The sequence below is a fragment of the Nostoc sp. genome (assembly GCF_036917155.1).
Classification (GTDB): Bacteria; Cyanobacteriota; Cyanobacteriia; order Cyanobacteriales; family Nostocaceae; genus Nostoc.
Window position 1 is genome coordinate 1 of the sequence record NZ_JBALDZ010000205.1, and the last position, 44,963, is coordinate 44,963.

At 40.2% G+C, this 44,963-nt stretch carries 28 protein-coding genes and 6 pseudogenes; 10 read left to right on the top strand and 24 right to left on the bottom strand.

The window, feature by feature from the left end; translation table 11 throughout:
* Nucleotides 1-109: 109 nt before the first annotated feature.
* The 12 genes and pseudogenes from V7K67_RS26190 to V7K67_RS26245 all read right to left on the bottom strand — a co-directional run bounded on the left by V7K67_RS26190 (nt 110) and on the right by V7K67_RS26245 (nt 11,793).
* Nucleotides 110-355: a hypothetical protein gene (locus V7K67_RS26190; RefSeq protein WP_334732734.1), complete on the bottom strand. Its 246-nt coding sequence runs from the start codon at nt 353-355 to the stop codon at nt 110-112.
* A 146-nt stretch (nt 356-501) separates the two neighbouring features.
* Nucleotides 502-1,542 (bottom strand): hypothetical protein, encoded by a 1,041-nt coding sequence (locus tag V7K67_RS26195; RefSeq protein WP_335169019.1) that lies wholly within the window; start codon nt 1,540-1,542, stop codon nt 502-504.
* 28 nt (nt 1,543-1,570) lie between these two features.
* On the bottom strand, nt 1,571-4,837 hold the full coding sequence (locus V7K67_RS26200) for a type 2 lanthipeptide synthetase LanM family protein (RefSeq protein ID WP_334732732.1): 3,267 nt from the start codon (nt 4,835-4,837) through the stop codon (nt 1,571-1,573).
* A 7-nt stretch (nt 4,838-4,844) separates the two neighbouring features.
* Complete coding sequence (locus tag V7K67_RS26205; protein WP_334732731.1) at nt 4,845-6,035, bottom strand: cupin domain-containing protein; 1,191 nt, start codon at nt 6,033-6,035, stop codon at nt 4,845-4,847.
* Nucleotide 6,036: 1 nt separating this feature from the next.
* A complete protein-coding gene (locus tag V7K67_RS26210; RefSeq protein WP_335169022.1) occupies nt 6,037-7,044 on the bottom strand; it encodes a hypothetical protein in 1,008 nt (335 codons plus the stop codon).
* 445 nt (nt 7,045-7,489) lie between these two features.
* Nucleotides 7,490-7,774: a Nif11-like leader peptide family natural product precursor gene (locus V7K67_RS26215; RefSeq protein WP_334732729.1), complete on the bottom strand. Its 285-nt coding sequence runs from the start codon at nt 7,772-7,774 to the stop codon at nt 7,490-7,492.
* A gap of 68 nt (nt 7,775-7,842) precedes the next feature.
* The gene (locus V7K67_RS26220; protein ID WP_334732728.1) at nt 7,843-8,127 is read right to left on the bottom strand and encodes a Nif11-like leader peptide family natural product precursor; all 285 of its coding nucleotides are present in this window, start codon (nt 8,125-8,127) and stop codon (nt 7,843-7,845) included.
* A 69-nt stretch (nt 8,128-8,196) separates the two neighbouring features.
* Nucleotides 8,197-8,481, bottom strand: a complete 285-nt coding sequence (locus V7K67_RS26225) for a Nif11-like leader peptide family natural product precursor (protein WP_334732727.1) — start codon at nt 8,479-8,481, stop codon at nt 8,197-8,199.
* 836 nt (nt 8,482-9,317) lie between these two features.
* A pseudogene (locus V7K67_RS26230) lies at nt 9,318-9,416 on the bottom strand (IS5/IS1182 family transposase); the annotation flags it as partial.
* Nucleotides 9,417-9,418: 2 nt separating this feature from the next.
* Nucleotides 9,419-9,592, bottom strand: a pseudogene (locus V7K67_RS26235) (transposase); the annotation flags it as partial.
* 239 nt (nt 9,593-9,831) lie between these two features.
* Nucleotides 9,832-10,935: a GAF domain-containing protein gene (locus V7K67_RS26240; RefSeq protein WP_334732725.1), complete on the bottom strand. Its 1,104-nt coding sequence runs from the start codon at nt 10,933-10,935 to the stop codon at nt 9,832-9,834.
* A gap of 81 nt (nt 10,936-11,016) precedes the next feature.
* On the bottom strand, nt 11,017-11,793 hold the full coding sequence (locus tag V7K67_RS26245) for a MinD/ParA family ATP-binding protein (RefSeq protein ID WP_334732724.1): 777 nt from the start codon (nt 11,791-11,793) through the stop codon (nt 11,017-11,019).
* A 230-nt stretch (nt 11,794-12,023) separates the two neighbouring features.
* Between V7K67_RS26245 and V7K67_RS26250 the strand changes: the two genes are divergently transcribed.
* The 5 genes from V7K67_RS26250 (at nt 12,024) to V7K67_RS26270 (ending at nt 21,157) form a co-directional block, all read left to right on the top strand.
* Nucleotides 12,024-13,187, top strand: a complete 1,164-nt coding sequence (locus tag V7K67_RS26250; protein ID WP_334732723.1) for a DUF7005 family protein — start codon at nt 12,024-12,026, stop codon at nt 13,185-13,187.
* A 67-nt stretch (nt 13,188-13,254) separates the two neighbouring features.
* A complete protein-coding gene (locus V7K67_RS26255; protein WP_334732722.1) occupies nt 13,255-14,361 on the top strand; it encodes a cyclic nucleotide-binding domain-containing protein in 1,107 nt (368 codons plus the stop codon).
* 26 nt (nt 14,362-14,387) lie between these two features.
* Nucleotides 14,388-15,998, top strand: a complete 1,611-nt coding sequence (locus V7K67_RS26260; RefSeq protein ID WP_334732721.1) for an NHLP bacteriocin system secretion protein — start codon at nt 14,388-14,390, stop codon at nt 15,996-15,998.
* 3 nt (nt 15,999-16,001) lie between these two features.
* Nucleotides 16,002-18,215 (top strand): NHLP family bacteriocin export ABC transporter peptidase/permease/ATPase subunit, encoded by a 2,214-nt coding sequence (locus V7K67_RS26265; protein WP_334732720.1) that lies wholly within the window; start codon nt 16,002-16,004, stop codon nt 18,213-18,215.
* A gap of 2 nt (nt 18,216-18,217) precedes the next feature.
* Nucleotides 18,218-21,157: an NHLP bacteriocin export ABC transporter permease/ATPase subunit gene (locus V7K67_RS26270; protein WP_335169026.1), complete on the top strand. Its 2,940-nt coding sequence runs from the start codon at nt 18,218-18,220 to the stop codon at nt 21,155-21,157.
* Between the two features lie 296 nt (nt 21,158-21,453).
* On the opposite strand, the gene V7K67_RS26275 is transcribed toward V7K67_RS26270, so the two are convergent.
* A complete protein-coding gene (locus V7K67_RS26275; protein ID WP_334731235.1) occupies nt 21,454-23,373 on the bottom strand; it encodes a S9 family peptidase in 1,920 nt (639 codons plus the stop codon).
* A gap of 386 nt (nt 23,374-23,759) precedes the next feature.
* Between V7K67_RS26275 and V7K67_RS26280 the strand changes: the two are divergent.
* Together V7K67_RS26280 and V7K67_RS26285 are read left to right on the top strand one after the other, a co-directional pair.
* Nucleotides 23,760-24,029 (top strand): annotated as a pseudogene (locus V7K67_RS26280) (cytochrome); the annotation flags it as partial.
* A 163-nt stretch (nt 24,030-24,192) separates the two neighbouring features.
* A pseudogene (locus V7K67_RS26285) lies at nt 24,193-24,537 on the top strand (DUF1392 family protein); the annotation flags it as partial.
* A 59-nt stretch (nt 24,538-24,596) separates the two neighbouring features.
* On the opposite strand, the pseudogene V7K67_RS26290 reads toward V7K67_RS26285, so the two are convergent.
* The 3 genes and pseudogenes from V7K67_RS26290 to V7K67_RS26300 all read right to left on the bottom strand — a co-directional run.
* Nucleotides 24,597-24,872, bottom strand: a pseudogene (locus V7K67_RS26290) (transposase domain-containing protein); the annotation flags it as partial.
* On the bottom strand, nt 24,845-24,991 hold the full coding sequence (locus tag V7K67_RS26295; protein WP_334731234.1) for a hypothetical protein: 147 nt from the start codon (nt 24,989-24,991) through the stop codon (nt 24,845-24,847). The pseudogene V7K67_RS26290 and the gene V7K67_RS26295, both read right to left, overlap by 28 nt.
* 270 nt (nt 24,992-25,261) lie before the next feature.
* Nucleotides 25,262-25,420 carry a hypothetical protein gene (locus tag V7K67_RS26300; RefSeq protein ID WP_334731233.1) on the bottom strand — a complete coding sequence of 53 codons (159 nt, stop codon included), beginning with the start codon at nt 25,418-25,420 and terminating at the stop codon, nt 25,262-25,264.
* A 360-nt stretch (nt 25,421-25,780) separates the two neighbouring features.
* Here V7K67_RS26300 and V7K67_RS26305 point away from each other — a divergent pair, with 360 nt between their 5' ends.
* Nucleotides 25,781-27,388 (top strand): hypothetical protein, encoded by a 1,608-nt coding sequence (locus V7K67_RS26305; RefSeq protein ID WP_335169028.1) that lies wholly within the window; start codon nt 25,781-25,783, stop codon nt 27,386-27,388.
* Between the two features lie 116 nt (nt 27,389-27,504).
* Here the strand turns inward: V7K67_RS26305 and V7K67_RS26310 are convergent, their stop codons facing one another.
* A complete protein-coding gene (locus V7K67_RS26310; protein WP_335169031.1) occupies nt 27,505-27,882 on the bottom strand; it encodes an ASCH domain-containing protein in 378 nt (125 codons plus the stop codon).
* Between the two features lie 156 nt (nt 27,883-28,038).
* Between V7K67_RS26310 and V7K67_RS26315 the strand changes: the two genes are divergently transcribed.
* Nucleotides 28,039-28,422 (top strand): recombinase family protein, encoded by a 384-nt coding sequence (locus V7K67_RS26315; protein WP_335169032.1) that lies wholly within the window; start codon nt 28,039-28,041, stop codon nt 28,420-28,422.
* Nucleotides 28,423-28,608: 186 nt separating this feature from the next.
* On the opposite strand, the gene V7K67_RS26320 is transcribed toward V7K67_RS26315, so the two are convergent.
* From V7K67_RS26320 to V7K67_RS26350, 7 genes and pseudogenes are all read right to left on the bottom strand, one after another.
* Nucleotides 28,609-30,282 carry an alpha/beta fold hydrolase gene (locus V7K67_RS26320; RefSeq protein ID WP_335169034.1) on the bottom strand — a complete coding sequence of 558 codons (1,674 nt, stop codon included), beginning with the start codon at nt 30,280-30,282 and terminating at the stop codon, nt 28,609-28,611.
* On the bottom strand, nt 30,269-31,543 hold the full coding sequence (gene ectB, locus V7K67_RS26325; protein ID WP_335169036.1) for a diaminobutyrate--2-oxoglutarate transaminase: 1,275 nt from the start codon (nt 31,541-31,543) through the stop codon (nt 30,269-30,271). The genes V7K67_RS26320 and ectB overlap by 14 nt, the downstream gene beginning before the upstream one ends.
* Before the next feature lie 61 nt (nt 31,544-31,604).
* A complete protein-coding gene (locus tag V7K67_RS26330) occupies nt 31,605-32,306 on the bottom strand; it encodes a GAF domain-containing protein (RefSeq protein WP_335169042.1) in 702 nt (233 codons plus the stop codon).
* Nucleotides 32,280-32,951: pseudogene (locus tag V7K67_RS26335) on the bottom strand (ATP-binding cassette domain-containing protein); the annotation flags it as partial. The pseudogene V7K67_RS26335 and the gene V7K67_RS26330, both read right to left, overlap by 27 nt.
* 27 nt (nt 32,952-32,978) lie before the next feature.
* Nucleotides 32,979-34,151 (bottom strand): ABC transporter permease DevC, encoded by a 1,173-nt coding sequence (gene devC / locus V7K67_RS26340; protein WP_334731228.1) that lies wholly within the window; start codon nt 34,149-34,151, stop codon nt 32,979-32,981.
* Between the two features lie 124 nt (nt 34,152-34,275).
* Nucleotides 34,276-35,571, bottom strand: a complete 1,296-nt coding sequence (locus V7K67_RS26345; protein WP_335169038.1) for an ABC exporter membrane fusion protein — start codon at nt 35,569-35,571, stop codon at nt 34,276-34,278.
* A gap of 17 nt (nt 35,572-35,588) precedes the next feature.
* Nucleotides 35,589-37,352 (bottom strand): carbamoyltransferase family protein, encoded by a 1,764-nt coding sequence (locus V7K67_RS26350; protein WP_334731226.1) that lies wholly within the window; start codon nt 37,350-37,352, stop codon nt 35,589-35,591.
* A gap of 608 nt (nt 37,353-37,960) precedes the next feature.
* Here V7K67_RS26350 and V7K67_RS26355 point away from each other — a divergent pair.
* Nucleotides 37,961-44,963, top strand: a 7,003-nt coding sequence (locus V7K67_RS26355; RefSeq protein WP_335169040.1) for a beta-ketoacyl synthase N-terminal-like domain-containing protein, incomplete at its 3' end; no start/stop codon positions are given.

Here is a 44,963-nt window from a genome sequence, read left to right on the forward strand (position 1 = left end):
CACGATGTTTCAATGTGTCCTTGTACAAATCCCCTGATTTTAATTATGGGGATTTCCCTGTTGCCTGTTGCCCGTTCCCTGTTCCCTTTTAATTATTACTTATTACTTATTACTTCGCCCGTGAGGGGAGCAGGGGAGAGTTCAATCTGCCAAGTTCAATCCCTTCTCTCCTTGTGAGAAATGCGGGGATCGCTGCAACTCTAGGATCGAAAAGATTTCCTGCTGCCTGTCGCATACCTCCCTTACCAATTGGGCCGTAACCTTCCTTTTTAGCCTCAATACTGCCATAATCAAGAAAAGTCGTGTCTCCAACGCACAGCACTACATCATATTCTGCAACAGTTTCCGCCGTCATTTGACAGTCAGGACATGTAAATTGATTTTTTATTGTTTGTGAGAAATCCGGGTCATCCACCAACTACTTTTGACCACACCCAAACACCAGTAGAATCATTACCTACCCCCAATTATTGAGGGGATACAAAATTACTATGCATTAGCCTAATGCATAGTAATTTTTGAAAGAACGCCAAGCAGAGAAGAAAATTTTGCTGGCAAATATTCCCATCTGGTTGCATCTTGGACAATTTCCTGCTTCACCAGTTCTAAGTCTGAGAAATCAACCTCTTCGCACATAGTAACTAAATCAATGACAGTTGCATACCAAAGTAGTGGAGTATCACTACCACCTGCTTCTAAAAACTGGGATGCTAATTCTAAAAACTTAGGAACATTGTTATCTATAAACGCTTCCTTCACTAAAAACCAAGCATGAATTCCTGATTGATAGTGACAATTACCATGATTTCCAGAAAGCAGATAACGCGCTGCAAGCTTAAAAAGGTGATGGGCAACTTGACGGTTTGTCCCTACCAAAGTCAGGACAATTTCACTGGTAATTGTTTGCAAATGTGCCTTAGCTAGTTCTGGAGGTAAAAGTGCAACAAGTTCAAGACTCCATTCCCCTGAAAACGGCAAAACTGGCAATATTCCTGTGATATAACTGAGAGTACAGCCAGCTAAATCCATAGCGTATTCAAAATTCATTGCTCGAAAATGAATCCGACTCAGATTAATGATCATTTCTAAACGATGTGCATGGATAACCAGCTGGTTATACCCATAATTTTCTTCTAAAAGAATATCGACATCTAATGCTTTAAGAATATGCTTTTGAGCATCTTCAAAATTATCTTGACGATAATCAAGATATGCTTGTGCTGCTTCTTGAAATGATTGACAGATTAAACTCGCCTCAGTTGAAAGCGTTTTTGTGCCAAGGTATCCCTGTGACTCAGCAAAAAACCGATCGGCCACTATAAATTTCTGTTCACGAGCAACAGCCAAACCTTGATTTAAGGCAAGAGTAAATTGACTCATCACCAACTGCTCTTCTAAAGATAAACGGGATTTGATAATCTCGTGTGCTTTTTGTGTGATCGAATCCCCAGCATTTTTGAAGTTAATCTGTTTAAGTTGTTTTAAACCTTGTCGATAATTTTTAAATGCAACTTGGATTAGTTCGTTATAAGCAGTAGTCATTGGATTTAAGATTTGTAATTTTAATAATTTATTCCCAAAGGAGTACTGAAGGCAATTTTTCTGGAGATGCTAACCTGAGTAATTCGTAGCCAATGCCAGCTATTCCTTGAAAAAAAGAAAGACTGAATTTATGGCTAGATAAATTGTGTAACATTCTATATGCACCTATTTCTTCAGCTTTGGTAACAGCTAAAGCAGCCTGTTTTAAAGCCATTGCTTGTAATTGTGGACTAGATAGTTTTTGAGATGCTACTAATAAAGTCTCGATTCGACCAAAATTTCCATAACAGAGAGAATCTAACTTCTGTAAACAGTAATTTTGGGTAGTTTGCAAAGCAATTTCTATATCTTGTTCAATTTGTTCTGTTTTTAAAATTGATAACCCCCCTAATCTTGCTAAACCAATTCCCGAAGCTCCATGACACCAACTGATATTAAACTTCAGGTGACCGTTTTGTTGGTTACAGAAACGAAAATCTGGCCAATTAGCATCTGGCTCTGAAAAAACACTACTTTCATAGGCAATTCCTTCTTTAGCTGCCTCTAAATACTCTCGATCTTTAGTTATCTCGTATAGTCTGAGTAGAGCATAGGCAATGCCAGCCGCACCACAAGATAATCCAGTTAATGGTCTATCGCCTAGAGTTTTCCAAGTTTGATAAGCTTTGTTCAAACTGATGCGATTTTTGAGTAAATGTTGACCGCAGATAATTGCTTTTTCTAAGACCTTTGAAGACTTTGTTACTTGATAAAGTGTAATTAGTCCTAAAATTGTACCTGCCGAACCTCCCATTAAATGAAATTCGCGATCGCTCTGAATCAATTCTGGTTTAATTAAATTAGCAGTTCGTTCCGCATCCTCTAACAGTGTTGTATCCTTGATAAATTGGCTGATTTTAACCAAGCAATAGACAATTGAACCAAGTCCTTTAGCTCCACCAATACCTATATTTCTAGCAAATCTTTGAGTAGCTTCGTTATTTGGTTTTTGAATAATTGCTCTTAAAGACTCTAAACTTTTTAAAGTTAAGCTATGAAACTGATTAGCATTTTTCAGAGAATCTAAAGCTGCTAAAAACAAAGCAATGCCGCAATTACCATCATAAAGACCATAATTTAAAGGCTGGAGTTGAAATCTGGCCGCATCTGAGATATATGCTAAGTCAAGCCAGTAGCAACTGTTGTTAGCTGTACTCAAAGCCATTTGCTCAATTGTTTTAGCAATATTTTCTGTCTTGAGAATTAGTTCTTGGTAAGTTAAAGAGTTAACTTGTGATAAATCCGTCACTGTAACGGCTGAGAGATGGGAATTATCTAATTTTCCTTGTTTGCTAATCCGGGCAACTCTAGCAGCAAAAGCTCCCTCAATTATAATAACTTGTTCAGCTAAATCTATTTGATCGAGTCTTTCTAATCGAGCAATAACTTGATTGTAACTAGATTGTTTAAAATATTTTGGGATTGGTTGTTTTACTCCATAACTAAGCGCATCGCTATCTGTAGTACCACCAAAATAGGGAATATCTAATTGTTCCATAGCTGCGATTTCTGCCTGTAATACAGTCCAAAAAATAGGCTTTTGGCGAGCGCGTAAAAAAGCTCTACTCAGAACATCTAGTTCAATACTGCGCTCGACTCCAGAGCGCATAAATCTAGGTACAAGCAGCTTTTGGAAGATGATAGTATAAATACGAGTTTGCCGAAAAGTAAAGCGTACCCATTTCCCTTTTAATGCTGTTAGAGGGCTGTCATTTTGTAAAATCGCTGTTTTTTGTTCGAGCAGAAAATAATACATTTGCCTAAACCCTGCAATTAAATTATCCAAATAATCATCAGGGGATAAAGCAATTCCATTTAAATTTGGTACATTTTTATCAGGGGGTATAGTAGTAGATTCCCATGCTAAGTGCATATCATCAGTATTAATAAACTTCCACTGCGGCATACTCCAAGGTGCTTGTTGAGGTTCTACATTACCTAAAGCACTAACATCAAAGGCAATAGAGTTATCTTGGTTGAAATGCCAACGAGGTAAAAGTCCACTGCGAATAACAGAGTCCCAAAACTTTTGGTTAGCTGAGTCTTGATGTTCTCCTGTCTCTGTATCTGCTAAAAGGCTGACCTCATGATACATGAGTGCTTCCATATCAATTAAGACTGGATGTTCCCCATTAGCAATGAGATTCTGATAAATACAATCAGTTCCTCCTAACGCATACATAGTTGCTAACAACATACCTAATCGCTCATAAAACCTTTGTGCTGCTAGAATATTTTCGCAAGGTTGATACTCTACATATTCAACCCATCCATAAGTTTTGCAATCAATTATTTTTAAAATTTTGAATGTTAAAGCAATATCACGCTGGTTGCACCAGTCTAAAAATTGGTTATAGATAACTTCAGAACTTACATTTTTTGGTTTATAAACTAACTTTTTTTGAGTCTCAAAGATGAGAATAATTACCGAGCGACCTCGATTATGAGGATCGGATAAAGATGAATGTATTTCAATAACTCTCCCTAAGCGACCGAAAGTTTGTTTTAATTCTGATAAGTCTGTTTGCAGACGTTGCAGAAATTCTGCGTTAGTTTCTACCCAAAAGTCAATAGCAATTGTAACGAGTTTAGCTAAAACTGAATATTTTTGAAAAAAAGCTAACAAACCATCTTCTAACAGTTTGCTAACAAATCGATGATACAGTTCCTTAGTTGGACTATTATTGGTGTTTGCGCCCAATTTTAGGAGCAAAGTATGGTTAAAAGGGCGGAAATTAGAAAACTCAAATTCTAGAGTTTTTTCACAAAGAGTAACTAATCTTTTCAATAAGCTATATTCTAAATTAAAAGAAGCTTGGTCAGATAATAATTCTGAAGATAAAAAACTTATATTTCTTCGTAATTGCTGGCGCGCCACCCAAATAAGAGGTAAAAGAACATCTTCAAATGGTAAAGGGTGTTCAGAAGCAAACAAGAGTTTATCTTGATTAATTGTTGCAGCAGTTTCGATAATTTCTTTAAGAGTTTCTGCCCAATGAGGTAAACAATTACTATCTACCAGAGTCATTGTTCCCAATAATGGACTTACTATATTAATATCTAATTCATCCCACTCTAACCGCTTCTGGAATTTTTCCCAGTTTCCTTGCGCGACAACTTGACACCAGCGTTCTAAATTAACCTCAATTTGTTGTTGATTAGTTTGAGTGTCCTCAATCTTAAACAAATTATTATTGAGACGTTCTGAAAGAGAGCTAGATTGAGCAACAATCTGAATTAATTCTAGTTGATTCATCTCAAATTTAATGAACTATGGTTAACAGTCCTTCTTTGACTAAGCGACGTGCCAGCACTAACTTACTCTCATCACTAATATTTCCAGGGATAGAATTGACATAAAATTCTTCAGTCTCGGCAATAAATCTCAGGGCTGGTTCTATAAAGCTTGGTGCGCTAACATGATTTCCAGGAAAGTAAATACTAACTGAATCTCCTTTTTTTAAAATATGGCATATTATTCCATCTCTTTTTCTTAAAATACTATTTATATCTAGATTTTGAAGGCGATCAATTTGAGCAAAATGTCCATCAGGAAGAGGTTCTAATTTTGCTAATAAATCCTCGGCAAGATCGTCAATTACATCTTCTATATTTATCTCTGTTGTGATTTTATCTAGTAATTCTTTGAATTGATGAGTGAGTATTCCTACTTGTTCTTTGTTGTTGAAGAATCCAATGGGTAAAGACTTACGTAAAGAAACACAATCTTTACTAGCTAAGTTGATCGCACTGGTAATTAGGTCAGATAATCTCAGAGGATGAATAGCAATAGTTAAATGAAGAGAAGAGGATTCTGAAGTTAATGCTTCATGAACATAACCACGAGGAATATAAATTAGATCGCCAGCATTCAAACACACTTCATGTAAGCGAGGTGGAAGTTGATCTGCTGGGACTGGTTGCCGATCTTTCGCTAGAGGTAAACAACAGAAATAATCATATATATGCCAGATTTTAGAACCTTCAATTTGTAAAATAAATACATCATGAGTATCATAATGAGGTACTATGCCCTGTGCTTGTTTAGGAGTTAAATATATACTTGCATTTACTTGAAAGTGGAAAAGTTTTTCTAAGTTACGACAAAGAATGGCAATAGGTTCGCAACTATATTGAAGTTGGTTTAAGGTAATCGTATTTCCTTGATAATAGGCATTATATATTTCATTGATACCAAAAATATTATCTGAATTTATCTGACTTGTCGAATTCTGAAAGTAAGATTGGCTCTGATTGATGACTCTAATTTGAGTAGCGTCTCTACGTCTGCTATAAATTAACGATTCTATTTGTTTAATTGATAATATTTGACTATAATAATCACGCTCTTCTCTAGTAACTATTAAAGGTTGTTGTTCCCAATAATCACTAAAAAAAACATTTGTTTTAATCGGAAAGATTAATTTATCGAAATCAAATTCTTGTTGAGACATTTTAATTAGCCTCTTTTTCAGGTAATAAATCTGGCTCGAACCAGCGTTGAGCAATTGCTAGATATGCTTTAGCCTCTAAAGGAAAATTAGGTTGCTCAACAATTTTAATATGACTAATACTTCTTCCGAGAATGTTTATCCCTTTATTACCAAGTATATAATCATCTCTACTTACATGATTAGATTTAATTTGTGAAAATCCCGGCCAAGATAATAAAGCATTTTGTTTAGCTGGTGTACATAATTCTTGTTTGACTAAATAATCTAAAAATAATTGCCATCGAGGTTCATACTTGGGTTGTTGTTTGAGAAAACATTCCAACCCAATTCGAGGAAATATAGTATCACCAACATCAAAAGCTAAATGAATATGATCTGCAAAATTTGACAAATCTGCAATTAGCGATCGCAACCTATTTGTCTGAGCTATCCAGCCGATTTCTCTTAAATAATCTAACACTCGATCAAATGCAATTCCTGCTACATCGAGTCTTATTGCCTGATGTGGACGAGATAGCATTATACCAATATGCAGGAAACTTGCTCCTTTTGGTAAACAATCAACACAAAGTTTTAAATTAGATTCAAGTTTGCTAGGAATAGGACGACTTAAAAGTCTAAGAGCTTGTTGTGTAAGCTCTGGAATATTTTTATCTATCTGTTTATTTAAAGTGAAGAAGATGCCAGGAATTAATCTTTGTAAAGATTGCTCATTGATATCAAATTCTAACCAAATATCTGTAAATTTTTGATGCAGAGGAGACTTAATATCTGCCCATTCCTGAGCCAAGTTTTTTAGTGGTTCCCATTGATAATAATTTAGCAAATCATTTATGGCTTGGTTACTAAAATACCTCACAAAAAAGTCTACTTGAGATTGCTTACTTCCCAAATGACTTTCAAATCCACCATAACTGAAGGCAGGTAAAATTTTAGATAAGGCAAGAATTTGTGATAAAAATTGAGGAGAAACTAATTGGTGGTAGATATACGGGTTAATAATTTGCAAATAATTTTCTAGGGTATAGTTCGTCATTAAAACCAGATAAAACTAGATAAACTTGTCTAACATTTATTTTTGTAACTTAAGGTAATTTATATACCTCATGTTTATGATTATTATAAGCGGTCTTAGCAGATTACTTTGGGATAAATAAACAAAATTTAGTATGCTATAAATAGCAAACTAAAGCTCTCCTAATAAACAAGGCAGAAGGCAGAAGGTAAGAAGATTTGACTTGTTTCTTCCATCCATAACGGAAGCCAGCGCGTCCGTAAACAGCTTTTATTACTCTCGGCAAAAGAATTATTAATATTTTATTGAAATATTGCTATTATCTGCATTTCAAGCTTGATTTTCTAACAGGATTGGCCGATTTCCACATAAATCGGTCAATCCCTACTACAAACGGCTTTCAGGATTTACTTTTATCAGAGTGACAAAAGAGAGCTAATCAGCATCCCCAATTATCAGTAAAAGCAGCAGCTCGTCCTCCAGCAACAGCCTCTAATTGCGTATCACTCAGTTCTCTCTCTTCAGAGGGCGTAGCAATCAACTCTTCAAGATATGCTCTGGCTTCATCTACAGTGAAAGAATAGCCTTTTTCTTGACCAAGTTGAGCAGCTAAGTTCGCGGCACCTTCGCGATCGTTGGCTCTATTTGCTTCTTGAAATCTTGCTTGTAGTGTTTGATCAGACAAAATTTCTTGAAAAAACTGACTTATATCTGCTTTTGACATATTTTTACTCCTTGTTGAAAAACTATTGATACAGAATTAACTAGGGAATGCTGTAAATTCCTAAATCATCAACATCCCCAATTATGGGTAAAAGCAGCAGCAGCTCCTCCAGCAACAGCCTCTAATTGCGTATCGCTAAGTTCTTGATCTTCAGAGGGCGTAGCAATCAACTCTTCAAGATATGCTCTGGCTTCATCTACAGTGAAAGAATAGCCTCTTTCTTGACCGAGTTGAGCAGCTAAGTTCCCTGCACCTTCGCGATCGTTAGCTCTATTTGCTTCTTGAAATCTCGCTTGCAGTGTCTGATCGTTTGAAATTTCTTGAAAAAACTGATTCAGATCTGCTTTTGACATATTTTTGCTCCTTGTTGAAAAACTATTGATACAGAATTAACTAAGGAATGTCCGTAAATGGCTGAATCATCAACATCCCCAATTATCAGTAAAAGCAACAGCTCGTCCTCCAGCAACAGCCTCTAATTGCGTATCACTCAGTTCTCGCTCTTCAGAGGGTGTAGCAATCAACTCTTCAAGATATGCTCTGGCTTCATCTACAGTGAAAGAATAGCCTCTTTCTTGACCGAGTTGAGCAGCTAAGTTCGCGGCACCTTCGCGATCGTTGGCTCTATTTGCTTCTTGAAATCTTGCTTGTAGTGTTTGATCAGACAAAATTTCTTGAAAAAACTGACTTATATCTGCTTTTGACATATTTTTGTTCCTTGTTGAAAAACTATTGATACAGAATTAACTAAGGAATGCCCGTAAATGGCTGAATCATCCACATACCCATTATCAGTAAAAGCACGAGCTGCTTCCCCTGTGGCTATGATTATACTAAAGTAAGGCTGATATTTATATTGATGAATAAAAACTGTAATATTTGGGTGTTCCTTATCAGCACAAGTGATTTTTGGCAGGGACCTGAGATGAGTCAGATGCTTGTCAGAGAATGATGGGTGTCTATAAAAGAAATGTTGAGTAAAAAAGCCGCAGATGTCTATAAAAAGACTTGTCCGTAAATTTATCACCCAGTCTATAGAAGTTATTCTGCCATATAGTCCGCAAAAGCTAGTACCGCAAGGCGGAATTCGGAATTACCTGTTTGCAAGGGTTTCGGACATTTCAAATGGTGAGACAGCGCGGTCTTGGGGGTTTCCCCCATGAGCGACTGCGAACCCGAAGGGTTGGTTTATTTCCGCCGTGCTGTACTAGGCTAGATAGAGCAAACATTAAGATTAATAAAGTGAAAATTTTGTATCCTATCTTTATGCGAATTTAATTTTCGCACCAGTCTCAAGTATGGCATTATCTACATAAGCTACTGTGTCTATTTTACTCTAATTACACTGCAAATATGCAAAGCCAAATTGCTCTGCTCATTACACTCGATTTCATGCAGGTATCGTTCGATCTGTCAGAAGCAGTGCGCTACAGCATTGGCTTAGTCATATTTTCTTTATTAGTACTAATCTTATTGTGGTTGCCAGATATCTTAAAAGAGAAGTGAACAATTATACATAGTGGTAAGTGCTGGAACTGTATTGTTTGACTAACCCAACCATTAACTCAAAGGTTCTACGGCTTACTCCGGTCATTCGTTTAAATTTCTTTACAGTAAGCTGTTTGGCTTTTTCTATTTTCACTGCTAAGCTGATACGCAGCTAAATTTAATAAACTTTACTCTTCCTCTCCTTCTTTGCCCTGTGATTTGTTTTCTTGTACCTTTTTTACCCCAATTTTTTCTTCTTATCACTCTTAAACTAAATCCACTCTCATCCCAAAACCATACCTGTAAAAGTTCTGGAGCCTCCTTTGTTATTCCTGACGAGGCGACGAAATAAGCTAAAAAGCTTATGAGGTAAAGGATGCAGCAATTTATGGTAGAAAAAGATAGGTCTAGTTTTGTCAAGAAGGCCTATCTGCCGATTAGCTTATATTTGTCGCAGAGGGGCTTTTGCCCACAAGGGGCAAGGTTTGTATCTTTTCCCCTACCCCCTATCAACAGCAATTCCAAATTCAAACTTAAAAAGTAAGATGCTCCCCTAGTCAGCACTATTTTCAAGACAAATTATTTTTATTTTTAATCTGCTCGGCGCGTTGCTGCACCCTTTGAAAAAAGTCCTGTTTCATAATCTCGGCTACTTCGTTTTCTGTCTTCGTTTTATCGATTTGAATTTGTAATTCTAATACTTGTTGTTTGAGTTTCTGTTCTCGTTTATAAAATTCACGAGACATATGAATAGCTGCGGCGGCTTGGTTGGTCAAAATACTTAAAAACTCTAAGTCTTCGTCGGTATATTTGACTAAAGGAGAGAAATTATCAACATATAAAACACCGATGATTTCCTGATAATTCTTCAAAGGGACGCACATACAATTCTCAATTCCGACTATAACAATGGAATTAGAACTCTCAAATCGCTGATCTTGCTTAGGATTATGAGTAATAATCGCATCTCCACTTTCATAAGAAAGATTGACGATATTGCGGCTGTAAAAATTTTGTTCACTCGAAAGATGATTTTTTAATTTGGTGGCTTTTGGTTCTAGTTGTTGAGAAATTTCATCCACTAAGAGAATCACCGCTCGATCAAATTCCATAATTTGAAATAGTAAATCAAGAATTTTGCTGAGAAGTTGATCTAGTGTATCAGGTGAATATAATTGTTTACTGACTTCTAAGAGAATTTTAAATTTGTTGAGTGTTTGTTGCTCGCGATCGCCAGACTTTAATTTGAGGATTGAGTCTTGCCTGGATTGCTGCTCTAACAAATTTTGAAGCTGACCTTGAAATTGTGACAAAGGAATTTGTTTTAGATTATGGTTTACTAATTTTTGATTATTACTAATATGCTCCAACTGTGACTGTGGCAAGTGATACACAAATTGACAATGAGCTGAGTAACCGAAACGAATTATATCGCCGTCATTGAGTTGGCAAGAATCAATTTGTACTTGATTAACAAAAGTATGATTTCTACTTTGAATATCTTTAATTATCACTCTATTTTGGACTACTTCAATGTAAGCATGGTGACGAGATATAGTATCTTCTAACAAAATAATACTATTTTCAAATTGGCGACCCAGGGTGTTAACTCCTTGCCTCAATTCATAAACTCTCTCATTTGCATTTCCGGGAGCGTAGATTAAATACGGCACTTTTACTACTCACATAATTCTTGAGGGATAAATTTATTTATGTCAGCAAAAAATGGACACTAAGCTGCTACATGAAGATGACTAAATTATCACTGTTTTGCTAGTAATTTGTATAGCCATTTGTTGCAGAATGTGACTGATAGAATAGTTACTATATTTGATAGCAAATACCCCTTGACTGGCTAAACGCATCAGATCGGAAGATTCTGGCAAGATACCCAAGACTGGAACGTTATAAGTAGCTTGGACTTCTTGACGGATTTGCTCGAAGTTGTATTCAGGTAAAATTTTGTTAATAATTAAGAAGAGATTAGGAACTTTTAACCGTCGAGCCACATCCACTATTACCGAAGTTCCTTGAAAATCTTGTTGGTCTGGTCGCAGTATCAACAACACTCCATTGGAAACTGTTAAAGTAAGTAACGCCTCCTCATTCAGGCCAGGATGGGTATCGATAAAGAGATAATCTAAGTTTAAACCTTCTATTAGCTGCTGGTATCCTTCAAACAATAACTCTGCATCAAACCGTTCTCTTAATATTCGAGATATATCATTGATTTTGCTGCTAGAAGGGACTAAATAAATCTTGCTTTTTGCAGTTCCCTGTCCTTCCAGTACATCACTGACATCATAGACAGTATCAGTAATTTTTAGCTTTTTCCAAAGAAAGTCATTTAGTGTGCTATTAACCTGCTGATCGCCTAAACCAAAGAGGATATGAATACCTGGCGAAGGAAGGTCGGTATCGATAATTCCAACGCGGTTTCCTGCACAGGCAACTAGGCAAGCAAGATTAGCTGTAATATTAGATTTACCAGTACCACCTCGATAAGAATGAATTGAAATAATTTTTGACATTTGACTAATTATGTTAAAAGTAACAAAAATATATATTCTTGGAATATATTTAAAAATATACTCTTAATTCCATAATATATTCATCATAATATATAGGACTCATATTTGATTTTGAACAACTAAGCTGCCTAGAAGCTTGACATACCAAGCTTTTCTTCTGAGTATACTGAGTAAGATTCAAGTAGAATTCCTATATTCATAATATAACTTCGTTGGCTTATGGGTTAGCAATGAATTCTTCACAGGTGTGGGCTGATACTTTAGCAACTTATGGAGCTAGCGAGTCAGAAATTCAAGAATTACTGGCGTACAATCAAAATGTCTTCTCTCCCCCGACGCTAGAACAACTGTATCAGGCAGAGTCAGAACTCTATCTTGCTAGCTGGAAAAAATATGCTCAAGAGTCCGCTACTGTGGGGACTTATGCAACTTTGCGAACTTACTTAGTGCAGTTACAGTTTCCTATTTTAGCTGGCATTAGCACCACAACGGACTATCGTGGCGCAACTCGCAAAGGAAAATCAACAGCACAGATGGAACTTGCCACTGGCTTGACTTTGCTCCAACCTGAACAACTCCAATTGTATATTTATCAAACCTTAGCTGGTGAGATTCCTGTCTTAGTTGCCGCAAACAGATCTGATTTCATCAGCTTAGTTCAAGCACTGACCAAATACAACGAACCCTGTCCAATCCCTGACTCAATGGGAGCTTGTACTATCCAAGGATATAACAACTGGCATCGGGTGCGCGAATATCAAAAACAATGGCAGGAAGAAAATCAAAATCAAAATTATGAACTAGGTTGGGCAGTTGAGTTTCAACGATTAATTCAACGTCCAGAACTGTATCAAGATCGGTTGATTCTGCTCAGTCGGGGGCCATATAGCAACGTTAACTCGACTGAGTTAGAACTCGACGAACAACAATGGCTAGAGATTTCTGAAAAAATCCGCTTAGAACATGAATGTACTCACTATATAACCCGCCGCTGTTTTGGCTCAATGCGAAATAACATCCTTGACGAACTTATTGCAGATTATCGAGGAATTGTTCAGGCAATCGGTCGTTATCGGGCAGATTGGTTTTTGCATTTTATTGGTTTGGAAGCTTTTCCCAACTATCGTCAAGGAGGGAGATTAGAAAATTATCGAGGCGAACCGCCATTATCAGAGGGGGCATTTCAGGTGTTACAAAGGCTAGTGAAAACAGCAGCCGAAAATCTAGAAAAATTTGAGCAAAAATCTCACCAATTAGTCAAAACTAAACAAGAAGAAATAGGGATATTGATGGCTTTGGCAACCCTCAGGCTGGAAGAATTAGCATCTGAACAAGGAGTCTCCTTAATAGAAACAGCCATTAACCATCAAAAACAGTATTTTAAAACACAATGAAGTTATAAATATTTCAAAAACTTTCAAAAAAAATACTTGAAGTACTCTTGATTAAAAAGGTGAATTTATGATAGATATTTTTCTAAAAAATTTAAGTAATAGTGATATCCAATGGCTTAAGCAAAACGGACAGATACAGAACATTAAATCAGGAGAAGCCTTAATTGAAAAAGGGCGATCGCCAGATTTTTTCTACCTGATCGTTAGCGGGGAACTGAGAGCGACGATTAACCAAAACCAAGGCGGCAGATTGGGTATGGCCTTTGCCGCTCTGGAAGATGAGTCAAGCTTAGAACAAGAAATTACCCGCTTTTCCCCAGGAGACGTTTTAGGCAAGCTGCCTGTTGTTGAGCTAACACCAGCGATCGTCAGCGTGAGAGCCTCAGAAAATACATCTTTACTGGCCGTTCCCTATGAGATACTACAAGAGCAAATAAAAGAAGATGTTAGTTTTGCATCTCGATTTTATCGAGGAATAGCAGTTTTACTATCAGAACGTTTTGAGCGAATTATCCAATACTTTTTGCGTCACCAAAAGGGGCAAATTTCTCCTATACAGAATGTACCCTTAATTTTTGGCGAACTCAGTGACAGTGACTTAGACTGGATGCTGGGCATTGGCAGATTAGAAGAAATAAATGCAGACGAAATTCTCATTTATACCAACGAGCAAATCGAAAATCTTTACATCATCTTGCAAGGGACAATTGCCGTCTTCGTCAAAGAAGCACAAACCAATCGCCTTGCCAGCGTCTTCGCCCTTCTAGAAAACGATGGAGCCACTGATGCATCCATAGAAAGAGAGATTATCCGTCTCTACCGAGGAGAAATTCTTGGAGAAGTGATCGCCTTAGATAACCCCATGTCAACCTTTACCTTGAGAGCTTTAGAAAAATCTATCTTGTTAAAAATCCCCGAACGACAACTGCTAGTTAAATTACAGCAAGATGTGGGTATCGCCTCACGCTTCTACCGCGTTATAGCTATGTTGCTGTCTGAAAGATTGCAAGGGCTGATTAGTCGTCTAGGATATGGGCGCAGTCATTACCAGACTGGGCAAAGTCTAAAACTAGGGACAGAGTACGAAGATGAAATAAATATTGATGTCATGGATAACCTCACTCTCGGCGGAGCTAGATTTGAATGGATGCTCAAAAGATTAAAAGTCAGTTAGGACTCAATAAAAAAGGGTAAGTTGTTATGTCAGATTCAGCAAACAAACTATTTCGTGAAGAAGCCTTAGAACGCCTCTCTTCACCAGAAAGGCTTGACCAACTAATGAATGTTGTTAATCCTCAAGCTTGGTTGCCATTAGCAGGATTGGGATCTTTAGTTGTGATTGCCGCTATTTGGAGCGTGGTTGGTCGGCTGCCGTTGACTGTGACAGGACAAGGAGTATTATTATATCCTCGCAGCGTAATTCAATTTCAAGCACCTAGTGATGGAACAGTAGTCGAACTCAAAATTAAATCTGGAGATAACGTCAAAAAAGGAGATGTTATTGGCATCATCAGCCAACCTTCCTTAGACCAGCAACTTGAGCAGGAACAGAAAAAGTTGATAGAATTACTGATTCAAGCACGCAACAGCAATTCAGCACTTAACAAACGACTCACTTCCGAAAGAGCAAATCTCATCAAACAAACAGCCAACCTGAAAGCCAGCTTAAAAAGAGAATCTATCATCCCAGCTTTGCGCCAACAAAGTCTCCAATTACTCACGGAAAACCGCGCCGCAATTAAAAAAAGACTGAGTACCGACCAACAAATTTTACCAATTTTACGTCAGCGCAGCCTCGATAGTTTGCAGCAAAAAAGTGAAGGTCTTAACAAGCGCATAGAACAAATTAATAAATTACTACCACAATTACAAACACAATTAGAAGCCCGCCGTAAATTGTATGAGCAAAAAATCGTCAGTGCTGATGTGATGTTAAGCGCTCAAAGAGATTACTTTGACAGTTTAGCGCAGCTCTCGGATCTTGAAGCCCAACAAAAACAACTAGATTTAGAGCAGTCTAATACAGAACGGCAGTATTTGGAGAGTAAAAACCAAACTAACGACCTCAACGTTAAACTACAAGAAATTCAAGTTCAACAAGTTGACATTGAAAGGCAATATCAACAAAGTTTGAATACATTGGACGACATAAATACCAAACTCCGAGACGTTAACAGTCAACTTGCTAAGTTAGCTCAAGAACAATTAGAGTCCAGCATTAATAGAAATAATAATATTGCAGAGGTAAGAAGAACAATAGCGCAATTACAACAAGAAATAGAATCAAAAAGCAAAATTGTTAGTGATTATGATGGAAAAGTTATTGAATTATCCGTCTTACCAGGACAGATAGTTGCTGGCGGGACTCGTCTAGGAGCAATTAGTGCTACAGGCACAGATGCCAAACTGATGAGCGTGATCTACTTTGCTGATAAAGATGGTAAACAAATTAAATCGGGTATGGAAGTCCAAGTTACCCCCAGTTTAGTCAAGCGAGAAAGATTTGGAGGGATTTTAGGCAAGGTGCAAACTGTAACACCTTTCCCAGTGAGCGAGCAAGATATGTCAACCACTATTGGCAACCAAAATCTAGCAGAAAGTCTGGCTCAAGGAGGAGGTAAAGCTCCGATAGAAGTATTTGCACAACTAGACACTGCTAATACAAGCAGTGGCTATAAATGGTCTTCTTCCAAAGGACCAGACATCAATCTGTCTTCGGGAACCACCGTACAGGTACGTGTCAAAGTGGGAGAAATTGTACCAATAGCCTATGTTATTCCTATCTTTAAGTCGGTTACGGGTATTTATTAGGATATGTCAGGGATAGCACTAATTTTCAACTTTTTTCAACCAAACCAACGTGGTCGAGTGCGAACTCCGACGATGCTGCAAATGGAAGCAGTAGAATGCGGGGCTGCTGCACTTGGAATTATCTTGGGCTACTACGGTCAGATAGTTCCCCTGACAGAATTACGGCGTGAGTGCAGTGTTTCCAGGGATGGGAGCAAAGCTTCTAATGTTCTCAAAGCAGCTCGGTTGTACGGTTTAGACGCTAAAGGATTTAAAAGATCCTTGGAAAACGTGCAACAAATTCAGCCTCCTTTCATTGTTTTTTGGAACTTCAACCATTTTTTGGTAGTAGAAGGATTTGCGGGTAAAACTGTTTATCTCAACGACCCAGCCACAGGGCCAAGAACAGTTACTTTCGATGAATTTAACCAAGCGTTCACAGGCGTGGTTTTGTTGACAGAACCGGGGGCAGAGTTTAAAAAAGGGGGCAAAAAAAAAGGGATTTTCGCTGCCATAACCTCTCGCTTGCAAACTTCACAGCAAGCCTTGATTTTTTGCTTGGTTGCGGGGTTACTATTAACAATTCCTCGTTTGGCAGTGCCAGCCTTTATGCAGGTGTTTATTGATGAAATTTTGGTAGAAAATCGTACTGACTGGCTGCGTCCGTTGTTGTTGGGTATGATATTGGTGGCATTACTGAGAGGGTTATTAGCTCGTCTGCGACTGACATATCTGCGACGGTTATTGCTCAAGTTATCAGTTACAATGTCGGGGCAGTTTCTTTGGCACACGATTCGTCTACCGGTTGGTTTTTATGCCCAACGCTTTGCAGGAGAAATCAGCAGTCGCGCTCAACTTAATAATAAGGTAGCTGAAATTCTTTCAGGACATTTGGCAACTACCGTCATCGACTCGATCATGATGTTATTTTATGCCCTGATCATGTTTTTTTACGATCCGTTGTTAACATTAATTGCCATTTTATTTGCAACTGCTAATTTTGTAGCTCTGCAATCTCTTTCCCGCAACCGAGTCGATGCCAATATCAGGCTGTCTCAAGAAACAGGTAAGGTAGCAGGTGTAGCAATTAGCGGCATTCAAACTATCGAAACAGTAAAAGCATCTGGGTTAGAGTCAGACTTATTTGCGAAGTTTGCCGGTTACTATGCCAAAACTATCAATGCCCAACAGGAATTAGGTTTGCCTACCCGACTATTGGGAACATTACCAAGGGTGTTAACTTCTTTGGCTGTCACTTCGATTTTAGTGGTGGGTGGGTTGCGCGTGATGCAAGGAACTTTGAGTATTGGGGGACTGATTGCTTACCAAGCACTAACGCAAGAATTTCTTAAGCCCGTGAACGAGTTGGTGAATTTTGGCAGTACCTTGCAAGATTTGGAAGCAGACTTGAATCGTCTAGATGACGTGCTAGAAAACCCAGTCGATCCGGAAGCGGAACGACAAGTTGAAGCAAATAGCGATCGCTGGCAATACAGCCAAGATACATTTAAATTGCAAGGATACGTGAAGTTAAATAATCTTACCTTTGGCTACAATCGGTTAGATGAACCCCTGATTAATAATTTAAGCTTGAGCTTAAAACCAGGCCAAAGAGTAGCTTTAGTGGGCGGTAGTGGGTCTGGCAAGTCTACCGTGGCTAAATTGCTGACCGGACTATACGCACCTTGGTCAGGTGATATCCTCTTAGATGGCACTCCCCGCCATCAGATTCCTCGCCCCATTCTCGGCAATTCTCTAGCGATGGTAGAGCAGGAAATTTTTCTGTTTGCTGGCACTGTGCGCGAAAATTTGACCCTTTGGGACTCAACTGTCACGGAAGCCGACCTGATCAGAGCTTGTCAAGATGCCGCCATCCACGATCTAATTTTAAATATGCCAGGGGGCTATAATAGCCAGCTAACTGAAGGCGGAATGAATTTAAGTGGAGGACAACGCCAACGTTTAGAAATTGCCAGAGCATTAGTCAGAAATCCATCTGTATTAGTATTAGATGAGGCAACTAGCGCTCTTGATGCGGAAACAGAACTGATCATTGACAGAAACCTGCGGCGGCGCGGTTGTTCCTGCATCGTTGTTGCCCACCGACTGAGTACAATTCGTGATTGCGATGAAATTATCGTCTTAGTGCGGGGGAAGGTGATGCAGCGAGGTACCCACGAAGAGTTACGCAAACACCCTGGATTCTATACCCGCTTAGTTGGGAATCAGGAAGGATAATTATGAGTATTGCTCGGCAAGGACGCATCGTTAAAAGTAACGAGCCGCTACTCTTAGATGATCCCGATAGGGTCTGGGTAGTGAAATCTGGTTCTTTGGTGTTGCATAGCGTCTTAGTGGAGAACGCAGAAATTAAAGGTGTGCGCCGCTTTCTATTTAATATCGGTGCAAACGAAGCTTTATTTGGAGCTAATTTCGCGCCAACTTTCAACAACAAAGAACTGAGAGGGATTTTGGCAGTTGCACTCGAAGACAGTGAAATCCTGGCATTGACCTTGGCAGACGTGCTTGAGCAAGTCAAAGAGGTTAATCATGAGGCGATCGCCTGGCTAGAAGGTTGGCTTTGCCACATAGGAGAATGGCTCAGTGAGCAACCAACAGCAGCCAATACCCCAGCGAATAGTATCCTGGCAGAAGCAACCCATTATATATCACTACTCAAAGAGCAAACCCTAGTACCGCCTCGCCCCTTTGCCATTGATCGGCAAATAGGACAAAGGGTTGCCTGGATTCATCTACGTCAAGGCAGTACTCTTTGGCAAGGTATCGAAGAACTGAAGGTAGATATTATTTCTCCACTTATGCCTCTGGTTTTTGGCACTTGGTTGACAGCCGAAAATCCTGTAGAAGTTTATACTAGTCTGACTCAAGAGCTAGAAACCATTGAGCAAATTGCTTTTAGTTTATCGCAGTTCCACAGTTACTTTTTTTACTACTTTAACCTGCTAGAGCAGCAGCAAATTAACTTAGAATTTCGCCGTTTCCAAGAAAGACAGCAGATAAATCGGCGGATGATCGAAAGCTCAATGGGCGAATTAGCAGCAGTATTGCAGTCGCAAGAAGCAGAATTTTTTCCTGAAGTCCCTTACTTGCTGATGGCCGCTGGTGCGGTAGGTCAGGCAATGGGGATTGAAATTCGCCCTCCAGCCCAATCGGAAGACTTTGATCGGGTTAAAGACCCCACAGAGGTAATTGCCAGAGCTTCCCAATGCCGAGTCCGCAGGGTGTTACTGATTGGTAACTGGTGGCAACAAGAACACGGTGCTTTGTTAGCTTACACCAAAGCTAACCAGCCAGTAGCTTTATTACCCGCCCAAAACAATCATTATGTGCTGTATGACCCAGAAACATCGACCCGCAAGCCCGTGGATGCAGCAGTCAGCAACAACCTCAAACCAGAAGCTTACACGTTTTATCGACCCTTACCTCAGTTTATGAGCAATGCGGTAGATATTTTCCGTTTTGGCATTAAGGGTTATGAACAAAACATCGTCGCTATCATCGTTTTGGGCATCTTGGCTTCACTGCTGGGGATGGTGACTCCACAAGCAACGGCAATCTTAGTTAATGATGCAATTCCCGATAGCAATTATTCTTTGTTGTTACAACTGGGATTAGCTCTGTTTGCTGCTGCTTTTGGGCAAGCTATCTTTCAACTAGCACAACAGATTATTACTTTAAGAGTAGAAAGTGCTGCTGATGCTGCTCTCCAACCCGCCGTTTGGGACAGGGTACTCAAATTAAGCCCAGGGTTTTTTCGCCAGTATTCTTCAGGTGATTTAGTCAATCGGCTGCTAGTAGTCAGTCAAATTCGCTCTCAGATCAGTGGTTCCACACAACGTACACTCTTAAGCGGCCTGTTCGCGCTCCTCAACTTGATATTGATGTTCGCTTATAGTTGGCAATTGGCTTTGGTGGGTGTAGGGATGGGTGTTTTAGTGATTATTATCACCATAGTTTCCAGTCAGATCATTGTTCGTAAAAGACGAAAACAAGAGGCACTAGATGGAGAAATTAACGGATTGACTGTTGAACTGATCCAAGGCGTATCCAAGTTGCGGGTTGCTGCGGCTGAAGAACGGGCATTTGCAGCTTGGGCGAAAAAATATAGCCAACGCACCAAGTTACAATCAGGCATCAAACGCATTGATGATAGTATCACGGTTTTTAATGAAGCACTTCCCGTCATCAGTTCCGTCCTCACATTTTGGTTTGCAATTTTGTTTATTCAGATAGCGATCGCCCAGAACATACCTAGTGGACTATCACCGGGTTCATTTCTGGCATTTAATGCGGCTTTTGCTGTGTTTATTAGTGGTGCGACTGAGATTAGCAATACCTTGAGTGATATTTTGGAGATTATTCCTCTGTGGGAAAGAGCTAGACCGCTTTTACAGTCACAACAAGAATCAGACCCCACCAAAGCAGACCCAGGCAGATTGACGGGACGTATTGCTTTAGAACACATCACTTTCCGTTATCGGGACGACGGCCCCCTGACTCTTGATGATGTCAGCATCCATGCCGAACCCGGAGAATTTGTGGCGATAGTCGGCCCCAGTGGCAGTGGTAAATCAACAGTATTTCGCTTGTTATTGGGTTTTGAAACTCCCTTAAGCGGTACCGTATATTACGATGGTCAAGACCTGGCTGGGCTAGATATTCAAGCAGTAAGACGACAATTGGGTGTGGTACTGCAAAATGTTCGCATTTCCTCTGCACCAATTTTTGATAGTATTGCGGCTGGAGCTTTAGTCACTTTAGATGAAGCTTGGGAAGCAGCCCGCATGGCAGGTTTTGACGCAGATATTAAAGCCATGCCAATGGGAATGCACACGGTAATTAGTGAAGGCGGAACTAATCTTTCTGGAGGACAACGACAACGACTGTTGATTGCCCGCGCCCTAGTATTAAAACCCAAAATTCTTCTCATGGACGAAGCTACAAGTGCTTTGGATAATCAAACCCAAAACATAGTGACTCAAAGTTTAGATCAACTGAATGCGACTAGAATTGTGGTCGCCCATCGCCTCAGCACAATTCGCCATGCTGACCGTATTTATGTAGTAGAAGCGGGACGTGTCATCCAGGTGGGTAAATATGATGATTTAGTCAAACAACAAGGACTATTTGCTCGCTTAGTTGCACGACAGTTGGATTAAGAAGATGCTATATCTTTTTAGTAAGTAAAAAGATAATCCCCATAAATAAATTTAGGGGATTTGTAATGAACGTCTTGTTTCTTGCACTGCGTGTCTTGAAACAAATGTTTTCATATATTCCATAAATAAATTTAGCGCAAAGTTCTGAGCGGAGGAAACCTCCGCTCAGAACTTTGTAAGAGAGGGGCTTTAAACCATTTGTTCTTGTTTTTCTTTTGCCTTGTTCGGTCATGGTTCGATAATTACCGCCAATCCCTGCCCAAGACAAATTTTGAAAACATCAGCATAGCAACTATTTATTCAATGGTTACTGATTCGATTAGTTCAGAAAGTTCAAAGCAGAAAATACGTGAATAAAAGTAAAGTTCAGCTTCTAGTGATTTTTTCATGTTTTCGGCTTTACGGAAGCCATGTTGTTCACCTTCAAAGGGAACATAAGCCACTGCCAGACCTTTAGCCCGCAAGGCTGTAACCATTGCTTGTGTTTGGTTTGGAGGAACGACTTTATCTTCTAGCCCCTGGAAAAAAATTACAGGACAGGCAAGACGGTCAGTAAAATTGATTGGAGATCGCTGTTGATAAATCTGACGCTGTTGTGGATAAGCACCAATTAAATGCTCCAAGTATCGAGATTCAAATTTGTGTGTATCCCGCGCTAAAGCTTCTAGATCGCTGACTCCATAATAGCTGGCACCGGCTTTGAAAGTATTACGGAAAGTCAACGCACAAAGCGTTGTATAACCACCCGCGCTGCCACCAGAAATTGCCAAACGCTCGCCGTCAACTATCCCTTGTTCTACTAGGTAACGCGCACCAAAGACGCAATCATCTACATCAACAATTCCCCACTGACCATCTAATCTTTGACGATACTCTCGTCCATAACCTGTGCTACCACCATAATTTACATCTAGAACCGCTATACCCCGGCTAGTCCAGTACTGAATACTAAAGCTCAGGTTACTAGAAGCAGCTGCGGTTGGCCCACCGTGGCTTTTGACAATTAGAGGAGGTTTCTCAGTTTCAGGAGCAGTGTAATCACGGTTTTGGGGTGGATAAAATATAGCATAGCCTGTTTGACCTTTGGCTGTCGGATACTCAATTTGTTGAGGGAGTGAAAGATAACCAGCATCAATATTTACATCACTAGAGCAGCGTAACACTTCTATTTTTTCAGTAGCCAAATCAAGTTGCACAATAGCAGATAACTCAGTCGGAGAACTTGCTCGGAAAACAACTCGTCCTGGGGTTGCCTGAATACCGCTAATTTCTGTATATGGTGTCGGCAACTGTTTCAATTGAGTTGTTGTTGTGTCAAGACTAGCTAAGTGCCAACTACCTTTTTGGGTATATGTGCAGATAATACGGTTAGCGGACTCGAAAGCATAAGTTGATGTGCCTAAAAGCCATTGCGGACGACCAAACTCTGCCTCCATTTGTGTCAGAGCTTGAATTTCTCCATCTTGCCAACTGTAGAGATTCCACCAACCAGTGCGATCGCTGATGAAGCACAAATTGCCATCATTAGACCACTCTGGCTGAAATATGGATTCGTTTAAACCACCCGCAATTTGTTGAGTATGGACTAAACAGCCATCTGCGAGAAGTTCCCCTATCCATAGTTGAGTGCCATCCCACGGCATATTTGGATGGTTCCAAGTCAGCCAAGCCAAGCGAGAACCATCAGGGCTAAGACGAGGTGAGGCGTAAAAGTCGTTTCCAGATACTAACGGTTTGCTATCTCCTTCTAATCCTAGACTTACCAGTGTATTGATCGGCTCACGACCAGCAATGGCGTGATCCTCAGATACACAAATAATTCGGTGGCGTTGACGGTCAAAAATTCCATCTGCATAGCGCACAGCAACTAGAGGTGTGATTGCTCGCGGTTCAGTATTAATATTCTGACAATAGAGGCGTTGGTCAGCAAAGTTACTGAAGTAAACAGTGCCATCAACGACGAGAAAAGAGTTACCGCCATATTCATGAACAGAGGAACGCACATTGAACTCCACAGGAGTGATATCCTGAATTTGATTATTAGCATTCCGTTTTACTACCACGGTTATACCTTGCTCTGACGGTCGTAACTCACTCCAATAAATGTCTTCGCCATCGAGAGCAATTTGCCCGAATCCAATTGTACGTGCAGTAATTAAGTCTGTTGTGATGGGAGATTTCCAAGAACCGTAAGATGCTACCTTTGGTTTAGTCACGCGCTATAAACTCCCTAATATCAAATCAATATGAAGAACAATATATGTACAGTGACTTTTTATTTGTCGCTGTGCCAAATTAACGTGAGTTCGACGGTTAGAAAACGGCAAAAAGCTTGCTAGATATGAAACATAAGAAACTGGGCAGGTGTTGCGTGCGATGCCTGCGGCAGGCTACGCCTACGCTAAGATTGATTGAGAATGAGCAAAAAAGGCACAAAAAACGGCGAGACTAAAAATATCTAACAAAAATCAGGGTCAGAGCTTAGTCTACCATTGTATCTCGCCTCGATATCGTACAAATCTTCTGTACTTTCATGATTTTTGTAACCAGTGGGCAGCAACTCCAAATTCAAAAATTTAAGAGGAATCAGTAGCCTTGAGAAAGCAAGTATGTGGATATTGCTATTTTCACAGACATGGGTAATTCTAGAAACAATATTAACGTTCTTACCAGTGATGTAGTAATTGCTTGCGGGATGGGTGCAGGAACCGCTTCAGAAATTGCTCTAGCTTTGAAAGCAAATAAGCAAGTAATTTTGTTGAATAATGATGAAGAAAGTAAACTTTTCTTTAAAAAACTGTCGCCAGAAAATGTTTATATTGTGGAGAGTGTGGAGCAGGCGATCGCTACTGCCAAAACAATTTTATCTTAGTTACGAATTAGTGAATCAGTAAAGTCTTCTCAAATTGGGAGGCTCTCGAATTGATTGGGTTTGAATCCCCATCTGTTGCGTTAGCTTTCCGAAATTTAAATTATATTCCGGATCAGACTGCTCCAAGAGAGTGTATGTATAAAAAAGAGAACTAAATTCCCAGATGATTCACCAAATTACCGCTTTAGAATCCTGTTGGCATATTTCTCCTGAGTGGGGTCAGACCATGCCTCCATTAGCAGTAAGAATGTTAGAAAAAGTTTTGTTGCCAATCTCAGACTTGTCAGGCTACTGCTGTGGTGTTTTGTGGGAAAAACAGGAATGGATTTATGCAATTGTTTGCCAGAATGAAACTCTCTACTTAGCTGAACAAGAATTTCATAGAACAAATCTACTAGAAAAGTCTACTGTTTCTACCCCAGCTTTTAAATTGGGGGACATAATTGAGGTTGATTTCGGTGAACAGCCGACACGCCGTGTTATTCAAGGAATTTTTAGCCTCAAAGATAATTGGCTTTATGGGGTAGAGTGGCGCTCTCCAATTTTAGAAGAACTGTCTGCTCAAAGCAGAACATGTCGAGCTTCGGTAATTGACGATTTACAAGGTATTCTCCAATACTGCCCTACTCTCACCCAAGCTTCGCTTAAACCATCAACTAGATTTTTCAGCACTGTTCTCATTGAAGCTTTTGACCATAAACTCATGGCAATTATCAGACAAATCACCAGATGAGATGGTAAGGCACGTTTACGATCTTCGCTTGCTTTAGCGTTAGCGATCGCCTGTTCAATGGCATCAGATGGAATCGCAGTTTCTAAGGCTTTGAGTACGAGCTTACTCTCTTAACCAGTCCCCCAAAATTGATGATATCTTTTCCTGAAAGAGCATTGGCATTTAGAACTGCCTGCCGCAGTGAACCTGCACCACTGTTGTTCGTATTAGTGACGGTAAATGTAGACATTCAGATTTCTCCTATTTTTTGACGTTGTATAAAATTTGATATCAAGACAACTGCGATCACCCTACTGGTCTGACAACCCCAAAATGCGCTTTTTCGGATTGGGGTGCTTATTTTAACAATTCGCTTTTTCTTAATTCGTAATCTATGCACTCAAAAATCGTCTTCAAATTAATTAAAAAAGACTACCCGATAATAAAATTATTATCGGGCAAGAGCATTTGGGAATTTAGTTACAAATACCTAAAATTCACTTAAGTTTCTGACTTGGGCTTATTGATAATGTCCCCGAATCCATACGCGATGGTGATTTCTTCTTACCCAATGCCCTGGTATCCACCGCCTACGTCTCGCTAGCAATAATGTTCCCACTTGTGGTTTTTGAACTTCTGGATTGACAATTCCTGATAGAGCTGATGCTTCATTAGGCATGGAAGCAACCAACAGAGGTATTGCTACTATTCCTGCAATAATTTTGTTCCAGGCACGACGGAAACTTCTCTACAAAACGCTGTGCGAATGACAAAAACTGATATGCTGCATAAAGGCTGGAGAAAACTAAGATACTTAGTTCTGGGTCAAAACTCAAATAGCTCACAAGTCTCTTTTTAATAGAGCTAAAAAACAGTTTTGAAATCCTGTTAGGACTGAATTTCGTATGTCATGACTCAGTGGTTGGTTTTTGGCATTTTGTAACCTTAAGCACCTAGATTTTTACTCAAAATATTCGAGATTTTCCTGACATCAGTGAAAGATATCAGGTTGACTGCAAATCATGAACTTGTAAAAACAATGCACAAAACAAAATCGCCAAAGACTGACTCATCTACCTATTCCAAATCCTTGGCATTAAACTCACACCCTCAATTAACGCATAGACCATTTAGTAGCGAAATCCAAAAAGCATCAGTTGCAGCTAAAACACCAACTGATATAGAGAATGAAGGCTTTGCAGAACAACAGATGGAAGCAACTGGACTTTCCATACAAGCCAAGTATGGCACGATTACATCCGAAGGACAGGAGCGCTTAACAGTTCTGCAAGCCAAGATGGACGGACTATTGAATTCTCGACTTGAACACGCAACCCGATTTGGTCATAATATTGCCAATATTCCACTTCGTAGACCACAGATATCAACTCCAATTCAGGCAAAGCTGACAATTGGAGAGCCTGGGGATAAGTATGAGCAAGAGGCTGATGAAACAGCTCGTCTTGTAGTGCAACGGATTCATCAATCACAGGGCGAAAAAGTTCAGCGTGAGTCGTTGCCTCAAGAGGAAGAAGAACTCCAAATGAAACTGGAGAGCAGCATACAGCGAGAATCTCTGCCAGCCGAAGAAGACGAACTGCAAATGAAACCGATGGTACAGCGTGTAGCAGACGAAGGTATGGCTACATCACCGGATTTGGAAACATCAATCACAAAAGCCCAAGAAAATCAGTTTGAAGGTCGTGGGTTTGCCGTGCAAAAAAAATCAGATACCCATACCCAGAAAACCGACTTAAACACCCTACTTTTGCAAGCAAAAAGCTTTGGTCACAGTATTAGTAAGTTGGCAGTGCAAGAAAGTAGTAGTGCATCGCCACAAACCAGTGGATTAAGGATACAAGCCAAGTTGAGTATCGGGGAACCAGGCGATCACTACGGTCAATTTCTGGCGATGGCTGATAATTATTCCTCTGAACAGCAACCAATACAAATGTCAAAGAACAAGAATGAGCCGATTTCTGTTCGGAAGCCTGAGCATAATCAAGAACAAATTCAGGATGAGATGATTAAGCTTTGGAAAAGTAATCCGATAAACGAGCAGGACCAGCTTCGTGCCGATTATGCCTGGAATTACAGAAAGACTGAGGGCGGCTGGTGTGATGGCTGGTCTTATGTGCTTTCCAGAGGAGCAGATGATTTGGCGGATTTATGGGCGGAAATTGACAATCTACTTGATAGTGGAGACCCGCTCAATTCAACCAGCATATATAATGCCACTACATTCGCCAGGAAGGCTTGTCTTTATCATATCATGAATCATGACGCTCCAGCAGATAATGAAGATAATCCTACGCAATATGCGGATTATCAAGCTGCCAATTTCAGTCTAGAGCAAAAACCCTCAGACAGGGAAAATTGGAAGCACGATGATTCGGGCACTTTGCCAATGTATATCATCGTGAATGAAATTAAATCGCTGCAAGTGGGTCAGACGCTTCGTCTTACATCACCCATTCATGATGCGGCAGTTAAACATACCAAAGAAGGATACATCGTTTCTGAAACCGAAAGTCATGGGGTTCAAAAATGCCAAAAACTGGAAGAAGCACTGCTCATTCTGGAAGAATGGCAAGCAGAATGTGAACGAAAGCATGCTCCGTTCTTTAATCAAACCCTGATTGTATGACCAAATCGGCAATAAGTGGTTAGGCAAAATTAATTACTCCCGGTTCGCCCATTTTAAATTGAGTTAGAAAAAAGCTGAACGATTTAGTAGGGGTTCTAATCTACAATACAAAAGTACTATAATCCCAACTTTGCGCGTAGTTTACCGCCGTAGGCATCGCATAAAAATAGAGTTTTTAGAACAGGGTGGTAGTTCAAGGTAAATTTAGGGGAATGGCTAAAACCATTACTAGACCTAGATTTTCTGTTTTTCGGCAATTTCTCGAACTCCAAAAAAAATGAGCGAACCGGGAGTAAAGAGATTAATTCTGGGATTATTACCCCCATCCCTTGGCAAAATTCTCTCGCTGACTGGTACTCTTTTTTGGTGCAAGTTTTGGCTGCGTGAATCAGAATGTCGCCTCGGTAATTGATGGGCCAGCCACGGTTTTCAATATCCTTGAGAGCATAGATAATTGCCCATGCCCAAGGTTGTCTGACTGAAAGTGCTTTCATCTGTTTTAAAACTCCAGCAATTGAACGTAAGCATCCAACGCCGCAAGTGCCGGGTGCGGATGTGGCTGTGAACGCAGTCCGTTTTCGTGGTTTAATTTGAACTAATACCGTTCGATTAAATATCAAAAGCTGTTTAAACCGACAGTCAAGGTAGCTATGAGCATTTATGCTTATTTGAGAGTCTCCAGCGATCGCCAAGACCTACACAACCAACGACATGGCATTTTGGAGTATGCCAACACCCATGCTTTGAGTCCCATCCAGTTTATAGAGGACACGGTTTCTGGACGGGAGAAATGGTTAGAGCGAGGTGTAGGACAACTACTCAATCAAACAGCACAAGCATCCGATGTAGTCATTTTTTCAGAAGTTAGTCGCATGGCACGCTCCACCCTACAAGTATTAGAAATGCTAGAGTGCTGCGTGCGCCGAGGAATTAACGTCCATATCGCCAAGCAAGGTATGGTGCTAGATGATTCAATGCAAAGCAGAATCACAGCATTATGTTTGCAGTTTCATTTGCAATTATTGTGGTTTTGAGACCCCCTTTATTTGCAATTAATGTGGTTTCAAAATCGCCTTGTTTGCAGTTTTATCGCTGGATGTTTGCAGTTCGCTACACCTATTTATTTGAAAATGAGAATTGCTGGCTAGAAATGAACAAAACCAAATAGGATTTCAGAAGATATAGATAGTTCCGCAATCGCAATCGCCATTGTTGATTGCTCATTTTTCTTGCGGTGTTTCCAGAACCATTTCTAGTGCTTGAATCAGATTTTTGACCAAGGGAGTTTGGACTATGGTGTAATGATTACCAGGAATTGTACAGGTTTTCAGATGATTGATAATAGTGTTCCAACCGGAATTTGAATCTTGAACCTTACACTGATTGTTTTCACTCGCACATATTAATAAAGCTTTAGCAGGGTAAGTTTTTAGTTGGTAATGACGGCAAGCCATGAAATTTGTACAGAAAACATTCCATAATCTTTGTGCCTGCTGTATTTCCATATCACTGGGTAGGATGCCGAGTTGTTGCACCTTTTCAAGTAAGAGGTTTAATTGATCTAGAGGGTCTAGTTGATACAGTTCCTCCAAGGCGATCGCTAGTTCTTTGCCATAAAGTCCACTTAACTCTTCGATCAGCATCGCCATGAGCATATCCCGATCGATGTCCTCATTTCGATCGACCGCCGTTGGTGGATAACTATCAATTAAAACTAAGGAAGCAACTTGATACCCACTAGCTAATAACTGCTGCGCCATCTCAAAAGCGATGATACCACCACTGCACCAACCAACCAGATAGTAAGGTTCTTGGGGCTGAACTTGCCGTATAGCCTTAATATACTCATCCGCCATCTCCTCGACGCTGGTTAATGGTTGGCGATCGCTCTCAAGACCAAATGCTTGCAATCCATATACTGGGCGAGTGGGGGATAGTTGCCCTGCCATTTCCACATAGCAAAAGACATGACCGCCGCCAGGATGAATACAGAATAGGGGAGGAAGAGAACCTTGGGGCTGAATAGGGATTAGGGGAGAACCTGTGGAAACTATGATTGGAGCTTGCAGAAGGCTAGCTAGCTGTTCAATGGTTGGCGATTGAAAAAGTGTTGCTAAGGGCAGGGTTTTTTGGAACTTTTGCCCAATTTTGGTCATGAGGCGAACTGCAAGCAGAGAATGCCCACCTAAGTCAAAGAAATTATCCCTGATGCCAATGCGATCGACATCTAGCACCTCTGACCAAATCTGTGCAAGTTGGAGTTCTACAACATTACGGGGAGGAATAAACTCACCCCCCTGCTTAGTAGAATGGCTTGGGGATGGTAATGCTTGCCGATTAATTTTTCCGTTGGGGGTTAAGGGCATTTCTTTTAACATGATGAAGCTCGATGGCACCATGTAATCAGGCAGTTTTTGTTTGAGAAATTGGCGCAGTTGCGATTCCTCCAAGCAAGATTTTTTTGAAACTACATAAGCCACAAGTTGCTCTAGCTCCGATGGAGTTTGCCAGACAATCGCTAAAGCTTCTTGAACTTGAGGATGGGAAACAAGAGTTGCCTCAATTTCTGCCAATTCAATCCGAAAACCCCGAATTTTTACTTGATGATCGCAGCGACCCACATATTCAATGTTGCCGTCAGGAAGGTAGCGAGCTAAATCTCCTGTTTTGTAGAGACGCTCATTTGTTTTTTTGCTAAAAGGGTTAAGAATAAACTTCTCTTGGGTCAGTTCGGGGCGATTATGATAGCCTCTGCCTACACCATCTCCACCGACGTAAAGTTCGCCAATAACACCAATTGGAACTGGTTGTAGATATTGGTTGAGAATATAAATTTGAGTATTAGCGATCGGTCGTCCAATTGGAACAGTATTAGCTCTGTTAGTGGTTTTCATAGCCTGATAAATTAAGATTACTTGCTAGAGAATAATCAATTGATTCTTCTATAATCGCTAATCCTTTGTATAAAGCCTCATAACTAATTGTCAGAGGTGGCAACAGTTTGAGAACTTCATGATGTGAACCAGCAGTTTCGAGAATCAATCCTCGCTGAAAAGCTATTTGCTTAATTTTAGAGGCAATTTCAGTTGACTGACAAGCAATTCCTTGAATCATGCCTCGACCCCGATGCTTGCCATGAAGTGCCGGAAATAAGTCTACTATTTGTTGGAGATTTTGGGTTAATATGCTGGACTTTTGGTTAATTTCTGCTAATAATTCATTATCTTGCCAATACTCAAGAATAGCAGCCCTAGCTGTCACAAAAGCTAGATTGTTACCGCGAAAAGTACCGTTATGTTCTCCAGGTTCCCAACAATCCAATTCAGGGCGAATTAGGAGTAAAGACATTGGGGTTCCATAACCACTAATTGACTTTGATAAGCAAACTAAATCTGGCTTTAATCCAAACTGTTCAAAGCTGAAAAAAGTTCCAGTTCTTCCACACCCTACTTGAATATCATCAACGATGAGTAAAATATCTTGCTTTTGAGTTTGTTGCCAAAGCTGTTTTAGCCATGATGCACTAGCAACATTAATACCACCTTCGGCTTGAACGATTTCTAAAATGACTGCGGCTGGTTTTTCACTAAGGAAGTTTAATTGCTCGAAAAATTTATCTAATTCTTGCCCACATTCATGATGTTGGTTATTAAACGGAATTGAGTAAGAATTTCTGAGTGGAACACCTGAAGCATTTCTATATTTTTGATTGTCAGTAACTGAAAGTGAGCCTAGTGTCATCCCATGAAAACTATTTTTACAATGAACAATGGTTGGTCTTCCTTTAACCTTGCGTGCTAATTTTAACGCTGCTTCAACAGCGTTTGTACCTGTCGGTCCTGGAAACATTACTTTGTAGTCTAGGTTTCTTGGTTTAAGAATCAGTTCTTCAAAAGCTTCGAGAAACTGACCTTTAGCTTGGGTATACATATCTAGACTATGGGTAATACCGTCCCCTTGAATATAGTCGAGCAGATATTGTTTAAATTTTGGGTTATTATGTCCGTAATTTAACGCTCCAGCACCACAGAAAAAGTCAATATAGCTATTGCCATTTTCGTCAAATATTTCATGTTCTATAGCTTTCACAAAAACTGTGGGAAAGTCTCTACAATAACTCCGAACGTTTGATTCAATACGTGTAAAAATATCCATTTTTTATTATTTAAGCTGTGGGACATTTAACTTACATATTTTTGATTTTGAGGAAAAATGGTTAATCCTTTTCCCCTCTTGACGTGGATATTTGTTGGATATATAAAATACTTGTCTCCAGAATAACTCCTAAAGATTTAGTCAATAAAAAAAATTTTTGCTCATCTTCACGATCAAAAGGTATATCACCAATTTTATTGAGGATTTGAGCTACAGCGAATACCTCCTGCTGAGAATTAAATATTGGTAAACATAGAATATTTTTTGTCCTAAAACCAGTTTCCAGATCAATTTTGCGATTAAATCTAGGATCGGTGTAAGGATCGGGAATATTAACACTTCTTCCTGTTGATGCTACATATCCAGCAATTCCGGTATTAAAAGGAATTCTGATACTAATTAATTCTTGGTTTAAACCTATAGCATTTTTAGACCAAAGTTCTTGGCGTTCGCAATCTACAATAAAAAATGTTACTTGTTCTGCCTTGAGAACTTGAGCAATTTTAAGCGATATAACCTTAATAATCCTATCTATTTTATTGTTAAAAGAACGGTCTTTGAATAGATTGACTGTTTGTAATAACTGTTTAAACTCTCGATTTAATTTGTTCAGAAAGTCGGCAAATTTTTCAGTATTTAAGCTTGCAATTATGCTACTAATTTGATTAGTTTCAATATCATTAATTGCTGAGAAAAAATTACTGATGTCGAGTAATAGTTCTCCCTTAGAAACGGATAAACGACCATCTTCTAAACTAATAATGCGATCGGCAATATCAAGAATACGATTATCGTGAGTTACTAAAATCACAGTACATCCTCGCTGTTTCGCTAATCTTTGTATGATATCAACAACATCACGCCCAGTATTTTTATCCAAGGATGCTGTTGGTTCATCTGCTAGAACTATTTTGGGTTCTGTGACTAACGCTCTGGCGATCGCAACTCTTTGTTTTTGTCCTCCAGAAAGTTGATTTGGATTTCGATACATTTGTTGTCCCAATCCAACTTCTTCTAAAATTATTTCTGCTTTTCGGCGAATTTCTTTTTTAGAAAGCTCTTTATTTAGTAATAGAGAGGTTTCCACATTTTGAACAGCATTTAAAAAAGGGACTAGATTATGATCTTGGAAAATATAACCAAGTTGACGACGTAGTTGTAAAAGTTTTTGATTGCTCGCTTTGAATATCTCTGTACCTAAAATTTTAATACTTCCTTGTTGAATAGAACGTAATCCTGCTATCAATGTTAGCAAAGTTGTTTTACCTGAACCTGACGGGCCAGACAGAATAACTATTTCTCCTGATTTAACTGTCAGATTTATGTCGAATAAAGTCTGCTTGCGTAATGAACCCTTACCATAATAGTGGTTAATATTATGCATCTCGATAACATAATTAAGTTCCATTTTATAATTCTTTAGCTACTAAATAATTCATTGAAATAATTCTGCTGGATCTGCATCTTTCAGTTTAAAAATGCTCATAAGTGCTGCAAAAATACACATAAATATTGTTAAAGATATGACTGTAAGAATTTTCTCAATCGTTAATATCATTGGCAAACGAGTATTATATTGAATATATTTATATAAGCCTAAGCTGACTACTAATCCAGGGATATAACCGATGATAGACATCAAAAATGATTCTTGTAAAACTAAAGCTATTATATAAAAATTTGTATATCCAATCGCTTTAAATGTTGCATATATAGATATGTAATCCGAAATTTGGGTGAAAATAATTTGGTAGACTATTACTGCTCCAAAGATAAAACCAACTAATGATAAAATATTGAATATTATACCTATGGGAGTTGCCTTTTGCCAATACAATTTTTCCAGTTTTATGAACTCTGCCTTAGTTATTACTTTAACTTGGTAAGATAGTTTTTGATTAATTTTGTCAATCATCTCTTCTGGAGATGCTCCTGGTGTTATGGTTATCAAACCTAAATGTACTTTTTCTATAGGTCTGTTAAAAATATTGGCATAATTTAAGTCGCTAGTAATTAATAATCCATCAGCAGAAAACACTCCTCCCCCAATAGAAAAAAAACCACCAATTTTAATTTGGTTATCTAATAATTCAGTGACAACTGAGCCTGGTTTTTTCAGAGCTTTAAATTTATCTACAATTTCACCATATTCAGGACGAGAAAGGCGGTCGAATAAAAAAGTTTCATCGTTTCTAATAACTGATATTTGCTGATTAACTTCAGTCAAATTAAAAGTAGGTTTATCAGGATTAAAAGCAACAACGCCTATATTTTTTTTAGTCTTTAAATCAGGATTTTTAAACCCGGCAAAAGCCACATAAAAAGGATTGACAGAAACTATACCATTAATGGCTGACAGACTATAAATAATCCGGCGAGGAAATGGATTGGTATGGATTGTCCAAAAGGACTGAAAATCAGCAGAAAGAATAACTAAATCAGCTTGGAGAGTTTTATGTATAGTGACAGAATCTTCAAAAAGTGCATCTTTTAATCCTGTAGTCGTAAACATCAAAGCTACAGAAAAAGCCACACCGATAATACTGATTATTAAGCGAGACTTTTTATGATTTAACTGGAGCCAAGCTAAAGAAATTGGTGGAAACATTAAACCTATATAGGAATCCTGTTTGATTCCTGAATTTACTTGCGTGGATAGGGAACAGGGAATAGAAAAAAGGGATGAATACGTAGTGAGTCTTATTCAAAAATTAAATAAGAGTCTTAATATATTAAGAATTCGTATCAATTTTTACTTCCACTTGTAAATTAATTAAATGAGCAATTTTATCTGTATAATCTGAATTTATTTTAATTTTAACCTCAAATATTCTAGCGTCCATATCTAAAGTAGGATCGTTGTTAAAAACAGCTTTTTTGCCAACTTGTAAGCCAATTTGTTCTACTTGACCCTGTAATTCAAATGGTAAAGATTTACTAGAGATAGCAGCAATTTGGCCTGGCTTAATTTGCCCAATATCAGTTTCATAAACTTCTGCAACCACATACATTTCTTGAGTCTGACCGAAGTCAACAATTCCATCACTACCAATACTTTCTCCTGGCCAAGTGTGAATTTTCAGAATTTGTCCTGGAAAAGGTGCTTTGACATAAGCTAAATCAAGTTCTGATTGAGCTTGCTTCACTTCAACGATCGCTTGCTTCAATTGCGAGGAAGCAACTTCTATATCTACAGGACGAACTTCCTGAAGCTGGTCAAGAATAGCTTGAGCTTGGGCAATCTTTTGCGGAAAAGTTGACAAAATTTGTTTCATTGTGGATTCTGCTTCATTAATTTCCTGCGGCAAAGTTGTCACAATTTGCTCTTGATTGGCTTTTGCTTCTTTCAGCTGTTGCAGAGCCGTTTTGGCTTCTAAACATTTACTATCACGAGTAGCATTACTGGTAGCCCCATCTTTAAATAGATTTTCATAACGTTGACAATCAATTTCTGCTTGATTTGAATTTGCTTTTAAACGCATAATCGCTGCTGTGTCAACATCTTTTTGTTTCAGTAATTGAATTTTCAAACGAGCAATTTTAGTTTTTTGGGTAGCGATTTGACCTTGGAACTCAGCTTTTAAGCTAGCAATTGCTGCCTTTTGAGCAGCGATTTCCCCTTTTTTGGCTGTTCCAGCTAGCACTTGATTAAGTTGCGATCGCACAACTTGAACTTTTTGCTCTGCTGCCTTTAACACTGCTTGCTGTTTATCAAAAATATCTAGAATGGCAATGATTTGTCCAAGCTTTACTTGCTCTTGTTCTTTAACTAAAATCCGCATTACCCTACCGCTATAAAGATAGGATGGTCCAGTTAATTTGATAACTGCATTCTTTGGTTCGATTCGTCCGAGCGCTGTCACACTTTTCTGTGATGTTTTTGTGCCTGAGACATTTGCTAGGGTACTCTCTCTTCCATTTGTGGTTGGGGTATTTAATCGCTTGAATATAAAAAAAATAAGACTAGCTAAAATTAGTGTAGAGATCAAAGTAATAGTTACTGTGGATTTGGAATTGATTAACTTCATTAAGACTGACCATCGGACTACTTTAAATAAATTCGATCTTCAATAATTAATACATCCATGCCTGTTGTCATAAAAACAGCGATCGCATCTTCCACACTATGAACGATCGGTTTTCCCATCACATTGAAACTTGTGTTCAGAATTAGTGGAATTCCTGTTAGTTGAAAAAAAGCTGAGATCAGATCGTAGAACCTGGGAGTCCAATCTCGCTTAACCGTTTGAAGCCGACCTGTACCATCAACGTGAACTACACCTGGAACTTTTTCTGCTGCTTGGGGATGAAAGCGTAAAGCACGCTCCATATACGGAGTTTCTTGATAATTCTCGAAATATTCAGCACCGTATTCATGCAAAATAGCTGGAGCAAATGGGCGAAATTCCTCCCGATATTTCACTTCTATATTCAGCCGTAATTTAATATCAGGCAACCTGGGATCGGCAAGAATCGAACGGTTTCCTAAAGCTCTAGGGCCAAATTCTGCCCTGCCTTGCATCCAGCCAATAATCTTACCCTCGGCCAAAAATTGTGCCGCCTTTTGAGAGACTGTTTCGCCACATTCCAACGGAACTTTTTTAAGTCGGCTATATTGCTCTAAGTTACTCAAGGTTTTCATTGATATTGTTGAACCCAGGTAAGGTGATTGGAGCTTTGCAGGTTTTTTATTCTGGGGAGGGTGATCGCTATAGTAAGCAAGTAGAGCCGCACCAACGGCATTACCGTCATCTCCGGGCGCAGAAAAAACATAACAACTCTTAAACTCAGGCACTAATTCTAGTACCTGACCATTAAAAGCTGAATTGAGCGCACATCCACCAGATAGGACAAGACGATCAGATGGACAAATCTCATAAGCACTTTTGAGTAAATCTGTCATTAATTCCGAGAAAACAAGTTGACCTGTATAGGCAAGATCGGCAGCATCGTAGGGATTATCCCAACGCTTTAATATGTAATGATTTAATGTTGATTCATATTGTTGAATTAGTTGTTTATTCTTGTATATAAATCCCCCATCTTTTACTTCCATTAGCCCTTTGAGTGAATCATAGAGAGTCTGATTTAGCTTGCCGTAGGGTGCTAACCCCATTACTTTCCATTCTTCCCCTTTGATAGAATCGAATCCACAAGCGTTACAAAGTTTAGCAAAAAAGATTCCTAAACTGGGTATGGAAGGCTTTATCCTTGGAATCGGCTTGAGAGTGCCGCGATCGTAATGGAATATAGCAGTGGATGAACCTTCACCATAGCCATCGGCAATCACACACAATGCTTCCTCAAAAGGGCTACTGTAACAAGCTGCCGCAGCATGGGTCAGATGATGATCGAATGCCTTACGAGTCACCTGCAAACGAGAATTAATTTGAGGATTTATTTGATTTTTTAATAAAAACACAAATTCTGTATTTAAGCCTAGATTTTTGGCAGTACCAGAAATTAACAATTGTGAAAATGGAGCAGGTAGAGGTGTTTCACTAGATAATAAACCTAACAAAAATTGAATAACTGGATTTTGGAACAACGAATTAAAGTAAAAGAATTCCGCTTTTCGGAGAGTTGATGGCTGCCACGTACTTGCTAAAATTAAATCGGCATCTTTTTCACAATAGGTGTTAAGCAACTCACTCATTCGGATCAGATCGTCTGGAGGGCTATACCATGCCCGTTTATTTTGCAGGTATCTTTCCGCAGCTTCGGCGAATACTACCTCTCCATTAGAGTTAACAATTGCCAAAGCTGGATCGTGGCAACTACACGATAACCCAATATAGTTTCTAGGCATATAAATTTGCTTATACAGGAATCCGATTTGATTACGAACTTATTTGCGTAGTAACGGAACAGGGAACAGGCTTGCCGTGACTTGTGCCGAGCATCTCGACTTCACTCGATGGAACCGGAGCCGAGGTAGCGTAGCCGAACGGGAACAGGGAACAGATATGTAATGAGTTTTTTAAAAAATCAAATACGAATTTTATAAATTCAATGTATTCGCAGGTGCTTGAAAAGTCGCAGAGGTTGTCAAAAAGTCTTTCCAACATACTCTGTGAATAAACTTTCCTACCGAAGTATTACAAAAATTTACTGATTTTATAAATAAATAGAGTCAAATATTTCGATATATTTCTAAATATTACATTTAAGAAAAGTTTCTACTGATAAATAGAAAAGCACAATATAACAAGGTTTGTATCTTAGGTTACTAAGAACACACTTGTAACGAGCTATATGACAGTAGGAATTGTGTTTTTGAGATGTAGTCAAAAAGCTTTTGTAGGCCAAAACATTCATCCAGAAAAAACAGATATCCTAGTTAGCTTCAACCAAACAAGGTTAATGCGAATAAATAGGCTCGCTGCTACTTTAATGGTCGCCCGGTAAACAGAGTCAATGGCTTTTATTTCAGATGGCTTAAGCAGTTCTGGGCGTAAATCTTCTACTTTAGTTGATTTATTACGCTACAGAGCAGACGATCGCCCTAACCAAACAGCCTACACTTTTCTAGTGGATGGGGAAGCTGAAGAAGTTAGTATTACATATCAAGAGTTAGATATAAAAGCACGGGCGATCGCGCAAGTGCTAATTTGTCATTTTGCAGACAAATTAAAATCCCTTGGGACTACTAGAGAGCGGGTTTTGCTGCTGTATCCACCAGGATGGGAATTTATCGCCGCATTTTTTGGGTGTTTGTATGCAGGAGTCATCGCTATCCCCGCTTATCCACCCCGGCGCAACCAACACCTAACTCGGTTAAAAGCTATTATCCAAGATGCCCAAGTATCTCTAGCCCTTACCACTAGATCGATTGCGGCTAACTGGGAAAGCTACCAAGCAGAACTCAAACCATTAAATTTACACTACTTAGTTACTGATAATATCTCTAACAATCTTGCTGATGATTGGGTTCCTCCCCAAATCAAAAGTGAATCACTAGCATTTCTGCAATATACTTCTGGTTCTACAGGCTCACCAAAAGGAGTGATGGTGAGTCATGGGAATTTGCTCTACAACGAAGAAATGATTAAGAGAGCAACCCAACATACAGAAAAAAGCATAATTCTAGGTTGGTTGCCACTCTATCACGACTTGGGACTGATTGGGAACGTACTCCAGCCATTATATGTAGGTGTACCTGGCATTCTCATGTCACCTGTCGCATTCTTAGAGAAACCCGTTCGTTGGCTCTTGGCAATTTCCCGCTACAAAGCAACCACTAGCGGCGCTCCTAATTTTGCTTACGATCTATGTGTTAACAAAATTACTCCCCAACAGAGAGAAAACCTGGATTTGAGTAGTTGGGAAGTGGCTTTTAATGGTGCTGAACCCATCCGTGCAGAAACACTAGACCGATTTGGCCAAACTTTTGCGCCTTATGGGTTTCGCCCTGAAGCATTTTACCCTTGCTATGGTATGGCAGAAACAACTTTATTGGTTTCTGGGGGTCTGAAAAATGCTGCTCCGTTTGTCGTTACTATTGATACGACTGAATTAGCAAAAAATACTGTAAAAATTACCAATGAGGCAGAAAAAGCCAAAAAAATTGTTAGTTGTGGTCAGAGTTGGTTAGAGGAAAAAATAGCGATCGCTAACCCGGAAACTTTAACCTTGTATCCACCTGGCAAAGTTGGAGAAATTTGGGTGGCTGGACAAAATGTCGCTGGGGGCTATTGGGATCGACCTGAAGAAACAGAAAAAATTTTCCATGCTTATACAGCAGATACTAATGAAGGGCCATTTCTGCGAACCGGGGATTTAGGATTTTTGCAGGACGGGGAATTATTTGTCACAGGTCGGATTAAAGATATCATCATCATCCTGGGACGCAACCATTATCCTCAAGATATCGAACAGACAATTGAGCAAAGTCATCCAGCATTACGACCAACTTGTGGGGCAGCATTTTCAGTTGAAATTAACAGTGAAGAAAAGTTAGTTCTTGTTCAAGAAATAGAACGAACTTATCTCCGTAAACTCAATCAAAATGAAGTTATCGGTGCAATTCGTCAAGCCGTATCTGAGCAACACGATCTACAGGTTCATGCAGTTTTGCTGTTAAAAACAGGCAGCATTCCCAAAACTTCTAGTGGTAAAATTCAGCGTAGTGCTTGCCAGTTGGCATTTCTAAATCACAGCTTAGATGTTGTAGCAGAATGGAACAGTCCCGTTCCAATACCTCCCCTGTTCCCTGTTCCCTGTTCCCTGTTCCCTTTAAAACATTACAACCAAAAAGATATCGAAGCTTGGTTAATTTTAAAAGTTGCAGAGCAACTAAAAATTGCTCCTGAACAAATTGATATTCAGCAACCCTTAGCTTACTACGGTCTGAGTTCATTAGTAGCTGTAAGCATTGCCAGTGAGTTACAAGAATTGTTGGAGCGACAACTTTCTCCTACTTTATTGTATGATTACCCCAGCATTGAAACCCTCGCTCAACATTTAGCAATTGGAACTGCTACTTCTCCCTGTTCCCCGTTTCCTGTTCCCCGTTCCCTTCCTATTAACACCAATGCCATAGCTATTATTGGTATGGGTTGCCGTTTTCCGAAAGCCGAAAACCCCGAAGCTTTTTGGGAGTTACTACATCAGGGAATTGATGCTATTTCCGAAGTTCCGCGATCGCGTTGGAATGCCAGTAACTCCCAAGTCCGTTGGGGTGGTTTTCTGGAACAAGTTGATCGCTTCGATCCGCAATTTTTTGGGATTTCTCCACGAGAAGCCGAGAGCATTGACCCCCAACAACGGCTACTACTAGAAGTAACGTGGGAAGCCCTAGAAAACGCATCTCAAGCACCAGAGCGACTTGCAGGAAGTCATACAGGGGTATTCATTGGCATCAGCAATAACGATTATTCCCAGTTACTAGCAAATTATGCAGATGGCAATACCTATTCTGCAACTGGTAATGCTTTAAGTATTGCCGCTAACCGGATTTCCTATCTATTAGATTTGCACGGGCCTAGCTGGGCAGTAGACACAGCTTGTTCATCATCATTAGTAGCTGTTCATCAAGCTTGCCAAAGTTTAAATCAAGGGGAATGCCAGATGGCGATCGCTGGAGGAGTAAATTTAATCTTGACTCCCCAATTGGCGATCGCATTTGCTCAGGCAAACATGATGGCTAAAGATGGTCGTTGCAAAACCTTCGATGCGAAAGCTGATGGTTATGTTCGGGGGGAAGGCTGCGGAATCGTCATTCTCAAACGCCTTGATGATGCGCTGCGAGATGGAGACAATATCCTGGCCACGATCCGAGGTTCAGCAGTTAACCAAGATGGTCGTAGCAATGGCATCACCGCACCTAATGGACTTGCTCAACAAGCAGTCATCCAGCAAGCTTTAGCTAACGCAGGAGTTTTGCCATCACAAATTAGCTATGTAGAAGCTCATGGCACAGGGACATCCTTGGGAGATCCCATAGAGGTTAATGCTTTAAAAGCAGCGCTGATGTTAGAGCGATGTCCTGCGGACGGCTACGCTACGCCAGATCGGGACTGTTGGCTGGGATCGGTGAAAACTAATATTGGACATCTAGAAGCTGCGGCGGGAATTGCTGGTTTAATCAAGGTGGTATTGTGCTTGCAGCACCAGGAAATTCCACCCCATCTGCATCTGGATCAGATTAATCACCTGATTTCCCTAGCAGAAACACCCTTATCAATTCCGCTCCAGCCTCAACAATGGTTGGAAGAGAAGCAGCCACGTTTCGCCGGTGTATCTTCATTCGGCTTCGGCGGTACGAATGCCCATGTAATTTTAGCAGCACCACCATTAAAGGAGCAGAGGAGCAGGGGAGCAGGGGAGCAGGGGAGCAGAGGAGCAGAGGAGCAGGGGAGGAGTGACAATGGTATTTCCCCTCCGCCCCTCCGCCCCTCCGCCCCTCTGCCTCTCTACCCCTCTGCCCCCCATCCCCTCTGCCCCCCTGCCTCTTCTGAGCGTCCCCTTCATCTATTCACCCTCTCAGCCAAAAATGAACAAGCTTTGCGGGAACTGATAGAAAGTTATCAAGTATTTCTCTTCTCAAATTTCCAGATATCCCTGGCAGATATTTGCTTTACAGCTAACAGTGGGCGATCGCATTTCGACTACCGTTTAGCTGTTATTGCTGAATCTATCGAACAGTTACAAGAAAAACTAAAAACGACCGAATTTGTAAACATCAAAGTACACAGTAAAAAGTCAGACAAAATAGCTTTTCTCTTCACAGGACAAGGCTCTCAGTATATTGGTATGGGGCGCGAACTTTACGAAACCCAGCCAACTTTCCGCCAAACTCTCGATCGCTGCGATGAAATTCTGCGCCCCTATTTAGCAAAATCCCTACTCAGCGTCCTTTATTCTTCTCCAGATGAAACTTCTCTATTAGATCAAACCGCTTATTCCCAACCAGCTTTATTTGCCTTGGAATATTCCTTAGCCCAGTTATGGCGATCGTGGGGCATTATTCCAGATGTAGTTATGGGGCATAGCGTGGGTGAGTATGTCGCTGCTTGTGTAGCTGGTGTTTTCAGTTTAGAAGCTGGTTTGCAGTTGATTGCTCATAGATCCCGCCTGATGCAAGCATTACCTGATACTGGAGAGATGGTTGCAGTGTTGGCTGATGAGAAATTAGTTCACACAGTTATTCAACCTTACTTAGAAGAGGTGGCAATTGCTGCTGTTAACAGCCCGAATAATACTGTTATTTCTGGAAATACCTCAGCCATCAGAGCAATATCTACCAAACTACACACACAAGGCATTGAGACTAGAAAGTTAAACGTTTCTCATGCCTTTCACTCCCCCTTAATGTCACCGATGTTGGCGGAGTTTGCACTCTTAGCCGCAGAGGTTAACTACTCACTACCAAGCATCAAGTTAATTTCCAACCTCACAGGTATTTTCGCCACTGAAGAAATCCAAACTGCTGATTATTGGGTAAATCATATCTCTCAACCCGTCAGATTTGCCCAGAGCATGAACACTCTGCATCAACAGGGTTATGAAGTGTTTGTGGAAATAGGAGCCAAGCCCATTTTACTAGGGATGGGACGAGAGTGCCTACCAGCAGGAGTGGGAGTTTGGCTGCCTAGTCTGCGTTCAGGGCGATCGGACTGGCAACAGATGCTCGCCAGTTTAGCCGAACTTTATCTTCAGGGTGTAAAAGTAGACTGGCATGGCTTCGAGAGAGACTATTCGCAACGACGGAAAGTAGCTTTGCCGACTTATCCTTTTCAACGGCAAAGGTTTTGGTTGGGTTCAGTTTCTGTGCCAGCGACCCAAAATCAGCTTATTCACCCGCTCCTGGGTCGAAGACTGCGTTCCGCATCGAAAGACATTCAGTTTGAATCTCAACTGAGTGCTACTTCTCCAAACTACCTGGGCGACCATCGCGTTTTTAGCCAGCCGCTTTTCCCCGCCACAGCCTATTTAGAAATGGCCTTGGCTGCTGGTGCTACTCTGTTTCAAACCCATCGGTTGATGCTTGAGGATGTGGTAATTCTACAAGGGTTGGTGCTGCCAGAAACAGATTTTAAAACATTGCAAACCATCCTCACTCCCTTAGAAAATGACGCTTATCTATTTCAGATTTTTAGTCTACAGTCTGAAGAAAATCCTGAATGGCTGCTGCACGCTCAGGGGAAAATCTGCCGATCCACTGTCGATGTTACTAGATACATAAATATTGAAAATTGTCAAGCAAATTGTGATCGATCGCTAGCAGTCGATCGCTTTTATGAAAATTTTCACCAGCGAGGGATTGATTATGGTGCTAGCTTCCGAGCCATCCAAGGTTTAGGTTGGGATGGTCAGCAAGCTTTGGGCACAATTGAATTATCAGCAGAACAATTTGTAGAAGCAACCGATTATCAAATACATCCGGTGCTATTAGATGCCAGCCTGCAAGTTATTGCTGCCTCTGAAAATGAACAAAGTGCAGAGCAAAAAACTTATCTTCCAGTCGGCATCGAGCGCTTGCAGGTTTTCCATCGTCCTAGTCAGCGCCTCTGGGCAATGGGATCGCTTACTTCAGAACAAACTGGTCAAGTCACCCTGTTTAGTGCTGAAGGAGAAACCATTGCGACTGTAGAAGGTTTGCGAGTCAAACTCGCAACTCCACCGTTCCCTGTTCCCTGTTCCCTGTTCCCTTTAAAAGAGGATATTACAGATTGGCTCTATCAAGTGGAATGGCGAGTCAGAGCCAGATTTGGCCAATGGCGATCGCTTAATTTATTGCTGACTCCAGCATCTATTCAACAAAAACTGCAACTTAGCATCCCTCAATTAACAGCTAAAAGTAACTGGGAGGATTATGGTAACTTCCTCAACCAGCTAGAGAACCTGAGCATTGAATTTGTACTGCAAGCCTTTGAGGAGATGGGCTGGCTATGGCATCTGGGCGATAACTTTTCTACCGAAGCGATCGCCAAACGGTTAGGAGTCGTTTCGCAGCATCGGTTACTTTTACAACGCCTGTTGCAAATGCTCGCTGAAGTTGAAGTTCTACAGTTAGTTGGAGAACGATGGCAAGTCATCCGCATCCCTGAAAAAGTCACTCTTCAAAAAGCGGTCGCCACATTACGCGATCGCTTCCCTGATACTGATGCAGAACTGACATTGATGGAACGCTGTGCCTCTCAACTAAGTGCCGTACTGCGAGGCGCTATCGATCCGGTGCAATTGGTGTTTCCAGGTGGAGATACGACAGCAGCGACTCGATTTTATCAGGATTCGCCTGGGGCAAAAGTCATGAATGGTTTGGTGGCAGAGGCGATCGCGATCGCTCTAGAACAGCTACCTGGCGTTCGAGGAGTGCGGCTGTTAGAAATTGGTGCAGGTACGGGAGGCACAACCCACTATATTCTGCCGCAGCTTCATCCCGCACAAACCGAGTACGTGTTTACAGATATAGGGGCATTATTTACCAGTCAAGCCCAAGAGAAGTTTCGAGATTATCCTTTTATCCGCTATCAAAAGCTCGACATCGAGCAGTCGCCATCTGAGCAAGGATTTGCCTCTCATCAATATGATGTCGTCATTGCTGCCAACGTCCTACACGCGACAACATCCCTTCGCCAAACCTTAGAACATATACGGCAGTTGTTGGCCCCAGGAGGTCAGTTAGTTTTGTTGGAAGGCACTCGCCGCCAGCGATGGGTAGATTTAATCTTCGGACTTTTGGAAGGGTGGTGGAAATTTCAAGATTTTGATATCCGCCCCGACTATCCTTTAATCAGTGCCGAACAGTGGCAACAATTGCTTGCTGAAAGTGGTTTTTCGCAGGTAGCAGTCATTGTTAAAGGGAATAGGGAACAGGGAATAGGGAATAGGGAACAGGGAATAGGGAATAGGGAACAGGGAATAGGGAATAGGGAACAGGGAATAGGGAATAGGGAACAGGGAATAGGGAATAGGG

What these genes read in the sequence shown, in the direction of transcription:
- V7K67_RS26260 (WP_334732721.1), top strand. Translation starts at nt 14,388, where the DNA reads ATGTCAGATTCAGCAAACAAACTATTTCGTGAAGAAGCCTTAGAACGC.
- V7K67_RS26225 (WP_334732727.1), bottom strand. Translation starts at nt 8,481, where the DNA reads ATGTCAAAAGCAGATATAAGTCAGTTTTTTCAAGAAATTTTGTCTGAT.
- V7K67_RS26195 (WP_335169019.1), bottom strand. Translation starts at nt 1,542, where the DNA reads ATGACTACTGCTTATAACGAACTAATCCAAGTTGCATTTAAAAATTAT.
- ectB (WP_335169036.1), bottom strand. Translation starts at nt 31,543, where the DNA reads ATGGATATTTTTACACGTATTGAATCAAACGTTCGGAGTTATTGTAGA.
- V7K67_RS26310 (WP_335169031.1), bottom strand. Translation starts at nt 27,882, where the DNA reads ATGAAAGCACTTTCAGTCAGACAACCTTGGGCATGGGCAATTATCTAT.
- V7K67_RS26245 (WP_334732724.1), bottom strand. Translation starts at nt 11,793, where the DNA reads ATGTCAAAAATTATTTCAATTCATTCTTATCGAGGTGGTACTGGTAAA.
- devC (WP_334731228.1), bottom strand. Translation starts at nt 34,151, where the DNA reads ATGTTTCCACCAATTTCTTTAGCTTGGCTCCAGTTAAATCATAAAAAG.
- V7K67_RS26305 (WP_335169028.1), top strand. Translation starts at nt 25,781, where the DNA reads ATGCACAAAACAAAATCGCCAAAGACTGACTCATCTACCTATTCCAAA.
- V7K67_RS26200 (WP_334732732.1), bottom strand. Translation starts at nt 4,837, where the DNA reads ATGAATCAACTAGAATTAATTCAGATTGTTGCTCAATCTAGCTCTCTT.
- V7K67_RS26270 (WP_335169026.1), top strand. Translation starts at nt 18,218, where the DNA reads ATGAGTATTGCTCGGCAAGGACGCATCGTTAAAAGTAACGAGCCGCTA.
- V7K67_RS26265 (WP_334732720.1), top strand. Translation starts at nt 16,002, where the DNA reads ATGTCAGGGATAGCACTAATTTTCAACTTTTTTCAACCAAACCAACGT.
- V7K67_RS26215 (WP_334732729.1), bottom strand. Translation starts at nt 7,774, where the DNA reads ATGTCAAAAGCAGATATAAGTCAGTTTTTTCAAGAAATTTTGTCTGAT.
- V7K67_RS26250 (WP_334732723.1), top strand. Translation starts at nt 12,024, where the DNA reads ATGAATTCTTCACAGGTGTGGGCTGATACTTTAGCAACTTATGGAGCT.
- V7K67_RS26295 (WP_334731234.1), bottom strand. Translation starts at nt 24,991, where the DNA reads ATGTCTACATTTACCGTCACTAATACGAACAACAGTGGTGCAGGTTCA.
- V7K67_RS26220 (WP_334732728.1), bottom strand. Translation starts at nt 8,127, where the DNA reads ATGTCAAAAGCAGATCTGAATCAGTTTTTTCAAGAAATTTCAAACGAT.
- V7K67_RS26320 (WP_335169034.1), bottom strand. Translation starts at nt 30,282, where the DNA reads ATGAAAACCACTAACAGAGCTAATACTGTTCCAATTGGACGACCGATC.
- V7K67_RS26345 (WP_335169038.1), bottom strand. Translation starts at nt 35,571, where the DNA reads ATGAAGTTAATCAATTCCAAATCCACAGTAACTATTACTTTGATCTCT.
- V7K67_RS26255 (WP_334732722.1), top strand. Translation starts at nt 13,255, where the DNA reads ATGATAGATATTTTTCTAAAAAATTTAAGTAATAGTGATATCCAATGG.
- V7K67_RS26350 (WP_334731226.1), bottom strand. Translation starts at nt 37,352, where the DNA reads ATGCCTAGAAACTATATTGGGTTATCGTGTAGTTGCCACGATCCAGCT.
- V7K67_RS26205 (WP_334732731.1), bottom strand. Translation starts at nt 6,035, where the DNA reads ATGTCTCAACAAGAATTTGATTTCGATAAATTAATCTTTCCGATTAAA.
- V7K67_RS26190 (WP_334732734.1), bottom strand. Translation starts at nt 355, where the DNA reads ATGACGGCGGAAACTGTTGCAGAATATGATGTAGTGCTGTGCGTTGGA.
- V7K67_RS26315 (WP_335169032.1), top strand. Translation starts at nt 28,039, where the DNA reads ATGAGCATTTATGCTTATTTGAGAGTCTCCAGCGATCGCCAAGACCTA.
- V7K67_RS26300 (WP_334731233.1), bottom strand. Translation starts at nt 25,420, where the DNA reads ATGCCTAATGAAGCATCAGCTCTATCAGGAATTGTCAATCCAGAAGTT.